At 71.0% G+C, this 57,210-nt stretch carries 47 protein-coding genes (1 of these 47 only partly in view); 24 read left to right on the forward strand and 23 right to left on the reverse strand.

The window, feature by feature from the left end:
• Positions 1-103 precede the first annotated feature (103 nt).
• On the reverse strand, positions 104-1,651 hold the full coding sequence (locus ACIBEI_RS30075) for an MFS transporter (RefSeq protein ID WP_398893369.1): 1,548 nt from the start codon (positions 1,649-1,651) through the stop codon (positions 104-106).
• A gap of 123 nt (positions 1,652-1,774) precedes the next feature.
• Here ACIBEI_RS30075 and ACIBEI_RS30080 point away from each other — a divergent pair, with 123 nt between their 5' ends.
• Positions 1,775-2,392, forward strand: coding sequence for a TetR/AcrR family transcriptional regulator (locus ACIBEI_RS30080; RefSeq protein WP_398893370.1), 618 nt, complete (start codon positions 1,775-1,777; stop codon positions 2,390-2,392).
• Here the strand turns inward: ACIBEI_RS30080 and ACIBEI_RS30085 are convergent.
• The 5 genes from ACIBEI_RS30085 to ACIBEI_RS30105 all read right to left on the reverse strand — a co-directional run bounded on the left by ACIBEI_RS30085 (position 2,313) and on the right by ACIBEI_RS30105 (position 8,160).
• Positions 2,313-3,059, reverse strand: a complete 747-nt coding sequence (locus ACIBEI_RS30085) for an ATP-binding cassette domain-containing protein (protein ID WP_398893371.1) — start codon at positions 3,057-3,059, stop codon at positions 2,313-2,315. The genes ACIBEI_RS30080 and ACIBEI_RS30085 overlap by 80 nt on opposite strands.
• A complete protein-coding gene (locus tag ACIBEI_RS30090; RefSeq protein WP_398893372.1) occupies positions 3,056-4,090 on the reverse strand; it encodes an ABC transporter ATP-binding protein in 1,035 nt (344 codons plus the stop codon). Before ACIBEI_RS30090 ends, ACIBEI_RS30085 begins: the two co-directional genes overlap by 4 nt.
• Positions 4,087-5,910 (reverse strand): ABC transporter permease subunit, encoded by a 1,824-nt coding sequence (locus ACIBEI_RS30095; RefSeq protein WP_398893373.1) that lies wholly within the window; start codon positions 5,908-5,910, stop codon positions 4,087-4,089. The genes ACIBEI_RS30090 and ACIBEI_RS30095 overlap by 4 nt, the downstream gene beginning before the upstream one ends.
• Positions 5,911-5,915: 5 nt before the next feature.
• The gene (locus tag ACIBEI_RS30100; protein ID WP_398893374.1) at positions 5,916-7,421 is read right to left on the reverse strand and encodes an ABC transporter substrate-binding protein; all 1,506 of its coding nucleotides are present in this window, start codon (positions 7,419-7,421) and stop codon (positions 5,916-5,918) included.
• A 67-nt stretch (positions 7,422-7,488) separates the two neighbouring features.
• On the reverse strand, positions 7,489-8,160 hold the full coding sequence (locus ACIBEI_RS30105) for an HAD family hydrolase (protein WP_398893375.1): 672 nt from the start codon (positions 8,158-8,160) through the stop codon (positions 7,489-7,491).
• Positions 8,161-8,276: 116 nt separating this feature from the next.
• Between ACIBEI_RS30105 and ACIBEI_RS30110 the strand changes: the two genes are divergently transcribed.
• Positions 8,277-9,863 carry an FAD-dependent monooxygenase gene (locus ACIBEI_RS30110; protein ID WP_398893376.1) on the forward strand — a complete coding sequence of 529 codons (1,587 nt, stop codon included), beginning with the start codon at positions 8,277-8,279 and terminating at the stop codon, positions 9,861-9,863.
• Positions 9,864-9,920: 57 nt separating this feature from the next.
• Here the strand turns inward: ACIBEI_RS30110 and ACIBEI_RS30115 are convergent, their stop codons facing one another.
• Entirely contained in the window at positions 9,921-11,471 is a 1,551-nt protein-coding gene (locus ACIBEI_RS30115; RefSeq protein WP_398893377.1) for a PucR family transcriptional regulator, read from the reverse strand.
• Between the two features lie 174 nt (positions 11,472-11,645).
• Between ACIBEI_RS30115 and ACIBEI_RS30120 the strand changes: the two genes are divergently transcribed.
• Both ACIBEI_RS30120 and pruA read left to right on the forward strand, forming a co-directional pair.
• Positions 11,646-12,572, forward strand: a complete 927-nt coding sequence (locus ACIBEI_RS30120; RefSeq protein WP_398893378.1) for a proline dehydrogenase family protein — start codon at positions 11,646-11,648, stop codon at positions 12,570-12,572.
• 101 nt (positions 12,573-12,673) lie between these two features.
• Entirely contained in the window at positions 12,674-14,305 is a 1,632-nt protein-coding gene (gene pruA, locus ACIBEI_RS30125; protein ID WP_398893379.1) for an L-glutamate gamma-semialdehyde dehydrogenase, read from the forward strand.
• A gap of 244 nt (positions 14,306-14,549) precedes the next feature.
• On the opposite strand, the gene ACIBEI_RS30130 is transcribed toward pruA, so the two are convergent.
• Entirely contained in the window at positions 14,550-15,497 is a 948-nt protein-coding gene (locus tag ACIBEI_RS30130; protein WP_398893380.1) for an NADP-dependent oxidoreductase, read from the reverse strand.
• 129 nt (positions 15,498-15,626) lie between these two features.
• Between ACIBEI_RS30130 and ACIBEI_RS30135 the strand changes: the two genes are divergently transcribed.
• Positions 15,627-16,166 carry a GNAT family N-acetyltransferase gene (locus tag ACIBEI_RS30135; RefSeq protein WP_398893381.1) on the forward strand — a complete coding sequence of 180 codons (540 nt, stop codon included), beginning with the start codon at positions 15,627-15,629 and terminating at the stop codon, positions 16,164-16,166.
• Between the two features lie 320 nt (positions 16,167-16,486).
• Positions 16,487-16,615 (forward strand): hypothetical protein, encoded by a 129-nt coding sequence (locus ACIBEI_RS30140; protein WP_260695433.1) that lies wholly within the window; start codon positions 16,487-16,489, stop codon positions 16,613-16,615.
• 84 nt (positions 16,616-16,699) lie between these two features.
• Here the strand turns inward: ACIBEI_RS30140 and ACIBEI_RS30145 are convergent, their stop codons facing one another.
• On the reverse strand, positions 16,700-18,283 hold the full coding sequence (locus ACIBEI_RS30145; protein ID WP_398893382.1) for a purple acid phosphatase family protein: 1,584 nt from the start codon (positions 18,281-18,283) through the stop codon (positions 16,700-16,702).
• A 153-nt stretch (positions 18,284-18,436) separates the two neighbouring features.
• Between ACIBEI_RS30145 and ACIBEI_RS30150 the strand changes: the two genes are divergently transcribed.
• Together ACIBEI_RS30150 and ACIBEI_RS30155 are read left to right on the forward strand one after the other, a co-directional pair.
• Positions 18,437-19,480 (forward strand): 3-isopropylmalate dehydrogenase, encoded by a 1,044-nt coding sequence (locus ACIBEI_RS30150; RefSeq protein WP_398893383.1) that lies wholly within the window; start codon positions 18,437-18,439, stop codon positions 19,478-19,480.
• Positions 19,481-19,765: 285 nt separating this feature from the next.
• On the forward strand, positions 19,766-20,854 hold the full coding sequence (locus ACIBEI_RS30155; RefSeq protein WP_398893384.1) for a branched-chain amino acid aminotransferase: 1,089 nt from the start codon (positions 19,766-19,768) through the stop codon (positions 20,852-20,854).
• Positions 20,855-20,919: 65 nt separating this feature from the next.
• On the opposite strand, the gene ACIBEI_RS30160 is transcribed toward ACIBEI_RS30155, so the two are convergent.
• On the reverse strand, positions 20,920-22,362 hold the full coding sequence (locus ACIBEI_RS30160; protein ID WP_398893385.1) for a cytosine permease: 1,443 nt from the start codon (positions 22,360-22,362) through the stop codon (positions 20,920-20,922).
• Between the two features lie 151 nt (positions 22,363-22,513).
• Between ACIBEI_RS30160 and ureA the strand changes: the two genes are divergently transcribed.
• The 7 genes from ureA (at position 22,514) to cimA (ending at position 31,313) form a co-directional block, all read left to right on the forward strand.
• Positions 22,514-23,239 (forward strand): urease subunit gamma, encoded by a 726-nt coding sequence (gene ureA, locus ACIBEI_RS30165; RefSeq protein WP_398893386.1) that lies wholly within the window; start codon positions 22,514-22,516, stop codon positions 23,237-23,239.
• Positions 23,236-24,927: an urease subunit alpha gene (locus ACIBEI_RS30170; RefSeq protein WP_398893387.1), complete on the forward strand. Its 1,692-nt coding sequence runs from the start codon at positions 23,236-23,238 to the stop codon at positions 24,925-24,927. Before ureA ends, ACIBEI_RS30170 begins: the two co-directional genes overlap by 4 nt.
• Before the next feature lie 50 nt (positions 24,928-24,977).
• Positions 24,978-26,018 carry an agmatine/peptidylarginine deiminase gene (locus ACIBEI_RS30175; protein WP_398893388.1) on the forward strand — a complete coding sequence of 347 codons (1,041 nt, stop codon included), beginning with the start codon at positions 24,978-24,980 and terminating at the stop codon, positions 26,016-26,018.
• 160 nt (positions 26,019-26,178) lie between these two features.
• Positions 26,179-26,727 carry a TetR/AcrR family transcriptional regulator gene (locus ACIBEI_RS30180; RefSeq protein WP_307531184.1) on the forward strand — a complete coding sequence of 183 codons (549 nt, stop codon included), beginning with the start codon at positions 26,179-26,181 and terminating at the stop codon, positions 26,725-26,727.
• Positions 26,728-26,851: 124 nt separating this feature from the next.
• A complete protein-coding gene (locus tag ACIBEI_RS30185; RefSeq protein WP_398893389.1) occupies positions 26,852-28,141 on the forward strand; it encodes a TolB family protein in 1,290 nt (429 codons plus the stop codon).
• Positions 28,142-28,168: 27 nt separating this feature from the next.
• Positions 28,169-29,374, forward strand: coding sequence for a hypothetical protein (locus ACIBEI_RS30190; protein WP_398893390.1), 1,206 nt, complete (start codon positions 28,169-28,171; stop codon positions 29,372-29,374).
• A 298-nt stretch (positions 29,375-29,672) separates the two neighbouring features.
• Positions 29,673-31,313, forward strand: a complete 1,641-nt coding sequence (cimA, locus tag ACIBEI_RS30195; RefSeq protein WP_398893391.1) for a citramalate synthase — start codon at positions 29,673-29,675, stop codon at positions 31,311-31,313.
• Positions 31,314-31,534: 221 nt separating this feature from the next.
• Here the strand turns inward: cimA and ACIBEI_RS30200 are convergent, their stop codons facing one another.
• The gene (locus tag ACIBEI_RS30200; RefSeq protein WP_398893392.1) at positions 31,535-33,412 is read right to left on the reverse strand and encodes a ricin-type beta-trefoil lectin domain protein; all 1,878 of its coding nucleotides are present in this window, start codon (positions 33,410-33,412) and stop codon (positions 31,535-31,537) included.
• 252 nt (positions 33,413-33,664) lie between these two features.
• On the opposite strand from ACIBEI_RS30200, the gene ACIBEI_RS30205 reads away from it, so the two are divergent.
• Complete coding sequence (locus ACIBEI_RS30205; protein WP_398893393.1) at positions 33,665-36,688, forward strand: glycoside hydrolase family 3 protein; 3,024 nt, start codon at positions 33,665-33,667, stop codon at positions 36,686-36,688.
• A 99-nt stretch (positions 36,689-36,787) separates the two neighbouring features.
• Positions 36,788-38,125: a hypothetical protein gene (locus tag ACIBEI_RS30210; protein ID WP_398893394.1), complete on the forward strand. Its 1,338-nt coding sequence runs from the start codon at positions 36,788-36,790 to the stop codon at positions 38,123-38,125.
• 103 nt (positions 38,126-38,228) lie between these two features.
• Here ACIBEI_RS30210 and ACIBEI_RS30215 read toward each other — a convergent pair whose 3' ends face one another.
• From ACIBEI_RS30215 to ACIBEI_RS30225, 3 genes are all read right to left on the reverse strand, one after another.
• On the reverse strand, positions 38,229-39,011 hold the full coding sequence (locus ACIBEI_RS30215; protein WP_398893395.1) for a serine protease: 783 nt from the start codon (positions 39,009-39,011) through the stop codon (positions 38,229-38,231).
• A 263-nt stretch (positions 39,012-39,274) separates the two neighbouring features.
• On the reverse strand, positions 39,275-40,042 hold the full coding sequence (locus ACIBEI_RS30220; protein ID WP_398893396.1) for a response regulator: 768 nt from the start codon (positions 40,040-40,042) through the stop codon (positions 39,275-39,277).
• Positions 40,039-41,451, reverse strand: a complete 1,413-nt coding sequence (locus tag ACIBEI_RS30225) for a sensor histidine kinase (RefSeq protein ID WP_398893397.1) — start codon at positions 41,449-41,451, stop codon at positions 40,039-40,041. Before ACIBEI_RS30225 ends, ACIBEI_RS30220 begins: the two co-directional genes overlap by 4 nt.
• A 371-nt stretch (positions 41,452-41,822) precedes the next feature.
• On the opposite strand from ACIBEI_RS30225, the gene ACIBEI_RS30230 reads away from it, so the two are divergent.
• The 3 genes from ACIBEI_RS30230 to ACIBEI_RS30240 are packed head-to-tail and all read left to right on the forward strand — an operon-like array spanning position 41,823 to position 45,138.
• A complete protein-coding gene (locus ACIBEI_RS30230; RefSeq protein ID WP_398893398.1) occupies positions 41,823-42,755 on the forward strand; it encodes an ABC transporter ATP-binding protein in 933 nt (310 codons plus the stop codon).
• Positions 42,752-44,338 carry a hypothetical protein gene (locus tag ACIBEI_RS30235; RefSeq protein WP_398893399.1) on the forward strand — a complete coding sequence of 529 codons (1,587 nt, stop codon included), beginning with the start codon at positions 42,752-42,754 and terminating at the stop codon, positions 44,336-44,338. Before ACIBEI_RS30230 ends, ACIBEI_RS30235 begins: the two co-directional genes overlap by 4 nt.
• The gene (locus ACIBEI_RS30240) at positions 44,335-45,138 is read left to right on the forward strand and encodes an ABC transporter permease subunit (protein ID WP_398893400.1); all 804 of its coding nucleotides are present in this window, start codon (positions 44,335-44,337) and stop codon (positions 45,136-45,138) included. The genes ACIBEI_RS30235 and ACIBEI_RS30240 overlap by 4 nt, the downstream gene beginning before the upstream one ends.
• Positions 45,139-45,325: 187 nt before the next feature.
• On the opposite strand, the gene ACIBEI_RS30245 is transcribed toward ACIBEI_RS30240, so the two are convergent.
• From ACIBEI_RS30245 to ACIBEI_RS30260, 4 genes are all read right to left on the reverse strand, one after another.
• Positions 45,326-45,823 (reverse strand): N-acetyltransferase, encoded by a 498-nt coding sequence (locus ACIBEI_RS30245; protein WP_398893401.1) that lies wholly within the window; start codon positions 45,821-45,823, stop codon positions 45,326-45,328.
• 39 nt (positions 45,824-45,862) lie between these two features.
• Entirely contained in the window at positions 45,863-47,089 is a 1,227-nt protein-coding gene (locus ACIBEI_RS30250) for a Cmx/CmrA family chloramphenicol efflux MFS transporter (protein WP_398893402.1), read from the reverse strand.
• A 266-nt stretch (positions 47,090-47,355) separates the two neighbouring features.
• Positions 47,356-47,700 (reverse strand): hypothetical protein, encoded by a 345-nt coding sequence (locus ACIBEI_RS30255; protein ID WP_398893403.1) that lies wholly within the window; start codon positions 47,698-47,700, stop codon positions 47,356-47,358.
• Positions 47,701-47,741: 41 nt separating this feature from the next.
• Positions 47,742-48,284 carry a hypothetical protein gene (locus ACIBEI_RS30260; protein ID WP_398893404.1) on the reverse strand — a complete coding sequence of 181 codons (543 nt, stop codon included), beginning with the start codon at positions 48,282-48,284 and terminating at the stop codon, positions 47,742-47,744.
• A 104-nt stretch (positions 48,285-48,388) separates the two neighbouring features.
• Here ACIBEI_RS30260 and ACIBEI_RS30265 point away from each other — a divergent pair, with 104 nt between their 5' ends.
• Entirely contained in the window at positions 48,389-49,018 is a 630-nt protein-coding gene (locus ACIBEI_RS30265) for a YdeI family protein (RefSeq protein ID WP_398893405.1), read from the forward strand.
• A 22-nt stretch (positions 49,019-49,040) separates the two neighbouring features.
• Here ACIBEI_RS30265 and ACIBEI_RS30270 read toward each other — a convergent pair whose 3' ends face one another.
• Complete coding sequence (locus tag ACIBEI_RS30270; protein ID WP_398893406.1) at positions 49,041-49,913, reverse strand: oxaloacetate decarboxylase; 873 nt, start codon at positions 49,911-49,913, stop codon at positions 49,041-49,043.
• A 279-nt stretch (positions 49,914-50,192) separates the two neighbouring features.
• Entirely contained in the window at positions 50,193-50,801 is a 609-nt protein-coding gene (locus tag ACIBEI_RS30275; RefSeq protein WP_398893407.1) for a YceI family protein, read from the reverse strand.
• 205 nt (positions 50,802-51,006) lie between these two features.
• Between ACIBEI_RS30275 and ACIBEI_RS30280 the strand changes: the two genes are divergently transcribed.
• From ACIBEI_RS30280 to ACIBEI_RS30290, 3 genes are all read left to right on the forward strand, one after another.
• On the forward strand, positions 51,007-53,328 hold the full coding sequence (locus tag ACIBEI_RS30280) for a polysaccharide lyase 8 family protein (protein ID WP_398893408.1): 2,322 nt from the start codon (positions 51,007-51,009) through the stop codon (positions 53,326-53,328).
• Positions 53,329-53,482: 154 nt separating this feature from the next.
• Positions 53,483-55,075, forward strand: coding sequence for an acyl-CoA carboxylase subunit beta (locus ACIBEI_RS30285; protein WP_269651312.1), 1,593 nt, complete (start codon positions 53,483-53,485; stop codon positions 55,073-55,075).
• 60 nt (positions 55,076-55,135) lie between these two features.
• Positions 55,136-55,327 carry an acyl-CoA carboxylase subunit epsilon gene (locus tag ACIBEI_RS30290; RefSeq protein ID WP_055614000.1) on the forward strand — a complete coding sequence of 64 codons (192 nt, stop codon included), beginning with the start codon at positions 55,136-55,138 and terminating at the stop codon, positions 55,325-55,327.
• 246 nt (positions 55,328-55,573) lie between these two features.
• Here ACIBEI_RS30290 and ACIBEI_RS30295 read toward each other — a convergent pair whose 3' ends face one another.
• The 3 genes from ACIBEI_RS30295 to ACIBEI_RS30305 form a co-directional block, all read right to left on the reverse strand.
• Entirely contained in the window at positions 55,574-56,155 is a 582-nt protein-coding gene (locus tag ACIBEI_RS30295; protein WP_026248371.1) for an ATP/GTP-binding protein, read from the reverse strand.
• Complete coding sequence (locus ACIBEI_RS30300) at positions 56,136-56,717, reverse strand: DUF742 domain-containing protein (protein ID WP_055614001.1); 582 nt, start codon at positions 56,715-56,717, stop codon at positions 56,136-56,138. Before ACIBEI_RS30300 ends, ACIBEI_RS30295 begins: the two co-directional genes overlap by 20 nt.
• Before the next feature lie 92 nt (positions 56,718-56,809).
• Positions 56,810-57,210 carry the 3' portion of a roadblock/LC7 domain-containing protein gene (locus tag ACIBEI_RS30305; RefSeq protein ID WP_033321188.1) on the reverse strand. It continues 13 nt past the right edge of the window, so 401 of the gene's 414 nt are visible here — the last part of the coding sequence; its start codon lies beyond the right edge, outside the window; the stop codon is at positions 56,810-56,812.

Raw genomic sequence — 57,210 nt, forward strand, 5'->3', positions numbered from 1 at the left:
GGTTCGGGGGCGGAGCCCCTGAGTCAGGGACGATGGGGGTCCCCCCGCTCGAGCGAAGCCGAGAGTGGGGGAGGGTAGGGGCGGCGGGGGCGAAACCTGTTGGTCAGACGCAGACCTTCTCCGGCTCGACGGACTCCGTCTCCCGGACGCGGACCCGGCGCAGGGTCACCGCCGCCAGTGCCGCCCCACCCAGCAGGAGCAGCGCGCCCGCGATCGCCGCTGCGTGCATTCCGCTGGTGAAGGCCTCGCGGGCCGCGCTCACCAGGGCGTCGCCCGCGCGGCCCGGGAGTTGCTGGCCCACGGCGAGGGCCGCGCCGAGCGTTTCGTGGGCCGCGGCGGGAGCCGCGTCCGGGATGTCATGGCGGTACACCGCGGTGCCGATGGAACCGAGGAGCGCCATGCCCAGCGCGCCGCCGAACTCCGCGCCGGTCTCCAGGACCGAGGACGCGGTGCCCGCCTTCTCCACCGGTACGGTGCCCAGCGCCAGGTCCATCATCTGGGACATCACGGTGACGATCCCGGCGGCGATCACTCCGGCCCCGGCGAGGACCAGCCACAGCGAATCCGTGCCGGCCGCCGTCAGCATCCCGTAACCGCAGGCCGCGAGGACGAAGCCGCCGGAGACGACGTACGCCCGGTTGACTCCCCGCTGGACCAGCTGTGCGGCGACCGGTGCGGCCACGCCGACGAGCACGGTGGGCAGCAGGCCCCACAGCGCGGCCTCCATGGAACTCTTGCCGAGCACCGACTGCAGGTACTGCGTGGTGAAGAGCGCCGAGCCCATCATCCCGAACGAGGACAGCAGGTTCAGCGAGACGGCCGGTGCGAAGCCGCGACCGCGGAAGAGCGAGGGCGGGATCATCGGCGACTCGATCGTGCGCTGGCGGTGGACGAAGAGTGCGGCGAAGAGCAGGCCGACGGTCACCGACAGGACGTAGCGGACGTTCCAGCCCTCGGAGGGGATCTCCTTGAGGCCGTAGATCACCGGCAGGACGGCGGCCATGGACAGCGGCACGCTCAGCAGGTCGAAGCGGCCCGGCGACGGGTTCTTCGACTCGGGGAGCAGGATCGGGCCGAGGACCAGCAGGAGCACCATCGCGGGCAGGTTCACCAGGAAGACCGAGCCCCACCAGAAGTGCTCCACGAGGACGCCGCTCATGACCGAGCCGAGCGCCACGCCGGCCGTCATCACGCCGGACCACAGGCCGATCGCCTTGGAACGCTGGGCCTGGTCCGTGAAGAGCGTGCGGACGATCGCCAGGGTGGACGGCATCAGCGTCGCGCCGCCGATGCCGAGCACCGCGCGGGCCGCGATCAGCGTCTCGGCGCTGTCGGCGTACGCCGCGACCAGCGAGGCCGCGCCGAAGGCGGCGGCGCCGACCAGGAGCAGCCTGCGGCGGCCGATGCGGTCGCCGAGCGAGCCCATCGTCATCAGCAGCCCGGCGAGCACGAACGCGTACATGTCGAAGATCCACAGCTGCTGGGTGCCGGTCGGCTCCAGGTCCGCGCTGATCTGCGGGATCGCGAAGTAGAGGACCGAGACATCCATGGAGACCAGGAGCAGCGGCAGCATCAGGACGCCGAGTGCGGTCCATTCGCGGCGTCCGGCACGGGTGGGAGCGCCAGGGGCGGGCGCGCTGGGATTCGTCATACCGAGGAATGTACGGGCGTATTAAACGTCTGTCTAGTACGCACGTATAAAACTGCCGTCCAATACGTTCGTCTCAAACGTCGGTCTGGGACGCTTGTCTGTCGCGGAGGTACGCTGAGCCGCATGGGACACCGTGAGGATCTGCTCGAAGGCGCCAAGCGCTGCCTGCTGGAGAAGGGCTTCGCGCGCACGACGGCGCGCGACATCGTCAAGGAGTCGGGGACGAACCTGGCGTCGATCGGCTACCACTACGGGTCGAAGGACGCGCTGCTCGCGGAGGCCTACGTCTCCATCGTCGAGGGGCTGTCCGACGACTTCGACGCGGGCGGGAGCGCCACGGCGACCACGGAGCCGGGGTCCCTGGAGCGGTTCCAGGAGGTGTGGTCGAATGTCGTCGGGACCATGCGGAGGCCCGGTTCGGTGTGGCATCTCAGCATGGAGATCGTGGTCATGGGCGACAAGATGCCCGGCGTGCGCGACCACTTGGCCAAGGCCCAGCGCGAAGGGGCGCGCGGCATCATCCCGCTGCTGATGGGCGGGGTGGAGGAGGACGTGCCGGAGAGGGACGTCGACACGCTGGGCAAGTTCTACATGACCCTGATGATGGGGCTCATCGCGCAGTGGACCTTCGCCCCCGAGATCGCGGCCAGTGCGGAGGAACTCACCGAGGGGTTGCGACGGGTGATCGCGGGGGCGACTGCGGAGGGTTCGGCGACGGGGGCGGTGCCGGAGTCGTCCTGACGATCCTGCCCTCGCGCATCTCCGCCACGCGGTCGCAGAAGTGGCGTACGAGTGCCAGGTCGTGGCAGATGAACAGGTAGCCGAGGCCGAGGCGTTCCTGCAGCTCGGCCAGGAGGTTGAGGATGCCGGCGCGCAGGGACGGGTCGAGTGCGGAGACCGGTTCGTCGAGCACCAGGAGCTTCGGCTCACAGGCCAACGCACGGGCGATTCCGGCGCGTTGGCACTGACCGCCGGAGAGTTCGTGCGGACGCCGGTCACCGAGTGACGGGTCGAGGCCGACCTGCTCCAGCAGCTGGGCCACGCGCTCGGGGCCGCTGGTCCGGTCCCAACACCCCTGTACGCGCAGGGGTTCCGCGACGGCGTCTCGGATGCGGTGGCGGGGGCCGAGCGATCCGTACGGGTCCTGGAAAACGGGCTGCATCGCCGGTCTGAGCGGACGCAGCCGCTTCTCGTTCAGCGAGGTCAACTCGTGGCCGTCGAACCATACTTCGCCGCCGGTGGGGCGGCGCAGCTGTAGTACGGCCATGGCCGTGGACGACTTGCCGCAGCCCGAGGGGCCGATGAGGCCGAGGGTCTCGCCGGGGTCGATGTCGAAGGAGACGTGGTCCACGGTGGTGCGGGTGCCGTGGCGGACGACCAGGTCGCGTACGTCCAGGAGGGGGCTCACGTGGACTCCAGGAACAACTCGGCGGGGTGGTCGGGGAGTTCGTGACTGCGGTGGCAGGCGACCGTGTGGTTGTCGTGGGTTTGGGGCTTGGGGTGTTCTGTGTGGCAGCGGGGTGCTTCCGCGAGCGGGCAGCGGGGGGCGAAGGCGCAGCCTGGGGGGAGGGCGGTGGGGTTGGGTGGGGTGCCGGGGATTGAGGGGAGTCGTCCTCTGCGGGTTCGTTGTGGCTGGGCGCGCAGTTCCCCGCGCCCCTTAGGGGGCGTCGTGGACTGGGGCAGTGACGTCAGCAAGCCCGCCGTGTACGGCGCCCAGGGACGGGTGAACACCTCCTCCACCGGGCCCTCCTCGGCCAGGCGGCCCGCGTACATGACCAGTACTCGGTCGGCGTGGTCGCGGACCATGGGGAGGTCGTGGGTGATCAGGACCAGCGTCGTGCCGGCGGTCCGGCTGCGATGGGTCAGGAGGTCGAGGAGTTGGCGCTGGGTTTCCGGGTCCTGGGCGGTGGTCGGTTCGTCGGCGATCACGAGGGCGGGGGAGTGGAGCAACGCCATGGCGATGACGGCCCGTTGGCGCATGCCGCCCGAGAACTCGTGCGGGTAGGCCCGCGTCTGGTCCGCGGGGATGCCCACCTCCTCCAGCGCGGCCACCGCCCGGGCCCGCGCCTCTTTGCGGGAGACCCTGTCCACGGACCGTATGGCGGCGGCGAGTTGGTCGGTGACACGGTGCACGGGGGAGAGGGCCGAGAGTGCGTCCTGCGGGACCAGGGCGAGTCGGCGGCCCCAGAGGGCGGCGCGTACGGAACGAGGGGCGCCCACCAGCTCGTACGGTCCCGTTCGTACGCTGCCCGTCACCGTCGCCTCCTGTGGTGGCATGCCCAGCAGTGCGCGGGCCGTCAGGGACTTGCCCGCGCCCGACTCGCCCACCACGGCGAGGACTTCACCCTTGAGTACGTCGAAGGACAGGCCCCGCACGGCTTCGACCGCGCCGAATGAGATGTGCAAGTCCCGGACAGAGAGGAGGACTTCGGGGTTCATCGGGTCGGCTCCTTGCGGGGACGGAGTGCGGAGAGGGCCGTACGGGAGAAGGGGCGGGGGCCGGAGTGGGAGTCGGAGTCGGAACCGGAGCCGGGCGGCGTGGCCGTTCTGCTGCGGCCGCCCTCCGCGTACGCCGACGACGACACCGCGAGGCCCGCCAGCAGGGCCAGGGCGACCGCCGGGGCCAGAGCCGCCCACGGGGCGCGTTCCACGTAGGCCCGTGACTCGTCCAGGAGGAGTCCCCACTCAGGTGCGGGCGGCTGGGCGCCGAGGCCGAGGAAGCCGAGGGAGGCCAGGGCCAGGGCGATGCCGGGGAGGCGCAGGAGGGCGTGGCGGGTGACCGGGGCCGCCACCGAGGGCAGGACGTGGCGGGTGAGGATCCACAACGGGCTTGCCCCGATGGCGCGTTGGGCCAACAGGAACGTCGACGCGCGGACCTCCTGCACCAGCGCCGCCGCGTGCGACGACAGGGCGGGCCAGGAGAGCAGGGCCACGGCGAGCGCGGCACCGCCCGTGCCCGGGCCCACGACGGCCGCGACCAGGATTCCGGCGATCACCGGCGGCAGGGCGTTGGCGATGTCCGAGGCGCCCGACGCCACGGCCGGCAGGAATCCGAGGGCGAGCGCGAGGACGAGGCCGGACAGACAGACCGCGGTCGCCGTGCCGATCGTCGACGCGGCACCGTGCCCGAGCCGCGCCAGTACGTCGCGGCCGAGTCCGTCCGTGCCGAGGGGGTACGCCCAGGAGGGTGCCTGGAGACGGGCGGTCGTGTCCACCGTGTACGGGTCGCGCAGCAGGCCCCAGCCGACGCAGGTCAGCAGCGTGATTCCGAGCGTCAGCGGGACGGCCGGGTGCGCGCGGACCGGGCGGGCAGCGGGCAGTGTCAGCCCGGCGTCGCGCAGGGCGGGCCCCAGCAGTCGGCGCCGTACGACGGCCGCCGCCGCGCCCGTGACGAGGCCGAGGGCGAGCAGGGCGAGGACCGACCCCTGAAGCAGCGGCAGGTCCTGCGACTTGGCCGCCCCCAGCGCCGTACGTCCGATGCCCGGCACCGCGAACACCGTCTCCACGGCGACCGCCCCGCCGGTCAGTCCGACGGCTACCATCCCGAACTGCGGTACCAGCGGCGGGAGTACGCGACGCAGGGCGGCGGCCGAGATGCGCGCCCTGCTGACTCCGGCGCCCCGCCACAGCTCCACCCACCGCTCGTCGAGGACGGGCGGGAGTGCGTCCGCGACCAGCCTGCCGAGCAGTCCGCCAGCGGGAACGCCGAGTGCGACGGCCGGCAGCACCATGTACTGCGGGCCCTGCCAGCCGGAGGTCGGCAGCGCGCCCAGCCATACCCCGCACACCAGCAACGCGACCGTGGCCAGCAGGAATTCGGGCAGCGCGGCGAGCATGGCGGCGAACGCGCCGGCCGACCCCCGGCCGCGTACGAGCACCGGAGCGACGACCGCGCAGGTCACCAGGAGCGCGACCCCCAGCGCCGCGCCCATCAGAGCGAGCGACACCTGGAGTCCTGAGACGACCGACGGCAGGACGTCGGTGCCGGACACCCAGGACGTGCCGAGGTCGCCGCGCGGCAGGCCGGAGAGCCAACTCCCCAGCAGGGAAAGGGGACCCGCGTCCAGGCCGAGGTCGGCGCGGATCGCGGCGAGGGCCTCCGGTGTGCCCTCCTGTTCGGCCGAGCGGGCGCGCAGGACGGTGAGGGCGGGGTCACGGCCGGAGAGCCAGGGGAGCAGTCCGACGGCGGCGAGAACCGCGGCGAGGCAGCCGAGCCGGGTGAGCGCGGCCCGGCCGCCAGGTGTGAACAGGCGTGCCATGAGCGTCACTTGACGTACGTGTCCGCGGTGATCAGAGCCCGCTCGCGCGGGTCGTGCTCGACGTCCACGACACCGGCCGCGTCGCCCTGGATCACGCGCTCGTGCAGCATCGGGATCGCGGCGTCGGTGGCCAGCACCGCCGCCTCCGCGTCGATGACGGCCCGGCGGCGCGCGTCACCGGTCTTCGTCCCGGCGGCCTTCTCCAGAGCCGCGTCGACCTTCTTGTCGGACAACTGCGAGATGTTGAAGGAACCCTTCGAACCGAAGTCGCTATAGAGGTACGCGGCCGGGTCACCCGAGTCGAGGACGGTCGCCCGGGACAGGATGAACGCGTCGAACTCGCCCGCCAGAGCGTCGGATTCGATGTTCGCGTACTCGCGCACGTCCAGCTTCACCTTGAACCCGGCCTGCTCGAGCTGCTGTTGCAGCGTCTGGGCGACCTCGGGCAGTTCGGCGCGGTCGGTGAACGTACCGATCGTGATCGTCCTCCCGTCCGGATCACCGGACTTGGCGCGCTCGACGGGCTTCCGCAGGTCGGCGGCCCAGGGGAGGGCCGGGCCCAGCAGGCCCTTCGCGACGTCCGCGCGGCCCTCGTACACGCCCTTGACGATCGACTCGGCGTCGAGGGCCTCGCGGGCGGCGGCCCTGAGGGAGGCGTCCTTGAAGGGGCCGCTCGCAGTGTTCAGGTACAGGGTGTTGGTGCGCGGCATCGGCACCTCGGTGACCAGGTCCTTGTCGAGCAGCGCGGCCTGCGACACCGGTATCGCCTCGACGACGTCGGCCTCGCCGCTGCGCAGGGTGGCCGCACGGGCGGTGCCGTCGGGTACGAACCTCACATCGATACCGGGGGACTTGGCCGTGCCGCCCCAGTAGTCGTCGTAGCGGTCGAGGGTCGCCGACGACGTGCCGTTCACCTTCGTCAGCTCGAAGGGGCCGGTGCCCGCGCCGACCGGGCTGACGGTCTTCCCGCGGTACGCCTTCGCGGCCAGGATCGACAGCTGCGGCGAGCTCAACCGCTGCGGGACGAGCGGGTCCTCGGTGTCGGTGGTGACGGCGACAGAGTCGCCGTCGGCCTTCACCGTCAGGTCCACGCCGTCGAGGATGCGCGGCTTGGGCGAGGCGGTCGCGGCCCTCGTGAGCGACCGGACGACGGACTCGGCGGTGAGCTTCGTACCGTCGTGGAAGGTGACGCCGTCCCGTATCCCGAACGTCCAGGTCCGGCCGTTCTGCTGCCACTTGGTGGCGAGGGCGGGCTCGGCGTCGCCGTCCGTGTCGAGGGTCACCAGCGTCTCGGCGGTCGACCAGCGCGACAACTTGAACGCGTCGTCGGACAGCGGCGACAGCCCGGAGCGCGGCGGGTTCATCATCGCGACGCGTACGCGCTCGCCGTCGCCGTCCGCGGAGCCGCCCGCGGAATCGTCCGAGGCGGATTCCGAGAAGCACCCGGTGAGCAGCAGGGCGGCGGCCGCGGTGATCGCGGAGAGGGGGAGAAGGCGGGCGGGCAGGCGCACGGAGCACTCCGGGTAAAGGGATGGTCAATGGAGACGTGCGCCGACCGTAGCATGATGATAATCGTTTTCAGTAATGACTCTCGCTGTCGCGGTGCCCGACGACGACGTGGTCGAGGGCGGACGAGGCGTCGTCGGTGATGTGCGTGGGCCGGAACGTCTCGTCGGTCCACGGCCGCCCGCCCGACACCCACACGCTCCGGACGCCGTCGAGCCCCCTCGCGCCACCGATGTCGGCGTGCGCCGAGTCCCCGATCACCCAGGCCCCGCGCAGGGACGCCCCCACGGCGGCCGCCGCCGCACGGAAGATCTCCGGCGCGGGCTTCTTGCACCCGACAGCCTCGGAGATCACCCATCCGTGGACGATCCCGTCCAGCCCGGTGCCCCGGATCTTCGCCTCCTGCTGCACGACACGGCCGTTGGTGACGATCACACACGTCCATCCGGCGCCGACGGCTCGGTCGAGCGCGTCGCGAGTGGCCCCCGCCAGTACGACACGATCGGCCGCGCCCCGGTCGAGGAAGTCCCGGACAGCGGCCCCGGAGAGGGCCCCGCCGTACCGATCGGCCATGGCCCGGGCAACGTCCTCCCTCGGCGTATAGCCGCCGGCGTCGACGGACATCAGCCATGCGAGGTCGTCCACAGGGAGCGCGTTCTCGTCGAGGAAGACCGACGCGGCCTCCCGGAAGGCGGCGTCGCGGTCGACCAGGGTGTTGTCGAGGTCGATCATGAGGAGAGGCATGGTCGGGAGTATTTCTTGGGTCTGATCCTCAGGTCCCCAGATCCCAGATCCGAAGGCCCCCGGATCCAACAGGTCCCCGGATCCAACAGGTCCAGGGTGAGCAGAAGGAGCTCGACATGTCCGTGGTGGACGCCGAGGTGGACGCCGAGATGGACGTACTGATCGTCGGTGGCGGGCCGGTCGGGCTCACTGCTCGCGCGTTGCTGGAGCGGTGGGGCGTGCGGGTGTCGCTGGTCGAGAAGTACGGCGAGCTGTCCCCCTTTCCCCGGTCCCGGCTGGTCAACGTGCGCTCGATGGAGATCTACCGCGGGCTCGGACTCGCCGACGGGATCACGGCCGGCGCCTTCGCACCGGAGTACGGCCGCATCCGCTTCCGGGACACCCTGCACGACCGCGACTTCGCCACAGCGGCGATGGTCGGGATCAACGCGCCGATCCCCGAGAGCCCCGTGACCGGCGTCGTCAGCTCGCAGGATCGGCTGGAACCCGCCCTGCTCGCGGCGGCGGACGCAGAGCTGAGGTTCGGGGCCGAACTCGTCGGCCTCACCGAGGAGGCCGACAGCGTCGTCGCCGTACTCGCCGACCACCGAGGCGGTGCGGAGACCCGCGTCCGTGCCCGCTACGTAATCGCCGCCGACGGTGCGAACTCAACCGTCCGGCAGCGGCTGGGGATCGGCACCACCGGCCCCGGAGTGCTGGCGGCCGTCACCACCGTCGTGTTCGACGCCGACCTCGACGGCTGGTGCGCCGACCAGCCCGCCGGGGTCTACTTCACCGCGCACGGATCCTTCCTCCCGCTCTACCCCGAAGGAGGCTGGGCCTGGCTCGGCCCCACACCCGAGGACGCCGAGGATGCCGACTGGCCCGGCCTCGTCTCGCGCGCACTCGGCCCCGACGCCGGAGTACGAGCCGATGTGTCGCGGGTTCAGCACTGGGTGATGAACGCGTTCGTCGCCGAGCGCTTCCGGCACGGCAGGGTCCTGCTGGCCGGAGATGCCGCGCACGCGATCCCGATCGTCGGCGGCCTGGGCATGAACACCGGCATCGCCGATGTCCACAACCTGTGCTGGAAGCTGGCGGGCGTCCTCCAAGGGTGGGCCGGGCCAAGCCTGTTGGACTCGTACGAGGCGGAACGACAGCCCGTCGCCCACCGGACCCTCCGCCAGGCGGTGGCCAACAGCAAGCTCATGTTCGAAGCGCAGAGTCTGCGCCACGAGCAGCTCCGGGCCGGCGAAGCGGCGCCGGCCCGGGTCGAACTGCCCTGGTCCGACCGGTACTTCGCCCAACTCGGTCTCGTGCTCGGCGTCGCCTACCGCTCCGACGCCGTCCTCACCGACGGCAGCACGCCGCCCGAACCGTCCGACAACGGCACGGAGTACGTCCCCACCGCGGAGCCCGGCCACCGCATGCCGCACCTCTGGCTCACGCCCACCCGCTCCACGCTCGACGCCTTCGGCGAGTGGTTCACCCTGCTCACCCCGGACCCCGCCGTCTGGGAGCAACAGGCCACCGCGCCAGGGGCGTTGCACATCGAGCGCCTTCCCGAGGAGCACGCCGATCTCTGTGGTCTCAGCCCTCAGGGGGCGCTGCTGGTCCGGCCCGACGGCCACATCGGTGCCCGCTGGCGCGACCGCGCACCGAGCGACACCGCCCTCCACCGCGCGCTCACCGCGATCGGTGGTTCTCCGCGATCGAGTCGGTGACAACGGGAGCGCGTCGGACCGCGCTTGCGAACGCCGGCCGCCCAGAGGCGCTGCTTCCTAGAGCCGCCGCGCCTTCAGCCCCATGTGCAGGAGCAGGCGGTCCTCGCCGTCGTCCAGGTCGAGGCCGGTGAGTTGTTCTACGCGCGAGAGGCGGTAGTAGAGGGTCTGGCGGTGGATGCCCAGTTCGGCGGCGGTGCGGCCGGCCTGGCCCGCGCAGTCGAGGAACACCTCGGCGGTGTGGGCGAGTTCGCGGTGGGCGGGGGCCAGGAGCGGACGTACGGCGGGGTCGTGGGACGCGGTCGGCGGCAACGTCGTCAGCAGGCGGTACGGGCCGATGGACGACCAGTGCGCGACCGGGCCCAGCCGCGGCTCGGCCAGCGCCGCGCGGGCGGCGGCCGACGCCTCCTGCCAGGCGGTGCCGAGGTCGGCGAGACCGGAGTGCGGGACGGCGATCCCGGCCACGACACGGCCGGGGCGGGGGCCGTACGGTTCCGGGGTCTGTCCGCCCGCCCGGCCGGCTCCCGCGGCCCCCTCCGCCGTCCGTCCGGCTGCCCCCGGCCCCCCTGCCGTCCGCCCGGCCCCCCTTGTCCCCTCGGCTGTCCCCTCGGCTGTCCCCTCGGCTGTCCCCTCGGCCGCCCGCGCGGCCTCCGCCTCGCCCGCCCGGCCAGGCTGCTGCTCCGACCCGGTGTCCCGGCCCTGGGCCTGGCCCTGGCCCGGGTTCGGGTTCGGCGGCTGGGTCGGGCCCCGGCCCTGGACGCCGCCGGTTTGCTGGTGAGCCCCAGCAGGGCCGTGCTCCGCCGTGGAGGACTGGGGGCGCGCTGATCCCCGTACCCCCTCCGCCCTCTCCAGCAGGCGGGCGGCCGCCGTTGTCGCCGGGGTGAGGACCTCCGGTGAGCGGAGGCGGACCAGGAGAGCAAGGCTCTGGGCGGTGGGGCCCCAGGGGAGGGCGCAGACGGCGGTGGCGGACGGGATGGTGCGGACCGACGGAGCGTCGTCGGGGTCGGACGAGGGCCAAGGGGCCACGCAGACCATCGTGTGCAGGCCCTCGCCGCGGGCGCCCAGCTCCGTATGGAGTTCCGCCAGTGCCATGTCGCGCTGCCAGCCGCTCTCGGCGGTGAGGACCGCCCGCAGCTCACGGCTGAGGTCCGCGCCCGCCTGGGCCTCGTCCGCCAGGAGGGCGCCGATGCGCGGGGTGACCTCCATCGCGGCGGAGAGCTGTCGGTCGGTGGGACCCGGATCGTCCGCAAGCAGCCACACGTACCCGAGGACCACACCCCGGTGGCGTACGGGCAGACAGACGCGGCCCCGGTACACGCCCGCCTCGGGCGTGGGCGGGATACGGACCGGCGCCGTGGCGCGCGCGATGCCGAAGCCCTCGAACCAGGTCCGGACCGCCGAGGTCGAGCGGCGCGTGAGGATCGAGCGGGCGCGTACGGGGTCCAGCGCGGAGGCGTCCAGCTCGCCCTCGCTGTCGTACGCGCCGAAGGCGATCAGCTCGAAGTCGCGGTTCTCCAGCGTCGCGGGGGCGCCGAGGAGCTCCGAGATCTCGTCCACCAGCTCCTGGTATTCGCCCTTGGGATCTGATGTCACCCGGGCATTCTCCATCATTTCCCCGCGCCTTCATACATCTGTCTGAGATCCAGGGCACGGATGCGTGACAGCTGTCGATGGCCGACGATCGGAGGGATCCTTAGGTTTCACGGTGGTTCTCCGTGTCGTACCGGAACGCCGCCGGGCGGTGGTGGGTACGGCCTTCCGCCGGCCTTGTTGTGGAGGTGCCCCGTGCTGGGTCCCGTGATTCTCGCCGCGTCGCGCAGCGACCGGATGCGTCGTCTGATCTCGGCGGCCCCGGTGACCAGGCCGGTCGTCGACCGCTTCATCCCCGGCGAGACCGTCGACCAGGTCGTACCGATCATTCAGGACCTCGCGGCCAAGGGCCTGGAGCTGACGATGGACGTCGTCGGCGAGGACATCACCAACCCCGAGCAGGCCGCCGCCGCCCGCGACGCCTACCTCCAGCTCGTCGACCGGCTCAAGGAGCTGGAGCTGGGGACCCGGGCCGAGATGTCGATCAAGCTGTCCATGTTCGGGCAGGCGCTGGAGGACGGTCACGAGCTGGCCCTCGCCAACGTCCGCCCCGTCGTCGAGGCCGCCGCCGCCATCGGCACGACCGTCACGCTCGACGCCGAGGACCACACCACCCTCGACTCGATGTTCGCCATCCACGAGGAGCTGCGGAAGGACTTCCCGCAGACCGGCTGCGTCATCCAGGCCTACCTCTTCCGCACCGAGGCCGACGCCCGCCGTCTCGCCGACAGCGGCAGCCGCGTACGGCTCGTGAAGGGCGCGTACAAGGAGCCCGCCGAGGTCGCGTACCAGCAGAAGGCCGAGACCGACAAGGCGTACGTGCGGATCCTGCGCATCCTGATGGAGGGCGAGGGGTACCCGATGATCGGGTCCCACGACCCGCGCCTCATCTCCATCGCCCAGGAGCTGGCCCGGCGCGCCGGCCGCAAGCCCGACGAGTACGAGTTCCAGATGCTGTACGGGATCAGGAGCGACGAGCATCTGCGGCTCGCCGCCGAAGGCCACCGCATGCGCGTCTACACCGCGTACGGCACCGACTGGTACGGCTACTTCATGAGGCGCCTCGCCGAGAAGCCGGCCAACCTCCTCTTCTTCGCACGCTCGACCCTCACCAAGAGCTGAGAAACAAGGCACAAGGCACAAGGCACAAGACGCTGAGAACGAGAACCGAGAACCAGGGCTCGAGCCCCGAGAACACCGCTCACTAAGGAGTTACGGAAGCCATGGACGCCGTCACCCAGGTCCCCACCCCCGTCAACGAGCCGGTGCACGGCTATGCCCCCGGCTCTCCCGAGCGCGCCCGCCTGGAGTCCAGGCTCAAGGAGCTGGCCGAGAACCCGGTCGACCTGCCGATGACCATCGGCGGCGAGAAGCGGATGGGCGGCGGCGACCGTTTCGACGTCGTGCAGCCGCACAACCACAAGGCCCGCCTCGGCACGTACGCGAACGCCACCCAGCAGGACGCCCAGGACGCGATCGACGCGGCCCTCGCCGCCGCGCCCGCCTGGCGCGCGATGTCCTTCGACGACCGCGCCGCGATCATCCTGCGCGCCGCCGAGCTGCTGGCAGGCCCCTGGCGCGAGACGCTCGCCGCCTCGACGATGCTCGGCCAGTCGAAGACCGCCCAGCAGGCCGAGATCGACTGTCCCTGCGAGCTGGTCGACTTCTGGCGCTTCAACGTCAAGTACGCCCGTGACCTGCTCGCCGAGCAGCCGCCGGCCAACTCGCCGGGCGTCTGGAACCGCCTCGACCACCGTCCGCTCGAAGGCTTCGTCTACGCGATCACGCCGTTCAACTTCACGGCGATCGCGGGCAATCTGCCGACCGCGCCCGCGCTGATGGGCAACGTGGTCGTGTGGAAGCCGTCGCCGACGCAGACCCACGCGGCCGTGCTGCTCATGCAGCTCCTGGAGGAGGCGGGACTGCCCAAGGGCGTCATCAACCTCGTCACCGGCGACGGCATCGCGGTCTCCGAGGTCGCCCTGGAGCACCGCGACCTCGCCGGCATCCACTTCACCGGCTCGACCAAGACCTTCCAGTACCTGTGGAAGACGGTCGGCAACAACATCGAGAAGTACCGCACCTACCCGCGCATGGTCGGCGAGACCGGCGGCAAGGACTTCGTCGTCGCCCACCCGAGCGCCGATCCCGCGGTCCTGAAGACGGCTCTCACCCGCGGCTCCTTCGAGTACCAGGGCCAGAAGTGCAGCGCCTCCTCGCGCGCGTACGTCCCGGCCTCCATCTGGAACTCCGGCTTCAAGGAGGAGTTCGCGGCCGAGATCGACGGCATCACAATGGGTGACGTCACCGACCTGTCGAACTTCATCGGCGCCGTCATCGACGAGCGCTCCTTCGCCAAGAGCAAGGCGGCGATCGACCGGGCGCACGCCGACCCGTCCTGCACGGTCGTCGCGGGCGGCACCTACGACGACTCCGTCGGCTACTTCGTCCGCCCGACCGTCGTCGAGTGCACGGACCCGGCGAACGAGGTCTTCACGACGGAGTACTTCGGCCCGTTCCTCGCGGTGCATGTCTATGAGGACGACCAGTACGACGAGATGCTGGCCCAGATGGAGTCCGTGTCCGACTACGCGCTCACCGGCTCGGTCATCGCGGGTGACCGCGCGGCCGCCGCGTACACGATGGAGAAGCTCCGCTACGCCGCGGGCAACTTCTACATCAACGACAAGTCGACCGGCGCCGTCGTCGGCCAGCAGCCCTTCGGCGGCGGCCGCGCGTCCGGCACCAACGACAAGGCGGGCGACCCGCAGAACCTGATGCGCTGGACCCTGACCCGCGCCATCAAGGAGACCCTGGTCCCGCCGACCGACTACCCGTACCCGCACATGGGCTGAGCCCGTACCCGCGCATGGGCTGAGCCCGTACCCGCGCATGGGCTTGGTCCCGTACCCACGCATGGGCTTGGTCCCGTACGCGCCCACGAGCCGAGGCGTCCCCGTACACGGGCCGGCGTCTCACTGAACCGCCCCCGCCCCGGAAGCATCCCCTCCGGGCCGGGGGCGGTGTGCTGACGGCATCAGACGTCGGATTGCCGATGCGTCATTGAGCAATGAAGGGTCGCTCGGGGCGGTGTGAGGATCACTCCGGGAGACTGAGGACGATCTTGCCCTTGGTGTGTCCCGCCTCCCCGAGTTCATGGGCCTTCGCCGCCTCCGCGAACGGCAGGACCGCGTCCACGTGGATCCGTACCCGGCCGCCCGCCAGCAGTGAGGCGATCTTCGCCAGACGCATGCCGGACGGTTCCACCCGCACGACCGCGAAACGCATCCCGCGCGCCTCGACGTCCTCGGCCGACAGGCCCGTGTCTCCGGGGACGGCGGAGAGCAACAGGCCTCCCGGGCGCAGGTTGTTGAGGGTGCGCGGACCGTAGTCGCCGCCGATCAGGTCGAGGGCGACGTCCATGTCCCGTACGGCCGTGGAGAAGTCCGTGGCCGTGTGGTCGACCGGCTCGTCCACGCCCAGGTCGCGCAGGAACTCGTGCTTGTCGGCGCGGGCCGTACCGACGACGTACGCGCCCTCCGCCTTGGCGATCTGCACCGCCGCGTGACCGACCCCGCCCCCTGCCGCATGGACCAGCACCCGCGTGCCCGGGCCCACTTGGGCGAGGTCGACCAGGGCCTGCCAGGCGGTGAGGGTCGCGGTGGGGGCGCCCGCCGCGTGGACGTGGTCCAGGGTCGACGGCTTCGCCGCGAACCGGTCGGCGGGGGCCGCCACGTATTCCGCGTACCCGCCGCCCAGGACCTTGCCGAAGACCTCGTCGCCGGGCCGGAACCCGGTGACGCCCGACCCGGTCGCCTCCACCACCCCGGAGACGTCGTTGCCGAGGACGAAAGGCGGTTCGCCGAAGAGCGGCGCGGCACCCGAACGCACCAGCCGGTCGACGGCGTTGACACCCGCCGCGCGCACCCGCAGCAGAACCTCCCCCGGACCGGCGACGGGCCGCTCCCGTTCCTCGATCTCCAGAACCTCGGGCCCGCCGAAGCGGTGCTGGGTGATCACACGCGTACGCGGAGGTGCGGTGGTCATCGGGTCTCCCTCCCGAAGCCGGATTCACGGACCGCTCGGCCCCCATCGTGCTCCCGCGGCCCGGCTTCCGCAGCCCGCGGAATCAGCGGAATCAGCGGGCTCGGCGGAATCAGGACGAATACTGGGGCGATGACCATCCGGCTGCGCACCGCCCACACGGCGGACCTCACCCCCGCCGAACTCCGCGCCGTCCGCACCCTCCTGGACGACGCGTTCGAGGGGGACTTCTCCGACGAGGACTGGGACCACGGGCTCGGCGGGATGCACGCCCTCGCGCACGACGGGACCGGACTCGCCGCCCACGGCTCGGTGGTCATGCGCAGGGTGCTGCACCGCGGCCGCTCCCTGCGCACGGGGTACGTCGAGGCGGTCGCCGTCCGCGCGGACGTACGCCGGACCGGCCTCGGCGGGCAGATCATGGCCGCCCTGGAAGGGGTCGTCGACCGCGCGTACGCCCTCGGAGCGCTCTCCGCCAGCGACGAGGGCGCCGCCCTCTACGCCACCCGCGGCTGGCAGGTCTGGCCGGGCCGGATCTCCGCCCTCGGCCCGGACGGCGTCGTACACCTCCCCGACGAGGAGGGCACCACGTTCGTCCGCCCCGCCTCCGCCGGCCCCCTCGACCCGTCCCACGGCCTGGTCTTCGACTGGCGCGACGGCGACGTCCTCTAGAGACGTCCTCTAGAGACGTCCTTGAGAGACGCCCTCTGGGGATCTCCTCCAGCGGGGCAATGCAGAAAGCGCAGGTCAGCGCGGTGTGACCCAATCCGCCGTCTCAGATAGTAGGAAGTCCGACTAACTGTGGAGACAGATGCGCGGTCCTCACTTAGCTTTGTAGGAGCCGAACGTCTCGCTAGACCAAGCGAATGGCGGTCGTGAGCCGGAGCCCTGGCAGGCAACCCCTGCGGCACCGCTCCCCGCCCCACCCGGCGTCTCGTAATCCCTCATCGCACTTCCGGCGGCCGCTGCCGGAGGCAAGGAGTCGATTCATCATGGCCGAGACGACCGCCCGCCGAGTCCGTCACGTCTCCCGTTCGAGCGAGTCCGACCGCAAGAACGCCGCCGCCGCGCTCCAGCGCGCCCTCGACCGCAGGGACAACGGCGGCTCGACCGGGCACTGAGCCCGGTCCGGCCTTCTCGGAAACACGCCAGCCTTCTTCGGAACAAGCCGGGAGCCGCGCCCGCACGAGGTGCGGCGCGGGGCCTCACGCTCCGCGCCGCACCTCGAAGTAGTCGATGCGCTCGCCGCTCTGCGCCAGCGCCGACACCTTGAGCTTCGGGGCCGCTCCCGCCTGTGCCTCCACGGAGAGGAAGGAGTAGCCGGTGTACCGCACCCTCGACCACTCCACGGTGTCGGGGTTCTGGTCCCGCGACTTCGTCCAGTGGTACGTCTTGACGGACTCGCGGTCGGCGATCTTCCCCTCGTAGCTGTCCTTCACCCCGGCGGGGAAGTGGTAGAGGCTCTTGCCCGCGCCGCCCGCCGTGACGTACACGATCCCGTCCCGCGTCGGATCGGTCGACGCGCCGACGGGCACCCGCCTGCCCACCTTGCCGCCCTTGATGGCGTCGGTCCGCTCGTAGACGTGGTTGTGCCCGTTGATCACCAGGTCCACCTGGTGCTTGGTGAACAGCGGCAGCCAGGCGTCGCGCACCCCGCCGTCCGAGGCGTGGGTCGACGTCGAGTACGTGCAGTGGTGGAAGAAGACCACGATGAAGTCGACCTGCCGCCGCAGTTCACCGAGCCGAGTGTCGAGCCAGGCGGTCTGCCTACCGTCCGAGTAGCCCTTATTGGCGGGGATCTCGTACGACACGTCGTTCGCGTCCAGCGCCACCACCCCGACATTGCCGTACGTGAACGAGTAGACGCCCGGGGAGTTCTTCGCGTCGAAGCCGTTGTCCGGGAGGGCCCAGCGCGCGGACTGCCCGCCGTAGCCGTTCGGGGAGTACCAGGCCTCCATGTCGTGGTTCCCGGTCGTCACCATCCACGGGACGGACCTGGCCACCGGCTCGGTCTGCTTGAGGAACAGGTCCCAGGTGGTGGGGGAGTAGTAGTCCGACTTCTTGCCGTGTCCAGTGTCGTCGGCGTAGCAGATGTCCCCCGCGTGCAGATGGAACGACGGTTCCCGGCCGAGGATCAGCCGGTCGTTCGCGAGCGCGTCCGGGGTGACGCCCTGGTCGCCGAACGCGGTGAACACGAATGTCTCGGGGCGGGCGGGCGCCGTGGTGAACGAACCGACCGTGGAATGCCGCTCCTTGGACGCCGGGTCGAAGCCCTCGTGACCGACGCCGTAGTAGTACGTCGTGCCGGGGCGCAGGCCGTCGAGCGCCGCGTGCAGGTAGTACTGCTCCACCGCGAGCCGCTGCCCCTCCACCTCGGGGGTGTGCAGGTCGCGGACCTCGGCCTCGATCTTCCGGCTCAGCTCCCACGGCTTCAGCCCCACACGCACGTACGGCTTCCTGACCGGGAGCGGCACCTGCCACGAGATCCGCATCTGGGTCTTGGGGTCCGCGCCGAAGGCGAGGTGGCGGCCGAAGGGGGCGACGACCGAGCCGTTCACCCGCCCTGTGCCGGTGGGCGTGGACGTGGCGGACAGGGGCGAGGCCGTCCGGCTCGCCGTGTCCGTGCCGGAGCCCGAGCCGGAGCAGCCGGTCAGCAGCCCGCCGGCCACCGCGCCCGCGGTCACCAGGGCGCGGCGCCGCGAGTACTTCGTCCGCAGGTACTCGTACTGCTCCGCCATGCTCATCCGGCGTGCGAGCTGCGGCGGGATGCCGACGTCGGGAGTGTCCATGGTGAGGAACTTCCCAGCGTGTCCCAACAACCGCCATACGTATGGGTGAACGGGAGCCGACAGATTGATGCGCGGCCACCCGGTGGTCGCCCGCTGGTGTCCGTATCGCGGACTCCCCATGTCATCCCGTGGGACGAGGAGTAGGGTGCCGACATGTCTCGCAGCCTCAATCTCGCAGTGATCCCCGGTGACGGCATCGGTCAGGAAGTCGTGGCCCAAGGCCTGAAGGTCCTCTCGGCCGTCCTCCCGCAGGATGTGAAGCTGGAGACCAAGGAGTTCGACTTCGGCGCCAAGCGTTACCACGCGACCGGTGAGACCCTCACCGAGGCCGATCTGGACGCCCTGAAGAAGCACGACGCCATCCTGCTCGGCGCGATCGGCGACCCGAGCGTGCCGTCCGGTGTGCTGGAGCGCGGTTTCCTGCTCAAGCTCCGCTTCGCCTTCGACCACCACGTCAACCTGCGTCCGTCGAAGCTCCTTCCGGGTGTCGCCACCCCGCTCGCCGGCCAGCCGGAGATCGACTTCGTCGTGGTCCGCGAGGGCACAGAGGGCCCGTACACGGGCAACGGCGGCACGATCCGCAAGGGCACCGAGCACGAGGTCGCCACCGAGGTCTCCGTGAACACGGCCTTCGGTGTGGAGCGCGTCGTCCGTGACGCCTTCGCCCGCGCCCAGGCCCGCCCGCGCAAGAAGCTCACGCTGGTCCACAAGAACAACGTGCTGACCTTCGCGGGTCACCTGTGGACGAACGTCTTCAACAAGGTGGCCGAGGAGTTCCCCGAGGTCACCACGGACTACATCCACGTGGACGCCGCGACGATCTACCTCGTCACGGACCCCGCCCGCTTCGACGTGATCGTCACCGACAACCTCTTCGGCGACATCATCACCGACCTCGCCGCGGCCGTCTCCGGTGGCATCGGCGTCGCCGCCTCCGGAAACATCAACCCGAGCGGCGAGTTCCCGTCCATGTTCGAGCCCGTCCACGGCTCGGCCCCGGACATCGCCGGCCAGGGCAAGGCCGACCCCAGCGCCACCGTCCTGTCCGTCGCCCTCCTGCTGCGCCACCTCGGCCACGAGTCCGAGTCCGCGCGCATCGAGGACGCCGTCTCCGCCGACCTCGCGGAGCGCGTCGGCAAGCCCGCCCGCAGCACCGAGGAAATCGGCGACGCGCTCGCCGTACGAGTAGCCGGCTGACCCTCCCCCACAGCTTTAAGGCGCGGGGGGACCCCCAGCGCCACTCGAAACTCTCGAAGCCGCCGGGTCTCTCAAACACCCGGCGGCTTTTCTATGTCCCCGCCGGGTGTCACCATCATCCTCTGGGTCGCATTCACGCCCTTTTCGTCCATGGCCCCGCACGCGCGATAATCGAACGCGGAGCCGCGGAATGAGGGAATGCTCGGACGTCCTAACACCGGCCACTGGCAGGTACAGGCGTGAGCGCGGCCCGTCACACACGAAACCGGTGAAGGACATCTACTCATGACGACGCCCACGATCGAGCTCAAGCCCTCGGCCTCGCCACTTTCCGGCGCGGAGCGCGAGGCCATCCTCGCCAACCCCGGCTTCGGCCGCCACTTCACCGACCACATGGTGACGATCAAGTGGACCGAGGGCCGCGGCTGGCACGACGGCCAGCTCACGCCGTACGGACCGCTCTCCCTGGACCCGGCGACCAACGTCCTGCACTACGCGCAGGAGATCTTCGAGGGTCTGAAGGCCTACCGGCAGCCCGACGGCTCCGTCGCCACCTTCCGCCCGGATCGCAACGCCCTGCGCTTCCAGTCCTCCGCCCGTCGCCTGGCGATGCCCGAGCTGCCCGTCGAGACGTTCATCGAGGCGTGCGACGCGCTGGTCCAGCAGGACAAAGGATGGGTGCCCGCGCACGGCGGCGAGGAGTCGCTCTACCTGCGCCCGTTCATGATCGCGAGCGAGGTCGGCCTGGGCGTGAAGCCCGCCAACGAGTACCTCTTCCTGGTCATCGCGTCCCCGGCCGGCGCGTACTTCCCGGGCGGCGTGAAGCCCGTCTCGATCTGGCTCTCCGAGGACCGTGTGCGCGCCGTCCCCGGCGGCATGGGCGACGCCAAGACCGGCGGCAACTACGCCGCGTCCCTGCTCGCCCAGGCCGAGGCGGCCTCGAAGGGCTGCGACCAGGTCTGCTACCTCGACGCCGTCGAGCACACGTGGGTCGAGGAACTGGGCGGCATGAACCTGTACTTCGTGTACGGGGACAAGATCGTGACCCCCACTCTCACCGGCTCCATCCTGGAGGGCGTCACCCGCGACTCGCTCCTCTCGGTCGCCCGTGACCTCGGCTACGAGTCCGAGGAGGCCCGCGTCTCCATCGACCAGTGGCAGCGCGACGCCGAGAACGGCACCCTGACCGAGGTCTTCGCCTGCGGCACGGCGGCCGTCATCACCCCCGTCGGCACCGTGAAGCGCTCCAGCGCCGAGTGGCAGCAGTCCGGCGGCGAGCCCGGCGAGGTCACCCTCAAGCTCCGCCAGGCCCTCCTCGACATCCAGCGGGGCGTGACGAAGGACCAGCACGGCTGGATGCACAACCTGGGCTGAGGCTCCGGCTCGGCGGTTACGTTGCGATAGGCCCGCCCCCTGTGTTGGGGGGCGGGCCTATCGCGCTAAGAGGAGACCGAGGCCCGCCGGGTCTCCGTCCCCGACACCTCGGAGGGCGCCGGTGCCTGAGGCGACCGCGCCGTCAGGGTCAGATACGCGGTGCCTCCCACCAGCCCCGACAGCAGGAAACTGCAGTCCACCCCGCCGGTCAGCGCCAGCAGCGGGCCCTCGTACGACGGCAGGGAGACCGCGAGGAGGCCGGTGACGGCGCCCAGGCCCCACGACACCGTGGCCGGGATGTTCCAGCCGGCCGAGTACCAGTAGATCCCGCCCCTGGAACGCCGGTTGAAGACCTGGAGGGCGTCCGGGTCGTACACCCCGCGGCAGCGTACGAAGCCGATGAGTGTGATGACCGCCCATGGTGTGCCGACCGCCGTGAGGAGCAGTACGAAGGACGTCATCGCGTCCTGGGCGCTCGACGCGTAGTGGCCGACGAAGACGCAGGCCGTGGCGACGACGGCGACCGTGTACGTGGCCCGGGTACGGGAGGCGCGCGGGAGGATCGCGTCCAGGTCGAGGCCCATCGAGTAGAGCATCAGACCCGCGTTGCCGACCGACCCGGCGGAGGCGGCGAGCAGAAGCGGGACCAGGTACCAGCCGGGGGCGGCGGCGACCAGCGGGCCCGCGTAGTCGAGGGCCGCGCCGGCCGCGTACGCCGTGAAGGTGCCGAAGAGCTGGGGGACCAGGAGCCCGGCGGTCAGGCCCAGCCAGGTCGCGCGCAGGACCGTGCGGGAGGAGTGCCGGGCGGGTGAGATGTAGCGCGTGTAGTCGCCGAGCAGCGTGATGAACGCGACCGGGCCCGAGAGACCCGCGGCCACCGCCGCCAGCAGCCAGGTCGGCCAGAAGCCGCCGAGCAGATAGCCGCCCGCCTCCGGCAGCGCGGAGGTCGTGAAGTGCGGCGCGTACGCGAACACCCCGAGGACCAGCAGGGCCGTCATGCCCACGGCCAGGATCCGGGACATGCGGAGCAGCACGCGGTAGCCGTACACCGCGCCCGCCACGGTGGCCGCCGAGAGCAGGGCGTAGACCAGCGCGTACGAGAGGTCCGAGGCGGGCAGTCCGAACAGGCGGTGCAGTACGCCCACCATCACGTCGCCGCCGATCCACACGGTCAGGGCCGTGTAGCCGAGGGCGAGCAGCAGCCCGACGACCGAGCCGACGAGCCGGCCCCGGACGCCGAACTGGGCGCCGGACGACGTCGAGAGGTTCGTCGCCGTGCGCAGGGAGACCAGCGCGAGTGGAGCCGTGAGGGCCGTGCCGACCAGCGTGCCCACCACGACCGATGTGACGGACGACCACCAGTCGAGGCCGAACGACGGCGGCAGCCAGCCGAAGATGATCACGCCGAGGCAGAGGTTCGAGCCGAGCAGGATCGAGACCAGGTCCCGGGGACCACTCGTCCGCTCCTCCTCCGGGATGGTGTCGACTCCGTGTTGTTCCACCGGCATGGCAGGTCCCTTCGATCGGCCCCTTGCGCCCCGCACTTTAGAGCGACGTTCAATGTGCCGGGTTCGTGTTCGTGCGTCAATGGTTTCTTTCCGTGAGTGGCATGGTTAGAGTGACGCTCTAAATCCTGTGCACGCAAGGAGGTGTCGTGGCGTGAGACTGACTCCCACGGAACGTGACCGGCTGCTCCTGTTCGGGGCCGCCGAGCTGGCCCGTGCCCGCCGGGCGCGCGGTCTCAGGCTCAACGTTCCGGAGGCGACCGCGCTCATCGCGGACACCGTCTGCGAGGCCGCGCGGGACGGGCGACGGCTCGCCGAGGCCATCGAGGCGGCCCGGGCGGTGCTCGGCCCCGACGACGTGCTGCCGGGTGTCGCCGACGTCGTGACCGAGGTGCATGTCGAGGCCGTCTTCGACGACGGCTCGCGGCTCGCGGTCGTGGCCGACCCCATCATCGGCGGCGGGCTGGGGGAGCGGGCCCCGGGCGCGTTGCTGCCCGGGCCCGCGCACGCCGAGCCCGAGCCCGAGGCGGTCGTGCGGCTCGCGGTCACCAACACCGCCACCGTGCCCGTCTCCGTCACCTCCCACTTCCACTTCTTCGAGGCCAACCCGCGGCTCGACTTCCCGCGCGCGGACGCCTACGGGATGCGGCTCGCCGTGCCCGCAGGGTCGTCGGTGCGGTTCGGGCCGGGCGAACGCGTCGAGGTCGGGCTCGTGCCCGTCGGGGGCGAGCGGATCGCGATCGGGTTCGCGGGGCTCGTGGACGGCCCGCTGGACGCGCCGGGCGCGAAGGAGGAGGCCCTGCACAGGGCCGCCGCCTGCGGATATCTGGGAGCCGCTGATCCCGGGGACGAGTTTCAGGGGCAGGGGGCGACACGATGAATCCGTACGAGTACGCCGCCACCCATGGCCCCCGGGCCGGTGACCGAGTCCGCCTCGGTGACTCGGGGCTCACGATCCGCGTCGAGTCCGACGCCCAGAAGTACGGCGACGAGTTCCTCGCCGGGTTCGGCAAGACCGCGCGCGACGGGCTGCACCTCAAGGCCGCCGCCGTCCGCGAGACCTGTGACGTCGTCATCAGCAACGTCGTGGTCATTGACGCGGCGCAGGGGATCCGGAAGGTCTCCATCGGCATCCGCGAGGGGCGGATCTGTTCCATCGGCCGGGCCGGGAACCCCGACACCCTCGACGGCGTCGACGTCGTGGTCGGCACGGGTACGTCCATCGTCTCCGGGGAAGGGCTGATCGCCACCGCCGGAGCCGTCGACACGCACGTCCACCTGCTGTCGCCGCGCGTCATGGAGGCCTCGCTCGCGTCCGGCGTGACGACGATCGTCGGGCAGGAGTTCGGGCCGGTGTGGGGCGTCGGCGTCAACTCTCCCTGGGCGCTGCGGCACGCGTTCAACGCGTTCGACGCGTGGCCGGTCAACATCGGCTTCCTGGGCCGCGGTTCGTCCTCGCACGAGGCGCCGCTCGTCGAGGCCCTGGCCGAGGGCGGGGCGTCCGGCTTCAAGGTCCACGAGGACATGGGCGCCCACACCCGCGCGCTCGACACGGCCCTTCGGGTCGCCGAGGAGCACGACGTCCAAGTCGCCCTGCACAGCGACGGGTTGAACGAGTGCCTGTCCGTCGAGGACACCCTGCGCGTCCTCGAAGGCCGCACCATCCACGCCTTCCACATCGAGGGCTGCGGCGGCGGTCACGTACCGAACGTGCTGAAAATGGCGGGAGTTCCGAACGTCATCGGCTCCTCCACCAACCCCACCCTGCCCTTCGGCCGGGACGCGGTCGCCGAGCACTACGGGATGATCGTCTCCGTCCACGACCTCAAGACCGACCTGCCCGGCGACGCGGCGATGGCCCGCGACCGGATACGGGCCGGGACGATGGGCGCCGAGGACGTCCTGCACGACCTGGGCGCGATCGGCATCACCTCCTCGGACGCGCAGGGCATGGGGCGTGCGGGGGAGACCGTGCGCCGGACGTTCGCGATGGCCGGGAAGATGAAGGCGGAGCTGGGGCCGATCGAGGGGGACCATTCCGGCGACTCGGGCGACGACAACGCGCGCGTCCTGCGCTACATCGCCAAGCTCACCATCAACCCCGCCATCGCGCACGGCCTCGCCCACGAGGTCGGCTCCATCGAGACCGGCAAGCTCGCCGACATCGTGCTGTGGCGCCCCGAGTTCTTCGGCGCGAAACCGCAGCTCGTGCTCAAGTCCGGCTTCCCGGCGTACGGAGTCGTGGGCGACCCGAACGCGGCGACCGACACCTGCGAACCCCTGGTCCTCGGACCGCAGTTCGGGGCGCACGGGAGTACCCCCGCCGACCTCTCCGTCGCCTTCGTGGCACAGGCAGCGCTCGACCAGGGCAACGACACCATGCCAACGCGCCGTCGTCGCGTGGCGGTTCGCGGCACCCGCGGCATCGGTCCGGCCGACCTGCGCCTCAACTCCCGTACGGGCACGGTCGATGTGGACCAGCGCACCGGCCTCGTCACCCTCGACGGCGAACCGCTGCGCTCCGAGCCGGCCGAGTCGGTCTCCCTCAACCGCCTGTACTTCCTGTGAGACACCCGATGAGGCCCGACGAGGACCCCGAGGACCCGATGAGGACCCCGATGAACAAGGCTGCCGCCGACGGCTTCCGGATGCCCGCCGAGTGGACCCCGCACGAGCGTACCTGGATGGCGTGGCCGGGCCCCAACGTGACCTTTGACGACCCGGACGACCTCGCCGGATCGTGTGCGGCCTGGGCGTCGGTGGCCCGTGCCGTGCACCGCTTCGAACCGGTCACGGTCGTCTGCGGTCCCGGCCGGTCGGCCGAGGCACGGACCCTGCTGGGCCCCGGCATCGACACCGTCGAGCGGGAACTCGACGACGCCTGGATGCGCGACATCGGCCCCACCTTTCTCACCGACGGGAAGGGCGAACTCGCCGCCGTGGACTGGGCTTTCAACGGCTGGGGCGCCCAGGACTGGGCCCGCTGGGAACACGACGCCAAGATCGGGGCGTACGTGTCGGACCTGGCCGGGGCACGGACGTACACCTCGAAGCTCGTCAACGAGGGCGGCGCGATCCACGTGGACGGCGAGGGCACGGTGCTGCTCACCGAGACCGTGCAGCTCGGGCCCGAGCGCAACCCGGGCTGGACGAAGGAGCAGGTGGAGGCGGAGATCCACGCCCAGCTCGGCACTCGCAGGGCGATCTGGCTGCCGCGCGGGCTGACCGGCGACTATCCCCCGCACGGGTACGGGACGCTCGGCCACGTCGACATCGTCGTCGCCTTCGCCCGGCCCGGAGTCGTCGTCGCACACTCCCAGCCCGACCCGGCGCACCCCGACCACGAGGTGTCGAAGGAGATCATCGGGCTGCTCAGGGCACAGACCGACGCCCGGGGCCGCCGGATCGAGGTCGTCGAGGTCCCCGCCCCGACGGTCCTGGAGGCGGACGGCCACTGGGCCGACTACTCCTACATCAATCACTACCTCTGCAACGGCGGAGTCGTGCTCTGCGGCTTCGACGACCCGCGCGACGAGATCGCGGCCGGGATCTTCCGGCGGCTGTTCCCCGACCGGACGGTCACGCTGGTGGACGCGCGGGCGATCTTCGCGGGCGGCGGCGGCATCCACTGCGTCACACAACAGCAGCCGAGGGCCTGAGAGCGTCCGCGGTCAGGTAGAACGTACGGGTGAACGTACTGTCGTGTGCCGCCTGCGACCACCGGCCGACCGATCCTGCCGTCGAGGCCGCCCGGGCCGTCGCGTGACGACCCGTCGGCGCAACACCGCCCCGCCCCGCGAGGATGTCCTGGCCGTGGCGATGGACATGATCGCCGAGAGCGGTCTGGAGAAGCTCACCATGGCGGCGCTCGGGCGCGAGGTCGGGATGAGCAGCGGTCACCTCCTCTACTACTTCCACTCCAAGGACGAGCTGCTGCTGCGCACCCTGGAGTGGAGCGAGGGGCGGCTCGGCGCGGAGCGCGGCCGGCTGCTCACCCGGGCGGCCCCGGCGCGCGAGCGCCTCGACGCGTACGTCGACCTGTACGTGCCCGACGGCCACCGCGACCCGCACTGGACCCTCTGGCTGGAGGTCTGGAACCGCTCGCAGAACGCCGACGAGGACGCCCGCGAGCGACAGGCCGCGATCGAGGGCGCCTGGCACCGCGACCTGGTGGCGCTGCTGGCGGAGGGGGTGTCGCGCGGGGAGTTCCGCCCGGTGGACCCGGACCGTTTCGCGTCCCGGCTCAGGGCCCTCCTCGACGGCTTCTCCATCCATGTGGCGATCGGGCTGCGGGGCACGGACCGGGAGCAGATCCTCGGCCACGTACGGGAGTTCCTGGACGAGTCGCTGGCGCGCTCGGACGCCTGAGTGCCCGTCCAGGTTGTACTCAATTCGGCGGATTGACCCGTGCCCGCCGGTGCGTTTGCATCGAATGAGCCCTCGGCGCAGGGCCGGGGGAACAGCGCCAACGGGGAAACAGGGGGAAGCAGGCATGGGCAGAACCATGCGTGGGGCGTCCGTCGCGGTGATCGCGGGGGCGATGCTGGTGACCACGGCAACGATGTCGGCGGCCGTGCCACAGGCCCCGGCACCGAAGCCGGGAACCGAGCGGATCACACTGTCCGCGACGGGGGAGCAGGGCGACGACAGCTCGTACGGACCGGAGTTCAGCGCGGACGGCCGCTTCGCGCTGTTCAGTTCGGACGCGTCCAACCTGGTGCCGGGCGACACCAACGGCTCCGGGGACGCCTTTGTGCGCGACCTGCGCAAGGGGACCGTCGAACGGGTCAGCGTCGGATCGGACGGTGTGCAGGCCGACGCCACGTCGAGCGGGGCGAGTATCAGTGCCGACGGCCGGTACGTCCTGTTCCGCTCCACCGCCAGGAATCTGGTCCACTGGGACAACCCGCCCACGGAGGCGGGGGTCTACGACCTCTATCTGCACGACCGGCGCACCGGCACCACGGAGCGTGTCAGCGTCGCTCTCGATGGTGGTTCCGCCTACACGGCCGACGCCGCCATGTCGGCGAACGCCCGCTACATCGCCTTCAGGGCCAAGGCCGACCGGATGGAGAAGGACCCCGCCGATCTCTTCGGAGCGGTGTACGTCCTCGACCGCCGCACCGGCGAGGTGGAGCGGATCAACAACCGGGACCGTCCGACCAATCCGGCGGTCCTGGGCGGCCTGAGCGCCGACGGCCGCTATGTGTCGTACACGCAGATGGTGCCCCGCAGTTCGTACGGCGTCACGTGGGTGCACGACCGCCGCACCGGCACCGAGGAACAGGTCAACGTCAGGCCGGACGGCAGCCCGGCGGAGCGGTACGCGTGGCCCAACTCGCTCTCCGCGGACGGCCGGACCATCGCCTTCACCTACTGGGGCGGCGACCTGGTCCCCGACGAGACCCCCGGCACGCAGGATCTGTACGTCCGTGACCTGCGCACCGACGTCACCCGGCGCATCGACGCCAGTGCCGCGGGCGAGGAGAACCCCCGCGAACCGGTGCTCAGCCCGGACGGCCGGTACCTGACCTACAAGGCGGATCCGCGTCTGGCGGACGGACGGCTGGGACCGGCCAACGTCTATCTCCGCGATCTGCGCACCGGCAGCACGCGTCTGGTCAGCGAGTCCGTCAGCGGCGGGCCCGTGACGGACAACGACGTGACGGTCTCCTCGATCGGCCCGGGAGCCCGGCGCATCGGCCTCAGCAGCCAGTCCGCCCAGCTCGTCCCGGACGACACGAACGGCACCTCCGACGGCTTCGTCCGCCGCCCGAACTGACCGAACCGACACAGGGGGGAACAACTCATGCACGCCCGCGCACGTACCGCACTCGCCGCCGCCGTGGTCGCCGCCACGATGGCACTGCCGGCGACCACGGCGAACTCCGCGCCCAGAGCCCCGCACACCGAACCGATCAGCGTCACGCCCGAGGGGAAGGCGGGCAACGGCATCACGCACAAGGCCGTCATCAGCCGCAACGGCCGCTACGTCGCCTTCACCACGGACGCCGAGGACGTGGACCCGGGCGTGCCGCACAGCGGCATGTACCGGCGCGACCTGCAGACCGGAAAGATCCGCTTCGCGGGGTTCGGTGACCTGCTGGCGGTCCTGGACGACGGCCGCATCGTCTATGCCTACGGCGACGAAGTGCGGCTGAACGACCTGGTCACGCCGGGAGGGGAGAAGACGTTCGGTATCGAGGTCCCCGAGGGATTCTCCGGGCCGCCCCGCGCGTTCTCCGTCAGTCCCAACGGCCGCTACGCCGTCTACACGCTCACCGAGACCGCCGAGGGCACCAGCGTGGTCTTCCTGCGCGACCGGATCGCGGGTACCACCGAGCGGATCAGCCACCCCCGGCCGACCTGGGAACCGCGGAACGCCTTCGAGCCGACGGTCAGTGACGACGGGCGCCGTGTCGTCTACCAGTACAACTACATGAACGGCCCGCGCGGCGACGACTGGGGCGACGTCTGGCTCTACGACCGCACGACGGACGAGCACACCCAGGTCGACCGCTCCCACGACGGCTCGGTGACCGAGAAGGAGTCCCTGAAGCCGTCCATCAGCGGCGACGGCCGCACGGTCGTCTTCGAGTCCAGGGACACCCACCTGGTGCCCGACGACAACGACGCCAGCTGGAACGTGTTCGTGCACGACATCGCCACCGGCGCCAACCGGCGCATCCACGGCACCCAGGGCGGCCCCGGCGAGGTCTACACCCGCAGCGCCGCGGTGAGCCCCGACGGCCGCTACGTCACGTTCATGTCGGAGGTGACGGAGCCCGGCGCCGAGTTCGGCAAGGAGTGGCCCGTCTATGTGCGGGACCTGAGGAAGGGCACCACCGCCCTGGTCACGCCCGACAGCACCGGCGGTACGGCCACGGCCGAGGTCCTCCCGGGCCGGATCTCCGACGGCGCCCGCCGCATCGCCTTCCTGTCCGCCGACCCGGGGCTGATCCCGGCCGGCGACACCAACGAGGGCGACGACGCGTTCGTACGCCACCTGCGGTGATCAACCGAGTGCTCGCATCCTGAGACGGACGGTGAGCGCGGGGGCGGTCTGTGCCAGACTGCCTCCGTGCTCTCGTTCGCCATGATTATTGGCAGCAGGCGCGCCGGTCCGCAGTGACCGCCCCGTATGACCACGTACGGGCGGCCACCGTCGTCCTGACCCGCGCGCAGACCTCTCGCACCCGCGAGAGGTTTTTCTGTTTCCTGGCCCACCTTCAGCCGGGACCGGAGCGCGAGAGACCATGGACGGTGGAGCCGGTCATTCCGGTAGACCGAATCCGATACAGGAGCCTCAAGAGATGACGGACGCAACCGACGAGAATCGCGACTCCTCCCGTCGCGGCCCCTCCCGAGTCGACGACGCCTTCCACGTCTTCGACACGACGCTGCGCGACGGTGCGCAGCGAGAGGGCATCAACCTCACCGTCGCGGACAAGCTGGCCATCGCACGGCACCTGGACGACTTCGGCGTGGGCTTCATCGAGGGCGGCTGGCCGGGGGCCAACCCGCGCGACACCGAGTTCTTCGCCCGCGCCCAGGAGGAGATCGACTTCAGGCACGCCCAGCTCGTCGCCTTCGGCGCCACCCGCCGCGCGGGCGGCAGGGCGAGCGAGGACCCGCAGGTCAAGGCGCTCGTCGAGTCCGGCGCGCCCGTCGTCACGCTCGTCGCCAAGGCCCACGACCGGCATGTCGAACTGGCGCTGCGCACCACCCTCGAAGAGAACCTGGAGATGGTCCGCGACACCGTCTCCTACCTCCGCTCCCAGGACCGGCGCGTCTTCGTCGACTGCGAGCACTTCTTCGACGGCTACCGCGCGAACCCGCAGTACGCGAAGGCCGTCGTCCGGGCCGCCTCGGAGGCCGGCGCCGACGTGGTGGTGCTGTGCGACACCAACGGCGGCATGCTGCCCGCCCAGGTCCAGGCCGTCGTCGCCACCGTCCTCGCCGACACCGGCGCACGCCTCGGCATCCACGCCCAGGACGACACCGGCTGCGCCGTCGCCAACACCCTCGCCGCCGTCGACGCGGGCGCGACCCACGTCCAGTGCACGGCGAACGGCTACGGCGAACGCGTAGGCAACTCCAACCTGTTCCCCGTGGTCGCCGCCCTTGAGCTCAAGTACGGCATGAAGGTCCTCCCCGAGGGCGCGCTGTCCGAGATGACCCGCATCTCGCACGCGATCGCCGAGGTCGTGAACCTGACCCCGTCCACGCACCAGCCGTACGTAGGTGTCTCGGCCTTCGCCCACAAGGGCGGCCTGCACGCGTCGGCCATCAAGGTCGACCCGGCGCTGTACCAGCACATCGACCCCGAGCAGGTCGGCAACACCATGCGGATGCTCGTCTCGGACATGGCCGGCCGGGCCTCGATCGAGCTCAAGGGCAAGGAGCTGGGGGTGGACCTGGGCGGCGACCGCGAGCTGATCGGCCGGGTCGTCGAGCGGGTCAAGGCCCGCGAGCTCCGGGGCTACACGTACGAGGCCGCGGACGCCTCCTTCGAGCTGATGCTCCGGGAGGAGGTCGAGGGCAAGGCCCGCAAGTACTTCGAGGTCGAGTCCTGGCGCGCCATCGTCGAGGACCGCCCCGACGGCAGCCACGCCAACGAGGCCACGGTCAAGCTCTTCGCCAAGGGTGAGCGCATCGTCGCCACGGCCGAGGGCAACGGCCCGGTCAACGCCCTCGACCGTGCCCTGCGCGTGGCCCTGGAGAAGATCTACCCCCAGCTCGCCAAGCTGGAGCTCGTCGACTACAAGGTCCGCATCCTGGAGGGCAAGCACGGCACCCAGTCCACGACCCGGGTCCTCATCTCCACCTCCGACGGCACGGGCGAGTGGTCGACGGTGGGCGTCGCCGAGAACGTGATCGCGGCGTCTTGGCAGGCGCTGGAGGACGCTTACACGTACGGGCTGCTGCGCGCGGGCGTGGAACCGGCGGAGTAGCCACCCAGGGTTTCTCGCCCCCGCCGCCCCTACCCGTCCCGTCCCCTGGGGGCTGCCGCCCCCAGACCCCCGCTATCGGCCTGAACGGCCTCGTCCTCAAACGCCGGACGGGCTAACAACCAGCCTCTCCGGCGTTTGAGGAGCGGGGGTTTGGGGGCGGAGCCCCCAAGTATGTGACGGGAATGGGTAGGGGCGGCGGGGGCGAAAATCACCCCGCCCCCCTACCGCAGCTGCCACTTCTGGTTGGCGGCCCCCGTGCAGCTCCAGATCTGCGCCCGCGCCCCGTTCGCCGACGAGTTGTCGCTCACGTCCAGGCACTTGTTCGCGGCCGTGTTGACGAGGTCACCGGTCGAGGCGTTGTACGACCAGCGCTGCGCGCCCGAGCCGTTGCAGTCGTAGAGCTGGATCTTCGCCCCGTCGGCGACGGACGCGCCGGTGACGTCGAGGCACTTCCCGAGGGAACGGACCGAACCGTCCGCGGCAACCGTCCAGTTCTGCGCGGTCGAGCCGTTGCAGTCGTACAGCTGGACCGCCGTGCCGTTGGCCGACGAACCGCCCGCCACGTCGAGGCACTTGCCCGCGAGCCCCACGAACGAACCCGCCTGGTCGCCGCCGCCCGACTGGGTGCCGGACCAGGTGAAGGTCGCCGACGTCTTGCCGGGGAGCGAGTAAGTGGCGTGCTGCGAGCCCCAGTTGATCGTCACGGTCTTCGCCGCGCTCGCGTCGTTGTACGCGATCAGCGCCTTCGAACCGTCCGTGTTGCGCCACGCCACGTTCGGCACGGACGAGCTGGCCGTGGAGGCGATGCGCTGGGCTCCGGGCCGTACGAACTTGGTCAGGTGGCCCATCGTGTAGTACTCGACGGTGTAGTCGACCTGGCCGTGCCGGGAGTCGCCGTTGTGCACGGTGACCAGACCGTCGCAGGTGCCGCAGCCGCCGTTGTGCGGGCCGCGGTTCTGGTCCACGGCCAGCGACCACTTGGTCACCGACTTCGCCCAGTTACGGGTGTAGTCGATGATGTTCATCATGTCCTCGCGCTGCTGGTTGGCGATCCAGGTGCCGCCCGAGTGCTCGGTGCCGAAGGCGTCCAGCTGCGGATACTGGTTGTGCACGGTGGTCTGCTTGGCGACGTCGCCGCCGTAGCCGTGCCAGGCGATCCCGCCGAAGTTCGGGTGCGAGCGCACCGCCGCGTCGTCGACGGTCTGGGCGGCGTACGCGTCGTACGTGTCCCAGTTCCAGTCGTGCGCCAGCACCTTCGTGGACAGGCCCGCGCCCTGCAGCTTGGGCAGCAGCTCGCTCTTGGTGAAGTACGCGAGGCCGGAGCCGTTCCAGCTCATGGAGGGGTAGCCGGAGCAACAGGTCGGCTCGTTCTGGGCGGTGACGTAGTTGACCGGGACGCCCTGGTCGCGCCACGCCTGGAGGTACTTCACGAAGTAGTTGGCGTACGCCCCGTAGTTCTCGGCCTTCAGCCAGCCGCCGTTGAGCTGCCCGTTGTCCTTCATCCAGGCGGGCGCGGTCCACGGCGACGCCATCAGCGTGAGGGACGGATTGAGCTGTCTGGCCTGCCGGGTGAGCGGCAGCACGTCCTGGAGGTCGTGGGCGATCGAGAACTCGGAGAGGTCCGGGTCGGTCTGCCCGGCCGGCATGTCGTCGTACGTGTAGCCGAAGCGGGCCAGGTCGGAGCCGCCCATCGGGTTGCGGAGCAGGGAGAGCCCGATGCCCTCGGTGGGCGAGAACAGCTTGCGCATGGTCGCGTCACGGGTCGCCTGGGTCAGGGCCCCGCTGCCGTCCATCAGCCAGGCCGCGGTGTCCGTGAAGGACGCGCCGCCGCCGGAGAACGACTGGTAGCGCGTGTTCTCGTCCACGGAGATGTTCTCGCCGCTTCCGCCGCTGCCGGCCTGGAACGCGAACGGGGTCTGCGCCTGCAGACCCCGCACGACATTCCGGCCGCCGGAGTCGTTCGTCGTGGTGAGCCAGGCCGTGACCTGCTCGCCCGCGGCCTGCGCGGGCGTGGCGCCGACGCTCGTCAGCCCCGCGGTGGTGAGCAGCCCGGCGAGGAGGAGCCGGGCCACCCGGAGGGGTCTTCTGGGGGTGCTCATGGTGCGCCGCCCTTCTGGAGGTGGGGGATGTGGGCGTGCGAGGCGTGAGTAAATGACGGCTTCGAACGGGCGTCAAGGGGGTGCGCGTTCAGTTTCTGAAGGAGCAACGGCCCTGATCCGGCCGGGAGTTGGCTGTGTACCGCTTCTGACGTGAAGTCTTGACGGCTTGCCGGGGCGCCAGTTAACTCACGCCGTGAGGTAAGTCATGAGAGGTCAAGTCATAACAGCTGCACCAGAGCCGAGGGAAGGTCCATGCGAAGAACCGCCCTGCTCGTCTCCGCCACCCTGCTGACGGGGCTGCTCCCGTTCGCCGTGGCGGGTCCCGCCTCCGGAGCGGACGATCCCGCCCCCGCGCCCGTCGACAACTTCGAGGGCGAGATCCCGTTCGCGAACCCGCCCGCCGAGGGCATCTTCACCTGGGGCAGCGACACGGACGACCCGCCCACGCTGGAACTCGCCGCCCGGGACGACGCGCCGCAGGGCGAGAAGGTCCTCTCCGGTACGTACGACATCAGCGGCTACGGCGGCTTCACCCACGACTTCGCCTTCGACAAGCCGGCCCACGACTGGTCCGCGCGCAAGGGCATCCGCTTCTGGTGGGACGGCCGGAACAACGGCAAGAAGGTCAACTTCGAGCTCAAGGACGGCGGCGCCAACGGCGAGGCATCCGAGCTGTGGACGACCTCCTTCACGGACGACTGGACCGGCTGGAAACAGCTGGAGATCCCCTTCACCGACTTCACCTACCGCACGGACTACCAGCCCGTCGGAGGCATCGACCAGGTCCTCGGCCTCACCGAGATGTGGGGCTACGCGCTCACGCTCCCGGTCGGCACCAAGGACCAGTTCGCCATGGACGGCGTGGAGTTGTACGGCAAGGCCGACCAGGCGCTGCGCGCGAACGTCGTCACCGACGCCGCCGTGTACCCCGTCGAGGAGGGCCGCTCGGCCGCCGTGAAGATCACGGTCGCCACCACCGGCTCCGCGCCCATCGACGAGCCGGTCACCGTCGCGTACGAGACGGCCGGCGGCACCGGTGAGTCCGGCAAGGACTACACCCCGGTCAAGGGCGAGCTGACCTTCCCGGCGGGCACGGCCTCCGGTACCTCGCGGACCGTCACCGTGGCGACCCTGCGCGACAAGGCGGGTGAGAACGCCGAGACCGTCCCGCTGAAGCTGACGGTCACCGGTGCCAAGGCGCCCGCCGAGAACCCGCAGGTCGTGATCGACGCCCACGGACTCCCGTACCTCGACTCGAAGTTGCCGGTGAAGAAGCGGGTCGCCGATCTGCTCTCCCGGATGTCCCTCGCGGAGAAGGCCGGCCAGATGACCCAGGCCGAGCGCGGCGCGCTCACCACGCCGGGTGACATCGCCGCCTACGACCTCGGCTCGCTGCTCTCCGGCGGCGGTTCCACACCGACGCCGAACACGCCCGAGGCCTGGGCGAAGATGATCGACGGCTTCCAACTCCGGGCGCAGGCCACCCGGTTCCAGATCCCGCTCATCTACGGCGTGGACGCGGTGCACGGCCACAACAACCTCGTCGGCGCCACGATCATGCCGCACAACATCGGCATCGGTGCCTCCCGCGATCCCCAACTCGCCTACGAGGCAGGGAAGGTGACCGCCGCCGAAGTGCGGGCCACCGGCATTCCGTGGGACTTCGCGCCCTGCCTGTGCGTGACGCGCGACGAGCGCTGGGGGCGGACCTACGAGTCCTTCGGCGAGGACCCGGCGCTCGTCGAGTCCATGGAGACCGTCATCCAGGGCCTCCAAGGGGCGCCCAGCGGCAAGGACTTGAAGAGGAACGACAAGGTCCTCGCCACCGCCAAGCACTTCGTCGCCGACGGCGGCACCGAGTACGGCTCGTCCACGACCGGCACGTACACCATCGACCAGGGCATCACCAAGGTCACCCGGCAGGAGCTGGAAGCCGTCCACCTCGCGCCCTACCAGGACGCCGTGGACCGGGGCGTCGGCACGGTCATGCCCTCGTACTCCTCGCTCGACATCCTCGGCGACTCCGAGGGCCCGGTGAAGATGCACGCGGACGCCGCGATGATCAACGGCGTACTGAAGGACCGCATGGGCTTCGACGGCTTCGTGATCAGCGACTGGCAGGCCATCGACCAGATCCCCGGCGACTACGCGAGCGACGTCCGTACGTCCGTCAACGCGGGCCTCGACATGATCATGGTCCCGTACGCGTACAAGGACTTCCACAAGACGCTGACGGACGAGGTGACCGCCGGCCGGATCTCCGCGAAGCGCATCGACGACGCCGTGTCCCGCATCCTCACCCAGAAATTCAAACTGGGCCTCTTCGAGAAGCCGTACGCCGACACGAGCGGGGCCTCGGAGATCGGCTCGGCCGAGCACCGGGCCGTGGCCCGCGAGGCGGCCGCCGAGTCCCAGGTCCTCCTGAAGAACGCGGGCGGCGTGCTGCCGCTGAAGAAGTCGCAGAAGGTGTACGTCGCCGGGTCCAACGCCGACGACATCGGCAACCAGGCCGGTGGCTGGACCATCACCTGGCAGGGCTCGTCCGGGAAGATCACGGACGGGACGACGGTCCTGGAGGGCATGCGGAAGGCCGCCGGGGGCGAGGTCACGTACTCCAAGGACGCGTCGGCGCCGACGGACGGCCATGACGTGGGGGTCGTGGTCGTCGGCGAGACTCCGTACGCCGAGGGCGTCGGCGATGTCGGCAACGGCAACGACCTAGTGTTCTCCGCCGCGGACCGGGCCGCCGTCGACAAGGTGTGCGGCGCCATGAAGTGCGCGGTGCTGGTCGTCTCCGGGCGGCCGCAGCTCGTCGGTGACCAGCTCGGTGACATCGACGCGCTGGTCGCGTCCTGGCTGCCGGGCACCGAGGGCGACGGCGTCGCGGACGTGCTGTACGGGAAGCGGGCCTTCACCGGTCAGCTCCCGCTCACCTGGCCGAAGTCGGAGTCCCAGCTGCCGATCAACGTGGGCGACGCCTCGTACGATCCGCAGTTCCCGTACGGATGGGGGCTGACCACGCTGACCTCCGTGCCGAGCGGTGGCACCAGCGCCCTGAAGGCCCTCGCCGTCGCGGCCGCCGTGGCCGAGAAGGCAGGGTCCGAGACGGCCGGGCGCGCCATCGTCACCAAGGCGCGGCTGCTCGTCCAGCAGAAGATGGGGCAGACGATCACGGCGGCGAGCGCGAAGCCCTTCGCCGACGCCGATCACCTGCTGCTGACCGGACGGTACGGGCAGGCGGTGGCGAAGCTGACGGCGGCGTACCGAGCCGTCTGACCCTGCTGGACCGATACATGCCAGGTCCGGTGGGCGGCGAATGTGCCGCCCACCGGACCTGAGGTTCGTTTTCGGTCACGCAGGAGTAGCTTCGAAGGTATGAAGGCCGCACAGACCCTCAGGCGAGGACTCTCCGTACTCCTGATCGCGTTCGCGGCCTTGGCGGTGCTGTCCGTCGGGGCCACGGGCGCCCACGCGGCGACGGACGTCTCGACGGTCGCCGACGCCCTGAAGAAGAGCCCGGTGTACGTCGACCCGGCCATGTCGGGGCAACTGTCGTCGGCGGACGCCGACGCCCTCGCCGAGAAGATCGAGAGGGCCGACAAGCCGGTCTTCGTCGCCGTACTCCCCTCGGACTTCCCGAAGCAGGACCTCTTCCAGAACCTGCGCACCGCGACCGGCATCACCGGCCTGTACGCGGTCAGGCTCGGCGACGGGTTCGACGCGAAGGCCGACTCCTCGGTCCTGTCGCAGGACGGCACGCGGAACCTCGTCACCAGCGTCCAGGGTGAGGGCACGAAGACCCAGCTCGACAACTTCACCGACCGGGCCCTCGCCAATGTCGGCGGCTCCGCGCCCAGCGGCTGGACCGAGGGCGGGGGCGGCGTGGACACGGGCGCCCTGATCGGGGCCGGCGCGGTGGTCGTGGCGGGCGGCGCAGGCGCGTACACCCTCGTGCGCCGCAACCGCCGCAGGAAGGAGGCCGAGCGACAGGCCGCGCTCGACAAGCTGCGCGTCGTCGTCGACGAGGACATCACCGCCTTCGGCGAGGAGCTGGACCGGCTCGACTTCCACCCCGCGGAGGCGGGCGCGGACGACGCGATGCGCGCCGACTACGAGCGCGCCCTCGACTCCTACGACAAGGCGAAGTCCTTCATGGCCGCGGCCACCCGCCCCGAGGAGGTGCGGGCCGTCACCCAGTCCCTGGAGGACGGGCGCTTCTCGCTCGCCGTGCTCGCCGCGCGCCGCGAGCACCGGCCCGTCCCCGAGCGCCGGGCCCCCTGCTTCTTCGACCCGCGCCACGGCCCGTCGGTCGCCGACGTCACCTGGACGCCGTCGGGCGGGGCATCGCGCGAGGTGCCCGTCTGCGCCGCCGACCAGGTCCGGCTCGCCGAGGGCCACGACCCCGCCGTCCGCGAGGTCGATTCGGACTACGGCCGCCGCCCCTACTGGGAGGCGGGCCCGGCGTACGGCCCCTGGGCGGGCGGCTACTTCGGCGGCGGCATCCTGCCCGGCCTCCTCGTCGGCACCATGCTCGGCTCCATGATGGCCAGCCCGTCGTACGCGGCGGACTACGGCTCCGGGTACGGGAACTTCGGCGGCGGAGGATACGAGGGCGGGGACGTGTCCGGCGCCGACTTCGACTCCGGTGACTTCGGCGGCGGCTTCGGAGGCGGGGACTTCGGGGGCGGCGGGGACTTCGGAGGGGGCTTCTGAGACCGGCGGCCTCCGGTCGCCGAAGAGGCCAGGACATGGGCATGGGCCCGGCGCCGCGCACGGCACCGGGCCCATGGACCTCGTACGGGAGATGCGGCGGGCGTCAGAGAGTCGACGCCGCCGAGGCGATGGCCGACGCGAAGGTCGAGACCTCGCTGTAGACGCCGGGGGCGTTGGGCCGGGCACAGCCGATGCCCCAGCTGACGATGCCGACCTGGACCCACTCGTTGGCGGCGTCCCTGCGGAACATCGGGCCGCCGGAGTCGCCCTGGCAGGTGTCGACGCCGCCCGCGGTGAAGCCGGCGCAGATCTCCTCGCTCGCGACGAGACCGCTGTAGCCGCTGTAGGAACGGCAGGTGGCGTCGCTGACGAACGGCACGGTGGCCTTGAGCAGGTAGCGCTGCTGGGCGCCGCCCTCGGTGGCCGAACCCCATCCGGCGACGGTGAAGGTGCCGGTGTTGTACTGAGTGGTCGTCGCGATCTTCAGCGTCGGCAGGTTGATCGGCTGGGCGAGCTTGATGAGCGCCCAGTCCTTGCCGGTGCCGTTGTAGCCGGGGGCCTGGAGGACCTTGGTGGACCTGACCTGGACCCGGCCGCTGGTGTTCTGGAGGTCCACGACTCCGGCGGTGGCGGTGATGCTGGTGTTGTTGCCGGAGCCGCTCACACAGTGCGCGGCGGTGAGCACGATCTGCTGGGTGTACAGCGCGCCGCCACAGCCCATGGAGAGCCGGACCATGAAGGGGAACTCGCCCTGAGCGGCGCGGGTTCCGCCGACCACGGGCGCGGGGGCGGCCTGCGCGGTGGAGACGGGCTGAAGGCTGACGACCGCGAGGGCGGCCGCACCGGCGACCGCGCATCTCTTGAGGGCCTTGATGAGGTTCTTCAACGTGATGCCTTCCGTGGGGGGTTGACATGCGAGCTGGTGGAACCGGATGCGGGTGCGGCAGAAATGGCAGGCACATGCCAAGGAATGCGACAAATAATCGCGTTTGCTGGCATGGGCCGGTCAATTTCTGTTGAGGGATTATGTGAACGCTGTGAGTGCCGCCACAAGGGGTGAAATTCGGCCGCCCTTATCCGGTCAGGCCGCCTCCCGTGCTCTGGTCAGGCCGACCACCGTCCTCCGCTCGGGCCGAGTCCGCGGTCCGGTCAGGCCGAACTCCCAGCCCCCGGCACGACCAGACCCGTCTCGTACGCCATGACCACCGCCTGGGTCCGGTCGCGCAGTCCAAGCTTCGAGAGCACCCGGCTGACGTGCGTCTTCACGGTCTCCTCGCCCACGTGCAGACGCCCGGCCAGCTCGGGATTGGACAGCCCCTCGGCGAGCAGCCGCAGTACCTCCGACTCGCGCGGGGTGAGGACCGCGAGCGCGTCCCGACGCGGTGCCCTGGGCTTCAGCCGGGCGAACTCCGCGATCAGTCGGCGCGTGACCCCGGGCGCGAGCAGGGCCTCCCCGGCGGCGACGACCCGTACCGCGTCGAAGAGCCGCTCCGCGGTGACGTCCTTGAGGAGGAACCCGCTCGCTCCGGCGATGAGGGCGTCGTACACGTGCTCGTCGAGGTCGAAGGTGGTGAGGATCAGCACGCGGGGCGGGTGCGCGGGTCCGGTGTCGCCCATCAGCTCCGCGGTCGCCTGGATGCCGTCCGACACCGGCATCCGTACGTCCATCAGCACCACGTCGGGCCGCTGCTCACGGCATACCCGGACCGCCTCCGCGCCGTCCCGCGCGGTGCCCACGACGGTGAAGTCCGGCTGGGTGGCGAGGAGTCCGGCGTATCCGGCGCGGACGACCTCGTGGTCGTCGGCGACGACTATGCGGACGGGGTGGGGTTCGGCCGGTACGTCGGCCGCCGCCTCGGCGTTCGTCTCGGCGACCGCTTCGGGAGCGGCTTCGGAAGCGGCTTCGGGGGTCGTCATGCGAGGGCCTCCGCCCGTACGGGGAGGCGGGCCTCGACCAGGAAGCCGCCGCCGGGTGCGGGGCCGGTGCGCAGGGTGCCGCCCACGGTCGCCGCGCGTTCGTGCATGCCGAGGAGGCCGTGCCCGACGTGGTCATGGTCGGTGGGGTCTGTGCGGTGATCGGTGGCCGTGGGGTGGGTGGGGTGCGCGTGGCCGAAACCGGGTCCGGGTCCGAGGTTGGGTCCGGGGCCTGGGCCGTTGTCGCGTACGCGGAGCTCCAAGTCGTCTTCCCCGTACCGGAGTTCTACGTCCACGGCGGCGCCCGGAGCGTGCCGGCGGGCGTTCGTCAGGGCCTCCTGGACGATGCGGTAGGCGGTGACCTCGATGCCCGGGTCGAGCGGGGCGACCGTGCCGCTGACGATCAGCCGGATGCGGGAGCCCGCGGCGTCCCGGGAGTCGTCGACCAGCTCCATCAGCTGGCGCAGGCCCGGCTGGGGGCGCCGGGTGACCCCCACGTCCGCGTCCTCGCGCAGCACTCCGAGCAGCCGCCGCATCTCCGTCAGCGCGGACCGTGCGGTGTCCCCGATGGCGAGCAGCCGGGTGGCACCGTCGGCGGGCAGCCCCTGGGTGGTCAGCCGGGCGGTCTCGGCCTGTACGGCGATCATCGAGATGTGGTGGGCGACGACATCGTGCAACTCCCTGGCGATACGGGCCCGTTCACCCCGTGCCGCGTGTTCGAGCAGGGTGTCCGCGAAGGCCCGTTCCGTGGCGCTGTGCGCCTGCGCGGCCGTCCGGACGTGCCGGGTGATGCCCGTGGCCGCCGCGGCGGAGGCGAGCGTGGCGACCAGGACGGCCACGACACGGACGGTGGAGTCGGCGGGGTCGCCCGCCGCGGCGAGCGCGAGACCGACGTACGGCAGCACGAGCAGGCCGCTGAGCAGGGGTGTTCCCGCCCGGCCCAGCGCATGGACGGTGATCAGCTGGGCCGCCGTCCCCGCGAGGGTGAGGGCGCGGAAGGGCTCCAGGGCCAGCACGCAGGCGGTCGTGAGCGCGATGGCCGCGGTGCCGCGGACGGGCGCCCCGCGCTCCGGCGCGAGGACGAACCCCACGGGCAGCGTGGTGCACAGCGCGAGCAGCAGGGCGAGCGCGAGATTCCCGCGCAGCCCGTCGGCCCGGACCAGGATCTCGACGGCGGCGAGGACCGCGAGACCGGAGGAGAGGGCGACGGGGGAGAAGGGGCCGACACCGGCGGCCTTGACGGCACCGGCGGAGAACAGGGCCGAGGAGCGGGGGCGTGACGCGGGGAAGAGGCGGCGCATCGCTCGGCCGAGAGCGCGTACGCCGTGGTCGACGGCCCGTACGCCCTCGTCGAGGGTGTCTGCGCCGCTGTGGTCGAAGATGTCTGCGCCGCCGCGGTCGCGCGAGCGCATGTCGGCGCGGGAGGCGGCGGCCCGGCGCAGCCCCGACGGCCAAGGTCGACCCAGCCCCGACGGCCAGGATCGGCGCGGCCCCGACTGCCGGGGTGGGCGCAACCCCACCGGCCATGGCCGAGACAACCCCAACGGCCAAGCCGCACAAGGGTGTTCCGCGGCCCGGGGAACCGCCCGCCCGGTCGCCACCTCGTTCGCGTCGCCCGCCTCGTCCACGTCCGCCATTCTGCCGCCGCCCGCGCCGGACCGCGTCCCCCAGGTCAGCAGTGCCGTATCCCTCGCGCGGGGGATGCCGTCCCCCGGGCCAGGGGCGGCGAAGACTGCTCCCGGGCGGGACGACGCCGCCCGCCGTGGTCCCTAGCCTCGCTGACATGGACGCAACCATCGAAGTCCGGAACCTCCGCAAGAGGTTCGGGCGGACCGTCGCCGTGGACGGGCTCTCCTTCACGGTCGAACCGGGCCAGGTCACCGGCTTCGTCGGCCCCAACGGGGCAGGCAAGTCGACGACCATGCGGACCGTACTCGGCCTGGACGCCCCCGACACGGGCCACGCCCTCATCGGCGGGCGCCCCTACCACGCCCTGCGCACCCCGCTGTTGGAGGTCGGCGCACTCCTCGACGCCGCCGCGCTGCACCCGGCCCGCCGCGGCCGCGACCATCTGCGCTGGCTGGCCCACTCGCACGGCCTGTCCATGCGCCGGGTCGACGAGGTCCTCGAACAGGTCGGCATGGAACAGCCGGCCCGGCGCAGGGCGGGCGGCTACTCGCTCGGCATGCGCCAGCGCCTCGGCATCGCCGCCGCGCTCCTCGGCGATCCGCCCGTTCTCCTCTTCGACGAACCGGTCAACGGCCTCGACCCCGAGGGCATCCAGTGGATCCGCGGACTGCTGCGCCGACTGGCCGCCGAGGGCCGGGCGATCCTCGTCTCCAGCCACCTCATGAGTGAACTCGAGGACACCGCCGACCACTTGGTCGTCATCGGCCGGGGCCGCCTGATCGCCGACACGGCCGTCGCCGACCTGCTGGCCGCAGCCTCCGGCGACCGCGTGGCCCTGCGTACGAGTGCGCGTACGGAGGCGATGGAACTGCTCGCCCACAAGGGCGGCACGGTCGCGGTGACCGGCCGCGACACCCTCACCGTCACCGGTCTGCCGCCGGAACGGATCGTGGCGCTCCTCACCGAGGCCGGAATCGCGTTCGCGGAGGTGGGGTCGCACCGGGCGACACTGGAAGAGGCGTACATGGAACTGACCCGGGACTCCACGGAGTTCGTCTCCGCGGTGGACGGCGAGGTCACCCGATGACGTCGTCCTCGACACCGCCCTCACTCACTCCCCCGACACCTCCGGCATCCGCGCCGCGCACCCCGTACAGGTCCCGACTCCAGCCGGGACGGGACGGGTTCGGACGGCTGCTGCGCGCGGAGTGGAGCAAGTTCTGGACCGTACGGAGCTGGCTGCTGGTCCTCGTGCTGGCGGCCGCCGCCACGGTCGTGATCTCGCAACTCGGCGCGAGCGGCGCCGTCAACGACTCCAACGGCCGGGTCCGTATCGTCTCCGCGCCCGACGGCACCCGGGTGGACGACACCTTCCGCTTCGTCCACCGGCCGCTCACCGGGGACGGCAGTGTCACGGTCCAGGTGTCCGGCATCGAGGGACGGGAGGGCAGGTCCCCGGAGCCCTGGGCGAAGGCAGGCGTCATCCTCAAGTCGAGCACGAAACCCGGCAGTTCGTACGTGGCCCTGATGGTGACCCCGGACCACGGCGTCCGAATGCAGTGGGACTTCACCCACGACGAGCAGGGCTCGTCCGCCGGGGCGCGCTGGCTCCGGCTGACCCGCTCGGGCCAGGAGCTGACGGGCTACGAGTCGCCGGACGGCAGCAAGTGGACGAAGATCGCGACCGTCCGCCCGGCGGACCTGCCGAAGACGGCCCGGGCGGGCCTGTTCGTCGCCACCCCGGCGCACACCACACTCCGACGCTCCTTCGGCGGCACCTCCGCGACCGCGGGCATCGCGACCGCGACGGCGGACTTCGACCACGTGGAACTGCGCGGCAGCGCCGCCGACCCGTCCTGGACCAGCACCGACGTGGGCGCCCCCGACCCGGACGACCCGAACCTCCCGGCGTCGGGCCCGGCCCGGCCGATCCCCGGCAGCACGAAGGTCACCGGCGTCGGTGCCTTCACGGTCACCGGCCAGGGCGACATCGCCCCGGACCAGACCGTCGCCGACACCGTCCAGATGAGCTTCCAGGGCGTCTCCATGGGCGTCCTGTTCATGGTGGCGCTCGGCGCGCTCTTCATCACCGCCGAGTACAAGCGCGGCATGATCCGTACGACGTTCACGGCGAGTCCGCGCCGCGAACAGGTGCTGGCGGCGAAGGCCCTGGTGATCGGGGGAGCGACGTTCGCAGCGGGGCTCGTGGCGACGGCCCTGGCGTTCCCGCTCACCCAGGACACGCTCCGCTCCAACGGCTTCGAACCGCCCGCGTTCCCGGATCTGTCGATGCTGGAAGGTGCGGTCCCGCGGGCGGTCGTCGGCAGCGCGCTCCTGCTGTCCCTGGTAGCGGTCCTCGCCCTGGCCATGGGCGCGCTGCTCCGCAGCAGCGCGGGCGCGATCACGGCGGTGGTGGTCCTGGTGATTCTGCCGCAGATCCTGGCGTTCGCCCTCCCGCTGCCGGCCGCGGAGTGGCTGCTGCGGCTGACCCCGGCGGCGGCCTTCGCGATCCAGCAGGGGGTCACCCACTACCCGCAGGTGGACCACACCTGCCTTCCGGAGAGCGGCTGTTACCCGATGGCACCCTGGAACGGCCTGGCGGTGCTGGGTGCTTACGTGGTGGTGGCGCTCGCCCTCGCGGTCTGGCGCCTGCGCAGGAGGGACGCGTGAGCCGCTCGGCGGCGCTCCGCCTGCTGCACGCCGAGTGGACGAAACTCCGTACGCTGCACAGCAGTTGGTGGCTGCTGGCGGCGACCGCGGTCCTCACGGTCGTGGTCGGCGCGGCCGCGGTGTCCGCCGTCGGCACCGGTGCGTGCCCGTCGGCGGCCGACTGCCACGAGGACACCGTGAAACTGAGCCTGACGGGCGTCTGGCTGGGCCAGGCGACCGCCCTCGTCCTCGGCGCGCTGTCGATGGGAGCGGAGTACGGCACGGGCACGATCCGCACGACCCTGACGGCGATGCCCCACCGGATGTCGCTGCTGGCGTCCAAGGCGGCGGTCCTGGCCGCCATGACGGCGGCAGCGGGAACGGCGGCGATCCTGTGTTCCCTCTACACGGGCCGGCTGATCCTCCCCGGCAACGGCTTCACTCCGAAGGCCGGCTACCCGCTCCCGTCCCTGGCGGACGGCCCCACACTCCGTGCCGCCTTCGGTTCGGTCCTCTGCCTGACCCTGACGGCCCTGCTGGGCCTCGGCCTCGCTGCCCTGCTGCGGGACAGCACGGGCGCCATCACGATGGGCCTCGGCCTGCTGTACGCGGTCCCGCTCCTGGCCGACCTCCTGGGCGACCCGAGCTGGCGGGACCGCCTCGAACGCTGGGCCCCGATGCCGGCGGGCCTCGCCATCCAGGCCACACGCGACCTCTCCCGCCTCCCGATCGGCCCATGGCCGGGCCTCGGGGTACTGGCGGCGTACGCACTCGGGTTGCTGCTGGTCGCGGGCGCGGCCTTCAGGGTGCGGGACGCGTAGGGGCCCCTGCTTTTTGGGCGGGGCCCTTCGTGTTCGGCTGCGGGTGCGTCGTGGTTGCTCGCGCAGTTCCCCGCGCCCCTTAAAAGCACGGGTGCACGCGAGCTTTTGCCTTTCAGGGGCGCGGGGAACTGCGCGACCAGCCCCCACCCACCCGCGGCCGACACACCTACGAACGGGCCCCAACGGCTCAGCGAGCCGTACCCGGCAGCGCCAGCCATTCCTTCCAGGACAGGTCCCGCCCGATGAACCGCGGCCGCTCGAAGGGCCACGCCTCACCGATCCACCGCGGCACGAGCGCGTCGAGATCCCGCTCCAGAGCGGTCCCCACCTGCTCGTCGACGACCCACCAGGAGATCTCGGCGTCGGCACCGGCCTTCTCCGGCGGATCGATGTAGACGCAGCCGTACTCGACGCTCTCCGCCTCGTCGAACAGCACGTAGTTGAACGACTCGTGAGCGGCGATCTCGGCCTCGTGCCGCTCCAGGTCCGCCAGATTCGCCTCGTACGTGATCGTGGCGGCGGGCCATCCCCAGGCCTCCCCGAAGATGGACCACAGCCGCTCCCGGGATCCCATCACCGTCGGGTAGTCGATCGCGGCGTCGCCCCCGGTGATCGGCCGCAGATGATGCCCACCGGGCACGTCGACGCGCAGTGGATGGACGAAGTCAGCGGGCAGCCAGGTCATCCCCGGAGGCTAACCGCCCGCCCGCCGACCCGCACCGGGTTATTCCATGGGCCGTCCGAGGGGGCGCCCGCCGTCGTCGGAACGGCCCCCGTCCGCGTGGACGTCGCTGCTCACGCGGACCGCGAGAGCCCCTGTCCGCCGCGCGGCCCCTCCCACCACCAGAGCGAGCCCCACCAGCACGACACTCACCCACACCGGCGAGCGATACCCAAGACCCACCCCGATCGCGAGCCCGCCCAGCCACGGCCCGAGCGCCCCGCCCACGTTGAACGCGGCCGTGGCGAAACCGCCCGCCAGGGTGGGCGCGCCGGCCGCCTCGTACAGCACCCGGGAGATCAGCGTGGACCCGACGCCGAACGACAACACGCCCTGTGCGAAGGCGAGTACGACCGCCGCCACCGGGTTCCCGGCGGTGAGGCCGAGGAGGCCCCAGCCCACGAGCAGAGCAGCACCGCCCCCGACGAGGACCCAGCCGGGCCGGGCGTCGGCGATCCGCCCGGCGACGGCGACCCCGACGAACGACCCGAACCCGAAGAGCGCGAGCACGAGGGGCACCCAGGCCTCTCCCAGCCCGCTGACCGAGGTGATGAGCGGTGCGAGATAGGTGAAGGTGCAGAAGGTGGCCCCGTTCACCAACGCCCCGAGAAGCAGGGCCACTTGAAGCCGGGGCGCGCGCAGCGCCCGCACCTCGCCGCGCACACTCGCGCGAGCGGCCCCGGACACCCCGCCCGGCACTGACCGCACGATCGCGAAGAGGGCGGGCACGGAGAGGACGACCACGGCCCAGAAGGCGGCCCGCCACCCCCACAGTTGCCCGAGGAGGGCGCCTCCCGGCACCCCCGCCACACAGGCGACGGTGACCCCGCCCAGAAGCACGGACGTGGCCCGCCCCTTGGCGTCGGCGTCGACCATCGCCACGGCCGTCACGACGGCGACCGCGAGGAACCCGGCGTTGGCGAGCGCGCCCACGACCCGGGTGACCAGCAGCACGGTGAAGCTGTCGGTGACCGCACCGACGCCATGAACGACGAGGAAGGCGCCCAGGAACCCGAGCAGCGCCGCACGCCGGGACCAGCGCCGCGCAAGGACGGCCATGAGCGGCGCCCCCACCACCATCCCCGCGGCGAACGCCGAGGTCAGCGACCCGGCCGCCGGTACCGACACCCCCATCTCCCGCGCGATGTCCGGCACCAGCCCGGACAACATGAACTCGGAAGTCCCCTGAGCGAAGACAGCGAGCCCCAACAGATACAGACCGAACGGCATGACAGAACTCCGCACACCCGAAAACGAACATGACAGGCTGCACGGCGTTCCGGTGACGGGCACGGTGAAGGTGACGGTGACGGTGACGGTGACGGTGACGACAGCGACAACGGCAGGAGCGTGTACGCGCTTGACCGCGACGCTTCAGCCGGACATCCCGAGCAGCCACCGGAAGGCCGGTGGCCGGAGTCTTGACGCCTCGGGGCTGGACATGGGGGCAGGCTAGTGACGCCCGACTTCCCCGGTCCACTCAATTACGCAATTACTCAATTGCCGGAGAACCGCTCCGCGAGGTCGCGATGCCAGTCCGCGGCCTGCTTCGCCTGGGCGCCGCTGATGGTCGATCCGGGCATGAGGCCCAGGCGTTCGAGCATCTCGGCGAACCGCAGATGTTCGCGCCGCGCGTGCTCACGGCAGGCGAGGCAGGTGACGCTGTCCGGACGGGGAGAGGTCATCGCGTACGGCACCCGCAGCCCGCACCCCGTGTCGACAGCGCTCGGCAGGTCACCGGCCAGACCGAACGTGGACGCCAGCACATTGCGGACAGCGGCGTCACCCCGGGCCACTTCCGCTTCGACATGGATGTGCGGATCACGACCGTGCTCGTCCATACGTCCTCCTCACGACGTGTCCTGCTCACGACGTGTCCTCCTCACGACCCTGCCGAGGCCGACTCGTCGAAGATCCAGCGTCCCGAGTGCCCGGGTGGCAGGGCCAGATCGTTGCGCACCGCGGAGTAGTACCGCTCCCGGGCCGCCCGTTGCCTCGCCAGCAGCGTCGACCAGGCCTCGGGGTCGTGGGTGCGGCTGTCCAGGAAGCGTTCCATCTCGATGACGAGGACGACCCACTCGCGCGCCCGTTCCACCACGTCCGGCGAGCCGAGCATCAGGAGCGCCTCGCCGACCGGATCGCGGGCTTCGAGGGCCGAGGCCAGCTGGGGCGCGGCATCCTCGGGGGAGAGGGGGTGGGGATGCGGGTCGTTGCCGAGGTGGGCGGAGACCCGGTAGGTCAGGGTGACGCTCTTCTTCAGGACGCGGGCGTAGTCCGAGTACACGATGAGGCGCCGTTCCTCCCAGCGCGCCGTCTGCTCGCGCCGGAACCGGACCTGGTCCCCGCGCACGATCGCCAGATACGAGCCGAGGGCACCGACGACCACGCCTATCAGGGCGGGGAGTTGCTGTATGAACGCGGACACCGGCGCACAGTAACGTCAGAGTTCCGTACGGCCAACCGGCCCCTGTAGGACGGAAACTGCTCTGTAGGACGGAAACTGTCCTAGTCCCGTCCTACTGTCTCCCCATGGACGAGACCTCCGGCACTCCCACCGAGACTTCCGGCACTCCTGAAGCCCCCGACTCCCTCGGCGGCGTGGAGATCAGGACCTTCACGGAGGTGGCGGACCTCGAAGCCTGGATGTCCGCCCACCCCGGGCTCCGCGCCGGCATCTGGCTGAAGATCGCCAAGAAGGCTTCCGGCCTGCCGTCGATCACCATCGAGGAGGCCCTCGACGTGGCCCTCTGCCACGGCTGGATCGACGGTCAGCGGCGGGGCCTCGACGACTCGTACTACCTGCAGAGGTACACCCCGCGCAGGCCCGGCAGCCTCTGGTCGATGGTCAACGTGCGCAAGGTCGAGGCCCTCACCGCGGCCGGCCGGATGCGGCCCCCGGGGCTCGCGGAGGTGGCGGCGGCCAAGGCGGACGGCCGCTGGGAGGGGGCGTACGAGTCCCAGCGGAACGCCACGGTCCCGGACGACCTGGCCGCCGCCCTGGACCGCAGCCCGCGCGCGAAGGCCTTCTTCGAGGGACTCGGCAGGACGGATCAGTACCTGGTCGTCCTGGGCCTGCTGAAGGCGAGGACCCCGGAGGTCAGGGCAGCCCGGCTGGAGAAGGCGGTCAAGGGGCTGGAGTCGGGGCGCCGGGCCCGGTGACGTGCCGACGTGCCGACAAGCCCTAGGCCCCGGGCTCCCCACCTCCGTACCGGAAAAGCTCGTTGAGGTCCGTCTGGGAGATCTGGTCGTCGGCGTACGAGAACGTGCCGTGGTCGGCCAACTCGCGTGCGGCGCGCAGCAGATGGCGGTACATCGTGCGGGCGATGCTGCCTCCGACCGTGACCCGCCGTACTCCGAGCGCGCGCAGGTCGTCCAGCGAGAGCGCGTTGCCGGTGAGCCCCATGACCACGTTGAGCGGGCCGTCGAGTTCGCGTACCAGCGTGCCGATGGTCGCCGCGTCACCGGCACCCGGCACGAACGCGCAGTCCGCGCCGGCCGCCAGATACGCGTTGGCCCGCCGTACGCACTCGTCGAGCGAACCGCCGACCAGCAGCGCGTCGGTCCGGCCGACCAGGACGAACGGCTCGCCACTCGCGTCGACGGCGGCCCTGGCGGCGCGGATGCGGTCCACCCCGAGCGCCGTGTCGTGGAGCGGGCGGGCGCGGTCGCCGGTGAAGTCCTCGATGTTGCCGCCCGCGGCCCCGGCCTTGAGCGCCATCGAGATCGTGGCCGCCACGGTCTCGGGCGCCTCGCCGTATCCGTCCTCCAGGTCCGCGCTCAGCGGCACCCCGACCTCGTCGGCGATCTCACGGACCCGGCGCATCATCGTCTCGCGGTCGACGCGGCCCTCCTCCGGCGCGTGGTCGGCGAAGAAGTCGTGGTCCGGGCGTCCGAGGGAGAACGCGACCCCCGCGCTCGTGGTCGCCACGGCGGGAAAGCCGGCCGACTCCAGGATCCGCGCGCTTCCCACGTCCCACGCGTTGGGGAGCAGGAAGCAGCCCTCCCGATGCAACTCGACGAAGCGTTCCGCCCGTTCGCGCCTGTCGCTGTCCACGCGGCCCTTCCCCGTTCCTCCGGCGATCCATGACCGTTCAGTCGGCTTGTCGTCCGCCGGTCGGCTGATCGCCTTCCGTCGGCCGAAGAAGAACGTACGACCCGGGTGCCATGAACCGGAACCCCCGGCACGCTCCCAGCGCGCCCCTGACACAGCCGAGCGCCCGCCTCCCGCTCCCGGGGGATACCGGGGAGCCGGACGACGGGCGCGCTCGGAGATGCGTCAGTGGAGAGACATCAGCGGAGAGACATCAGTGGAGAAACAGAACTCCGGACCCGATCAGGCGGCGTTCTTGATCGCCGAGATGTCGAAGTTCAGCTTGATCTTGTCGGAGACGAGCACGCCGCCGGTCTCCAGCGCCGCGTTCCAGGTGAGGCCCCACTCGGAGCGCAGGATCTCCGCCTTGCCCTCGAAACCGACGCGCTCGTTGCCGAACGGGTCCTTCGCGGCGCCGTTGAACTCCAGGTCGATGGAGAGCGGCCGGGTGGTGCCGAGGATCGTCAGGTCACCGGTGACGCGGTAGTCGTCGCCGCCGAGGGCCTCGGCCTTGGTGGAGCGGAAGGTCATCGTCGGGAACTCGTCCGTCTTGAAGAAATCCGCGCTCTTCAGGTGGCCGTCACGGTCGGCGGAACCGGTGTCGATGCTCTCCATCTTGACGTCGAGGGAAGCCGTCGACTGCGACGGGTCGGCGCCGTCCAGGTGCAGGCTGCCGGAGAAGTCCTGGAAGCTGCCCTTCACGTTCGTCACCATGGCGTGACGGGCGACGAAGCCGAGCGTCGTGTGGGACGGGTCGATCGTGTACTCGCCGGTGAGCGCGGCAAGGTCGGGGTTCACGGCGGCGGGCGCCGCGGTGGTGTCGGTCTTGTCCTTGCTGCCGAAGAGACCCATGACTAACTCCTTGAGGGGACGAGCCCGGCCCTGCGCCGAAGCTGTTTAACGTTCAACGACATCGACCATAGACCTATTCCTTACGGGTTTCAACTGAACGCATGATGTGTCGCGCCGATTACGCCTGGTTGTCATTGGTCTACTCCTAAGATCACCCGTTGCCCCTCTGGTGAGCACACGGGCATCTCGGGCACCATCGCCTGACATGACCCCCACCCGCCGTACGTTCCTCCTGGCAGCGGCGCTCACGGCGAGCCCGGCGCTCGTGCCGACCACTTCCGCCCATGCGGCCCCCGACGAAGACGAGTACGACAACCTGCGCCTCCGCTGGCTGGAGATCGCCCTGGGGGCGGGCTACGACCCGACCGCCGAGCCGTACGCCTCCCGCCTCGCCGAGACCGGAGAGCTGGCCTGGGACTTCCGGCAGACCATGGCCCCGACGGCGACCTCCCTCTGGCCCGGTTACCCCTTTGACCCGCCGACAGGCATCACCCAGAGCTACAGTCGGCTGTGGACGATGACTCAGGCGTACGTCCAGGAGGGCACCGGCTCCACCGGCGACGCGGGCCTGCGCACGGACGTCCTCCGCGGCCTCGACCACCTCTCCGCCACCGTCTACAACCCCTCCACCACCCGCTACGGCAACTGGTGGGAGTGGCAGATCGGCAGCCCCCGCCTCCTCATGGACATCGTGGCCGCCCTCCACGGCGAACTCACCGCCGCACAGGTCGCCGCCGCCTGCGCGGCCGTCGACCACTTCATCCCCGACTCGATGCTCCGCGACTACTCGGGCACCTCGACCGGCGCCAACCGCGTCGACCTGTGCCGCTCCGTCGCCCTGCGCGGCATCCTCGGCCGTGCCCCCGAGAAGCTCGCACTCGCCCGGGACGCGCTCTCACCGGTCTTCCCGTATGTCACGAAGGGGGACGGGCTGTACGCCGACGGGTCGTTCGTCCAGCACACCTGGGTCGCCTACTCGGGAACGTACGGACAGGTCCTGCTCGACGGACTCGGCCGCCTCTTCGCGCTGCTGGCCGGTTCGACGTGGGAGGTGACCGATGCCGGCAGGCAGATCATTCTCGACAGCGTGGAAGGCGCCTACGCGCCCCTGATCCACGACGGGCTGATGATGGACAGCGTCAACGGGCGCGCCATCAGCCGCGGTTACCTCAGACTCGACGACCGCCACATCATGCGCAGCGACCACTTCCACGGGCAGGGGCTGATCGCCGCGATCGCGCTCCTCGCCCAGGGCGCGAGCGCGGCGGAGCGCGAACGCTGGCACGCGAGCGTCAAGGGATGGATCGAACGGGACACCGTCACACCCCTCCTGACGGCACCCCAGTTCGGCGTCGGAGACCTGGCCCGGCTGCACGCGGTCGCCGACTCGGCGGTCGAGGCCGCGCCCGAACCGGTCGGCCACCGTCTCTTCGCCGCCATGGACCGGGCCGTCCACCGCCGCCCCGGCTTCACCGCGAACATCGCCATGGCCAGCGACCGGATCGCGTACTACGAGTGCGGCAACGGCGAGAACCCGCGCGGCTGGCACACGGGCGCCGGAATGCTCTACTGGTGGGCCGGTGGGCCGAGCGATCAATACACGGACTGGTACTGGCCGACCGTCGACTGGTACCGGCTCCCCGGCACGACCGTGTCCACCAAGCGGCTGGCGGACAGGGCGGGCGGGGAGTGGGGCGAGCCCAAGCCCGCCGTGCGCTGGGTCGGCGGCGTCACGGACGGGGAGTTCGGGGCGGTCGGGCAGCACCTGAAGGGCCTCGGGTCGACTCTGGAGGCCCGCAAGTCCTGGTTCTGCCTCGCGGACACCATCGTCTGCCTGGGCGCGGGCATCACGGCCACCGACGGCGTCCCGGTCGAGACGGTCGTCGACAACCGCAACCTGGGGGAGGGCGGCACCCAGGCCCTCGTACGGGGCCCGGGGTGGGCGCACCTGGAAGGCCACGGCGGCTGGGTGGTCCTGGACCGGTCCACCCTGCGCACCCTCCGCGAGGACCGCACCGGCGCCTGGTCCGACATCAACACCACCAGCACCACCGAGGCCCGGACCCGCCGCTGGCAGACCCTCTGGCTCGACCATGGCACGGACCCGGTGGACGCCACGTACGCGTACGCCGTCCTGCCCGGAGCCCCGCGCCGCGCGGTCGCCGCCCTCGCCGCAGACCCCCGCCGGCTGTCGGTCCTCGCCAACGACTCCGGCCGCCAGGCGCTGTCCGTGCCCTCCTTGGGCCTGACCGCCGCCAACTTCTGGCGGGCGGGCCGGGCGGGCCCGCTCACCGCCTCGGCCCCCGCGAGCGTGCTCGTACGCCACCGAGGCCGCGCCGCTACCCTCTCCGTCAGCGAACCGCCGCGCACCGGAGAGGCCCTGGAGATCGTCTGGGACCGTCCCGTACGCCGGGTCGTACACGCCGGTCCCGGCGTCGAGGTGCTCGCCACCGGACGCCGCCTGAGGGTGCGTGTCACTCCGGGGACGGCATGCGCCACGCATGAATGTGAGGTGACTCTCAGCTGACGGCTTTGTGCGACCCCTACAAGGCACCCGCCCTCTGAGCAGTCGGATCGCCTGCACGCGGTCGTGGTTCTGTTCAGGGGTACCAGTAAAACGGGCCGGAGACTGTACGGAGTCGACGGCCCGCTTTCCTTGGTGGACTTCGTAAGGTCGCTACATGACCGTTTTGGACGAGACCGGATCCTCGGCAGGCGAACCCACCGACGCCCGCGGGCGCGTGGCCGAACTGCACGCGATCCGTGCGGAGGCTCTTCGCGGACCCAGTGACAAGGCGACCGCGGCGCAGCACGCCAAGGGCAAGCTGACCTCCCGGGAGCGGATCGAGCTTCTGCTGGACGCCGGCTCGTTCAACGAGGTCGAGCAGCTGCGCCGCCACCGGGCGACCGGCTTCGGCCTGGAGGCCAAGAAGCCGTACACGGACGGTGTGATCACCGGCTGGGGCACGGTCGAGGGCCGCACGGTCTTCGTGTACGCGCACGACTTCCGGATCTTCGGCGGCGCGCTGGGCGAGGCCCACGCCACGAAGATCCACAAGATCATGGACATGGCCATCGCGGCCGGCGCGCCCCTGGTGTCGCTGAACGACGGTGCGGGCGCCCGGATCCAGGAGGGCGTCAGCGCGCTCGCCGGCTACGGCGGCATCTTCCAGCGCAACACCCGCGCCTCGGGCGTCATCCCGCAGATCTCCGTGATGCTCGGCCCGTGCGCGGGCGGCGCGGCCTACAGCCCGGCCCTGACGGACTTCGTCTTCATGGTCCGCGAGACCTCGCAGATGTTCATCACCGGCCCTGACGTCGTGAAGGCGGTCACCGGCGAGGAGATCACCCAGAACGGCCTGGGCGGCGCGGACGTGCACGCCGAGACCTCCGGCGTCGCGCACTTCGCGTACGACGACGAGGAGACCTGCATCCACGAGGTGCGCTACCTCCTGTCGATGCTTCCGCAGAACAACCGCGAGAACCCGCCCCACACGGACTCCGAGGACCCCGCGGAGCGGCGTTCGGACGTGCTCCTCGACCTGGTCCCGGCGGACGGCAACCGGCCGTACGACATGACCAAGGTCATCGAGGAGCTCGTCGACGACGGCGACTACCTGGAGATCCACGAGCGCTGGGCCCGCAACATCATCTGCGCGCTCGCCCGGCTCGACGGCCAGGTGGTGGGCATCGTCGCCAACCAGCCGCAGAGCCTGGCCGGGGTGCTGGACATCGAGGCGTCGGAGAAAGCTGCGCGTTTCGTCCAGATGTGCGACGCTTTTAACATCCCGATCATCACTCTGCTGGATGTTCCGGGCTTCCTTCCGGGTGTCGATCAGGAGCACGGCGGCATCATCCGCCACGGCGCGAAGCTCCTCTACGCCTACTGCAACGCGACCGTGCCGCGGATCTCACTGATCCTCAGGAAGGCCTACGGCGGCGCGTACATCGTCATGGACAGCCAGTCCATCGGCGCCGACCTCACCTACGCGTGGCCCACCAACGAGATCGCCGTGATGGGCGCCGAGGGCGCCGCCAACGTCATCTTCCGCCGGCAGATCGCCGACGCCGAGGACCCCGAGGCGATGCGCGTGCGCATGGTCAAGGAGTACAAGGCCGAGCTGATGCACCCGTACTACGCCGCCGAACGCGGTCTGGTCGACGACGTCATCGACCCCGCCGAGACCCGCGAGGTACTCATCCGCTCCCTCGCGATGCTGCGCACGAAGCACGCCGACCTGCCCTCCCGCAAGCACGGAAACCCGCCGCAGTAGTAACTCGACGGACCCATCGCGGCAACCCCGCGGACCCCTCTCTCACGGAGACTCACACACATGGACATCCCTGATATTCGCGTCGAGAAGGGCCACGCCGAGCCCGAGGAAGTCGCCGCCATCACGGCCATCCTCCTGGCTCGCGCCGCCTCCGCCCCGGCCGCGGCTCCGACCCACCGAGGCCGCGCGAAGGCCGGCTGGCGCCGGCTGGAGCGAGAGCCGGGCTTCCGCGCTCCGCACAGCTGGCACTGAGCCTTTTGTGAATGGGCCCCCTCCCGACTCGGGAGGGGGCCCATTCGCGTGTGTGTCGGCTGCGGGTGCGTGGGGGCTGGTCGCGCAGTTCCCCGCGCCCCTTAAGAGCAGGGGGTGCGGGCGAGCCTTTGTCTTTCAGGGGCGCGGGGAACTGCGCGAGCAACCACGACGCACCCGCGGCCGACACACAAGCGAAGGGGCCCCTCCAAAAGGAAGAGCCCCTTCGTACGGCTGAGCGCCGCAGGCCTACCGGAGGCGGGCCATCAAGGCATGCTCCACCAGCGTGATGAGCGCCGACTTGGCGTCCGCGCGGTGGCGGGCGTCCGTCGTGATGATCGGGGTGTCGGGCCCGATCTGGAGAGCCTCCCGGACCTCGTCCGGGTTGTACGGCTGGTTGCCGTCGAAGCCGTTCAGGGCGATCACGAACGGCAGTCCGCTGTTCTCGAAGTAGTCGACCGCGGGGAAGCAGTCGGCGAGACGGCGGGTGTCGACCAGGACGATCGCACCGATCGCGCCGCGTACCAGGTCGTCCCACATGAACCAGAAACGGTCCTGGCCGGGCGTACCGAACAGGTACAGGATCAGATCCTGGTCCAGGGTGATACGACCGAAGTCCATGGCCACCGTGGTGGTGGTCTTGTCCCCCGTGTGGGTGAGGTCGTCGATGCCCGCCGAAGCGGACGTCATCACGGCCTCGGTACGCAGCGGGTTGATCTCCGAGACGGCCCCGACGAACGTGGTCTTGCCCACGCCGAAGCCGCCCGCCACCACGATCTTCGCGGACGTGGTGGAGCGGGAAGGCCCTCCGCTAGAGCTTGCGAAGTCCACTGAGCACCCTTTCGAGCAAAGTCACGTCTGGCTGACCGCCGGCGTTCTCGTCGCCGCCGGGCTGATGGATGGCGACCAGGCCCGCCTCCGCCAAGTCGGCGACGAGGATCCTGGCCACGCCGAGAGGGATCGTCAGGAGGGCCGAGATCTCGGCCACCGACTTGATCTCCCGGCAGAGGTTGCAGATCCGCTGATGCTCGGGCAGCTGGCCCTGCATCTGGTGCGGCTGCGCGGTGGTGTGCACCAGTGCCTCGATGGCGAGCTGATACCGAGGCCTGGTGCGGCCGCCCGTCATGGCGTAGGGGCGGACCAGCGGGTTGCTGGCGCCCCCCGCGGGCGACGGTTCGGGGGAACGTCGCTGCGGCTGCACGGGCTGGATGCGCGGCGCCGGCGGTTGGTCGTACGGGGAGGGCCCGGGACCTTGGGGTGCGTAGGGCTGTTGGCGCCGCGGGGACGGTGCGGAGGGGAAGTTGTACCGGTTCGGCGAGTCGTTGCCGCCCTGGCCCTGGCCAGGGCCATAGGACCAGTTGCCCGAAGACGAACCGCCTGGGGGTGTTGCCACTTTCTCCTCCTCCGACTGTGCCGGGCCCATCAATGTGGAGCCGCGTCCCGAAACCTTACGGCCACGGGACGCCAAAACGCATCGCTTGTCTGCTAGTTGAGAAGGCTCCCCTGGAGCTCCGCACGCAGATCAGGCGTCAGAACCGTACCGGCACGGTCCACCAGAAGGGCCATCTCGTACCCGACGAGACCGATGTCCGCTTCCGGATGTGCGAGTACTGCGAGCGACGATCCATCGGAAATGGACATGATGAAGAGGAATCCCCGCTCCATCTCCACAACCGTCTGGTTCACGCTCCCGCCCTCGAAGATGCGGGACGCGCCCGCGGTCAGCGAGGTGAGACCCGACGCGACGGCCGCCAGCTGGTCGGCACGGTCACGCGGGAACCCTTCGGACATCGCCAGAAGGAGTCCGTCGGCGGAGACCACCACCGTGTGCGACACCCCGGGGGTGTTGTCCACGAAGTTGGTGATCAACCAGTTCAGGTTCTGTG

This window comes from Streptomyces sp. NPDC050988 (genome assembly GCF_044456225.1).
GTDB lineage: Bacteria > Actinomycetota > Actinomycetes > Streptomycetales > Streptomycetaceae > Streptomyces.

What these genes read in the sequence shown, in the direction of transcription:
- ACIBEI_RS30275 (WP_398893407.1), bottom strand. Translation starts at nt 50,801, where the DNA reads ATGGGTCTCTTCGGCAGCAAGGACAAGACCGACACCACCGCGGCGCCC.
- ACIBEI_RS30105 (WP_398893375.1), bottom strand. Translation starts at nt 8,160, where the DNA reads ATGCCTCTCCTCATGATCGACCTCGACAACACCCTGGTCGACCGCGAC.
- ACIBEI_RS30075 (WP_398893369.1), bottom strand. Translation starts at nt 1,651, where the DNA reads ATGACGAATCCCAGCGCGCCCGCCCCTGGCGCTCCCACCCGTGCCGGA.
- ACIBEI_RS30135 (WP_398893381.1), top strand. Translation starts at nt 15,627, where the DNA reads ATGACCATCCGGCTGCGCACCGCCCACACGGCGGACCTCACCCCCGCC.
- ACIBEI_RS30130 (WP_398893380.1), bottom strand. Translation starts at nt 15,497, where the DNA reads ATGACCACCGCACCTCCGCGTACGCGTGTGATCACCCAGCACCGCTTC.
- ACIBEI_RS30285 (WP_269651312.1), top strand. Translation starts at nt 53,483, where the DNA reads ATGACCGTTTTGGACGAGACCGGATCCTCGGCAGGCGAACCCACCGAC.
- ACIBEI_RS30160 (WP_398893385.1), bottom strand. Translation starts at nt 22,362, where the DNA reads ATGCCGGTGGAACAACACGGAGTCGACACCATCCCGGAGGAGGAGCGG.
- ACIBEI_RS30190 (WP_398893390.1), top strand. Translation starts at nt 28,169, where the DNA reads ATGCACGCCCGCGCACGTACCGCACTCGCCGCCGCCGTGGTCGCCGCC.
- ACIBEI_RS30200 (WP_398893392.1), bottom strand. Translation starts at nt 33,412, where the DNA reads ATGAGCACCCCCAGAAGACCCCTCCGGGTGGCCCGGCTCCTCCTCGCC.
- ACIBEI_RS30220 (WP_398893396.1), bottom strand. Translation starts at nt 40,042, where the DNA reads ATGACGACCCCCGAAGCCGCTTCCGAAGCCGCTCCCGAAGCGGTCGCC.
- ACIBEI_RS30255 (WP_398893403.1), bottom strand. Translation starts at nt 47,700, where the DNA reads ATGGACGAGCACGGTCGTGATCCGCACATCCATGTCGAAGCGGAAGTG.
- ACIBEI_RS30080 (WP_398893370.1), top strand. Translation starts at nt 1,775, where the DNA reads ATGGGACACCGTGAGGATCTGCTCGAAGGCGCCAAGCGCTGCCTGCTG.
- ACIBEI_RS30155 (WP_398893384.1), top strand. Translation starts at nt 19,766, where the DNA reads ATGACGACGCCCACGATCGAGCTCAAGCCCTCGGCCTCGCCACTTTCC.
- ACIBEI_RS30110 (WP_398893376.1), top strand. Translation starts at nt 8,277, where the DNA reads ATGTCCGTGGTGGACGCCGAGGTGGACGCCGAGATGGACGTACTGATC.
- ACIBEI_RS30095 (WP_398893373.1), bottom strand. Translation starts at nt 5,910, where the DNA reads ATGGCACGCCTGTTCACACCTGGCGGCCGGGCCGCGCTCACCCGGCTC.
- ACIBEI_RS30250 (WP_398893402.1), bottom strand. Translation starts at nt 47,089, where the DNA reads ATGCCGTTCGGTCTGTATCTGTTGGGGCTCGCTGTCTTCGCTCAGGGG.
- ACIBEI_RS30185 (WP_398893389.1), top strand. Translation starts at nt 26,852, where the DNA reads ATGGGCAGAACCATGCGTGGGGCGTCCGTCGCGGTGATCGCGGGGGCG.
- ACIBEI_RS30145 (WP_398893382.1), bottom strand. Translation starts at nt 18,283, where the DNA reads ATGGACACTCCCGACGTCGGCATCCCGCCGCAGCTCGCACGCCGGATG.
- ACIBEI_RS30140 (WP_260695433.1), top strand. Translation starts at nt 16,487, where the DNA reads ATGGCCGAGACGACCGCCCGCCGAGTCCGTCACGTCTCCCGTTCGAGC.
- ACIBEI_RS30235 (WP_398893399.1), top strand. Translation starts at nt 42,752, where the DNA reads ATGACGTCGTCCTCGACACCGCCCTCACTCACTCCCCCGACACCTCCG.
- pruA (WP_398893379.1), top strand. Translation starts at nt 12,674, where the DNA reads ATGGACGCCGTCACCCAGGTCCCCACCCCCGTCAACGAGCCGGTGCAC.
- cimA (WP_398893391.1), top strand. Translation starts at nt 29,673, where the DNA reads ATGACGGACGCAACCGACGAGAATCGCGACTCCTCCCGTCGCGGCCCC.
- ACIBEI_RS30230 (WP_398893398.1), top strand. Translation starts at nt 41,823, where the DNA reads ATGGACGCAACCATCGAAGTCCGGAACCTCCGCAAGAGGTTCGGGCGG.
- ACIBEI_RS30115 (WP_398893377.1), bottom strand. Translation starts at nt 11,471, where the DNA reads ATGATGGAGAATGCCCGGGTGACATCAGATCCCAAGGGCGAATACCAG.
- ACIBEI_RS30180 (WP_307531184.1), top strand. Translation starts at nt 26,179, where the DNA reads ATGGACATGATCGCCGAGAGCGGTCTGGAGAAGCTCACCATGGCGGCG.
- ACIBEI_RS30175 (WP_398893388.1), top strand. Translation starts at nt 24,978, where the DNA reads ATGAACAAGGCTGCCGCCGACGGCTTCCGGATGCCCGCCGAGTGGACC.
- ACIBEI_RS30265 (WP_398893405.1), top strand. Translation starts at nt 48,389, where the DNA reads ATGGACGAGACCTCCGGCACTCCCACCGAGACTTCCGGCACTCCTGAA.
- ACIBEI_RS30210 (WP_398893394.1), top strand. Translation starts at nt 36,788, where the DNA reads ATGAAGGCCGCACAGACCCTCAGGCGAGGACTCTCCGTACTCCTGATC.
- ACIBEI_RS30290 (WP_055614000.1), top strand. Translation starts at nt 55,136, where the DNA reads ATGGACATCCCTGATATTCGCGTCGAGAAGGGCCACGCCGAGCCCGAG.
- ACIBEI_RS30245 (WP_398893401.1), bottom strand. Translation starts at nt 45,823, where the DNA reads ATGACCTGGCTGCCCGCTGACTTCGTCCATCCACTGCGCGTCGACGTG.
- ACIBEI_RS30170 (WP_398893387.1), top strand. Translation starts at nt 23,236, where the DNA reads ATGAATCCGTACGAGTACGCCGCCACCCATGGCCCCCGGGCCGGTGAC.
- ACIBEI_RS30150 (WP_398893383.1), top strand. Translation starts at nt 18,437, where the DNA reads ATGTCTCGCAGCCTCAATCTCGCAGTGATCCCCGGTGACGGCATCGGT.
- ACIBEI_RS30225 (WP_398893397.1), bottom strand. Translation starts at nt 41,451, where the DNA reads ATGCGCTCGCGCGACCGCGGCGGCGCAGACATCTTCGACCACAGCGGC.
- ACIBEI_RS30205 (WP_398893393.1), top strand. Translation starts at nt 33,665, where the DNA reads ATGCGAAGAACCGCCCTGCTCGTCTCCGCCACCCTGCTGACGGGGCTG.
- ACIBEI_RS30090 (WP_398893372.1), bottom strand. Translation starts at nt 4,090, where the DNA reads ATGAACCCCGAAGTCCTCCTCTCTGTCCGGGACTTGCACATCTCATTC.
- ACIBEI_RS30280 (WP_398893408.1), top strand. Translation starts at nt 51,007, where the DNA reads ATGACCCCCACCCGCCGTACGTTCCTCCTGGCAGCGGCGCTCACGGCG.